Here is a 54,457-nt window from a genome sequence, read left to right as displayed (position 1 = left end):
AGGGTTCGAGAGCGCTTTGAATATTTCGATCAATTCCATGACGCCGAGGATATCGAGATTTTTAGATATGTCAATACGCAACTTCAAGCTTTTCGTCCGAGCCCATCCGACTCACACCACACTCGCCCGATGCAGGCTGCTCATATGTCCGACGCCCGCCTTCTGCAAACGGCTCACCAGATCCTCCCGCGCCGCTCGCCCACCGGAACGCACGTAATCCAACTCCGCCGCGGTGATCAACACCACCGGCACCAATCTGACCGGTGACAAGGGCATGTCCTCCACTCGAGTAGAGAAATCCGGCTCCGGGCCTCCCAGCAGGACCCCAGTGCAATCATCATCCGTTACGAAGAGCTTGGGCAATTGCTCACTCATATGGTGCGATTGACCGAACCCGGGAATCTCCAGGGACAGCGCCCCGTACTGATCAAGCTGGTGCGTGATGCCGCCAGCGTCGGCGACCGTCCTGGCAACATGCTCCACAAGTTCGAACGCCCAGCTGCGCTTGAAAGGATCGACCTCACCCACGGGGCCATAGGCGTGCTCGGGTATATCCGCAGTTTCGACGAACAGCTCCATTTCGAAACCGTTGCCCATTCCTTCCGTATCATCGAACGGATCCGACAGGCCTTCCGTGGCGAGAATGATCGTGGCCCCACGGCGAACCACGCGGTAGGCCTGGCGGGTGGAGGGCCAATAAGGGCCACCGGAAAAGGTTGGACTGATCATATAGGCAAGGACATCCCGCTCGACGGTGCCGACAGCGCGCCAATGACGATCCAGGCACGCTTCACCAGCTTCCCGGATGGCCAGATTGGCTGTTTCTGCCTCGGTCAGGTCGCCGAGCTCCTGGGTCTGCGGCGTTGGCTGCGCGTCCTGGGTTTCAGGGGCTTTGGATGAACCGAAGAGCTTCTTGAAAAAATTCATGGGTGTTCCTGTTCGAAACTTGCAGTTGCGGTAAGGTCAGGCGCCAGCCTGGGTCGATTTTCAAAAGGGATACCTGTGACGCTGACGGCCGAAAGCCTGGTCAGGATAGCAATGACCAACCCCATCAACGCGCAAATCACCGCGCGACTGCCTTCGCTCGGCCTGGATCAATCCATGCTTACCGCTGGCTGCATGTTCCAGGCCGTCTGGAATCATCAAACGCAGCAAGCGCCCGCTTGGGGTGTCAAGGATTACGATGTTTTTTACTTCGATCCGGACCCGTCCTGGGAAGCCGAGAATGAAGTGATCAACGCCGCCCGGCAACTCTTCCAGGACCTCGACGTCAGCATCGAGATCAAGAACCAGGCTCGCGTCCACCTTTGGTACGGTCAGCGGTTTGGCAAGTCGTATCCTCAGCTTCAGTCGGCCAAGGATGGTGTTGATCGTTATTTGATTGCGGGGACCTGTATCGGACTGGATGTTGAAACCGGTGAAGTCTATGCGCCTTACGGCCTGGCTGACGTAGAGCAAGGCATTCTCCGTATCAATCCAAAAAATCCCCAGCCGGATTTGTTCGTTGAGAAAGCGGGAAGCTATCAGGCTCGCTGGCCGTGGCTCAGGATCATGGAAACATGATGCAAATCTCCATGGTCCTGGTGGCGAGGGAGCTTGCTCCCGCTGGGCGGCAAAGCCGCCCCAAACGTTCTTCCAGACGAACTGCATCCACCGGTCTACGACGGCTACGCCGTCGAGCGGGAGCAAGCGCCCTCGCCACGAAGCGTGTACCTGTAAGATCATGTACGGAAGCAGCTGCCGCCTTCGCGAGCAGGCTCGCTGCCACAGAAATCGGCTCGGGGTTCAAGCACCTGCCCATTCAAGCTTGACTCATTGTCCCTGAGAAACTTGCCTCCACCGGCCCGATCAGAAAGACCGAACTCACGCCATCCCATTGCACCGTCACGTTTCCGCCATCACATTCAACTTCGACGGTACTATCCAGCAGTCCACGACGGATTCCGTTGACAACCGCGCCGCACGAGCAAGAACCTGAACCCAGCGCAATGCCCGCCCCGCGCTCCCAGATGCGCAATCGGATATGCGTGCGATCAACGACCTGGACGAAATGAACATTGGTCTTGAGTGGAAATAGCGGGTGGGTTTCGATGGCTGGTCCGATAATGGCGATATCAACGTCAGCCAGATCGTCGACAAAATATGTGCAATGCGGGTTGCCCATGCTGCACGCGGCTGGACTACCGGCGAGGGGCAAAACGGTGGAATCGAGGTCCTGCGACAGGGGAATGTCCGACCAGCCGTAAAGTGGCACGCCCATGTCGACGCAAATGTCGCCGTTTGGCGTACGCTCGCAGATCAACAGACCACGGTTGGTGCGTAGCGCTACCGAAGCAACATTGGCTTCGCGCATGAGCAGGTCCGCCACCCCGCGCGTCGCGCTGCCACAAACATCCAGCGCGGAGCCATCTGCGTTCCAGAACATCACCCGCGCATCGGCATCGTCACAATCGAGCAGCACCGCGAGTTGATTGAAGCCCACGCCGCGGTTCCGATCCCCCATCCGCCGGGCTATCGCACTGGTCACCGGACTGGGCGAGTTTCGCGAATCGACGATGACAAAATCGTCGCCATTGGCGTGCATTTTCTGAAAGTTGAGATTGAGTGTCGGTTGCATGTTTTCTTCCCTGAAATCGTTAGCGTTGCGTCTGCTCGTACGCCTTGGTCATGACCTTCCAGGTCTTGGCGTCGGCAGGAATGAGATGCTCGATACGCAACGAGCTCATCGTGATGTCGAGCGGCATGCCAAAAGTGGTGAATGTTGACATGAACGTCAGCTCGCCATGGGGCGACTCGACCTGCGTCAATAACAACGGAGGCAGATCGTCAGCCAGCGCCGAAGCGCTGTGTGGAGTCGGCAGACTCTTCAGAATCCCAGCCAGTGCGGGATTGTTCAAGGCTTCCCGAGACGCCCGTTGCCAGGCCACTAATCTTATTTCCTCGGCGTTGCTCAGATGGTCGCCCAAGCCGCCGGGTTGCAGCAGTGTCACCAAGAGATTGAGTCCATCTGCGACATCCCTGGCAAGACCCACCAGATCGAACAGGACACCCGCGCTGGCGTTGGCTGCAAGGATGTCCCATTGAGCATTGAGCACAATCGCCGGAGCGGGATTATTGGCACGGAGGATGTGATCAATGGCATCACGCACCACTTCCATTGACGACGACGTGAGCGGTGTCGTTTCGTAGCGAGGGGCGTAGCCACTGGCGAGGAAGATGCCGTTGCATTGTTCCAGAGGCACATCCAAGGCAGCCAGTAAGTTATGCAGAGTGCCAGGGCTTGGCTTGGCGCGCCCCGTCTCGATGCAGCTTAGGTGACGCTGAGATATCCCTGTTATCAGTGCGCAATCCAATTGACTCAGTCCGGCCTGTTGGCGCAAGTGACGCAGTTGCGCACCGGCTGAGGCTGGCGGCGCTGCTGGAGTAAAGGGTCGACTGTTCATGCATTGACTCTGGCATTCCGGGGGAGCGGCGTCGATGACCTCAGAGGTCATTGAGTCCATGATGGCCATTTCAATAGCCTACCTCTACTGACCATCGAACCAGTCCAGGGAGGTAAAAATGAAACGACCTTATGTTGCACTTTTCGCGCTGCTGCTTTTCTCCGTGTACACAGCGAATACTCTGTTTCTCGCCGAGCAATCACTCATGGAGTTCGGCGTCAGACTCATGTCCAGCCCAGACACCGCGCAAGTAGTTATCGACCTTTATCTGCTCGCCTGCATGGCATGCATCTGGATGTACCGGGACACATGCGCAAGAGGCAAATCGCTCGTATCGTTGCTACCTTACATCGTGATCACGGCCATCTTTGTATCAATCGGTCCATTGCTGTACATCGTCGTTAACGGATTTGGACGTCAATCGCCGGTGACGGTTACACCTGCTCATCCGCCTTCTTGAACAATGCTTCAGGCATTATTACCCAAACTTCCTTGGGTATTTCCTCCAGAACCCCGCCGCTGTCAAACATCCAGGGCCCAACGACGGTCGAGAAGAACGCGATGCCAACGCAGGATTTTATAGAAGCTACGCGGTTTCGCCGCAATGGTTGTACTGAACCAAGGCAGTTGTTGGTCAATGGGCAGTATGTCGGAGGGCACGACTGATGATGCGGGTCCGCTCGAACCTCATCGTCGGATTGGCCCTCGCGGTAGTCGCGACGCTGAGCTGGGCGCTGAACTTCATTGCGCCCTACGTCACCGGGGCCTACACAATCTATGATTTGATGATCGTAAGATTCCTGATCGCCGGAGCGCTGGGCCTGGTTGTGGTGTTGCTCTACCGGGCCCGACTTCGGCTCCTTCGCCTCGATCAGATGCTCCTGGCCGCAGGCCTGGGTGTGATCGGCTATCTCGGCTACAGCGCGTGCATCGCCGCCGGTATCATTTTTGGTGGGCCGGTGCTGACCCCGGCCTTTATTGGCATGGTGCCGGTCTTGCTGGCACTGCTGGGCAACGCCACGACCAAAACCCTTCAGTGGCGCAAACTGGCGATCCCATTGGTTTTTCTAACCGTGGGCCTGCTGCTGTCCAATCTCGGCGCTGTCCATCAACCCGTTGCAAACCAGGGATCCTGGCTGATGGGTTTGCTGTTTTCTATCGGTGCCGTGATCTTGTGGCTCGCGTTCAGTTGGTTGAATCAACGCGCCTTGCTGAAGCTATCGCCCAACGCCTCGGGCGTATGGACAGGCCTCATGATGGCGGGTGCGGGAATCGGCACCGTGTGCCTGTTACCGGCGATACAAGCGTTCGACCTGCTCGCACTGCCGCGCGTGGGTTTCAGCCTTTCCGTTGCAGGACACTTGTACCTCTGGAGTTTCGTTATTGCGTTGATGTCATCCGTCGTCGGTGCCTGGGCCTGGAACGCTGCGTCCCGGCGCCTGCCCATGGTGCTTTCCGGGCAGTTGATCGCCCTGGAGTCGCTGTTCGCGACACTGCTTGGCTTGTGGTTTCATGGTCGGCTGCCGACGCTACTGGAAATGTCGGGGCTTGCTGCGGTGCTTGTCGGGGTGATCATGGCGGTGCGTATCATCATGACTTCGCGTGGATCGACAATGGCCCGGGTCCCTTGATCAGCAGGTTATTGTTATCCCCTATCCGGCTCCTTTACTGCCTTTCTGCGCCCCTTCGAAGTCACTACTTTGTATTCAGCGGCATCGGCCTCTTCCACTGGCTGTGCAGTTGGAGAGTCGCTGTGAAAGCGGTAATACGTTGAGGGTTTCCTGACAGGAAGATCGACAGTTCCGAGATGAGCAGCCTTTGCAGGACCAGCCGACAAGAAAGCACTCGGTTCCATCGCAAACCGCTCAGCCAGCGCATATGCCATCTTGTGACTGATGGGGCGGTCTCCATTGAGCACCTTGGACACCGCGGTTTTATCACCGATTTCAGGGAGGTCTGAGCCAGTGAGCCCGAGTGTCTCCATAAGGTCCTTGATCAGTTGCACCGGGGTGCAGGTTGCCTCAAAAGCAGCGTTCGATTCGCGAAACTGGTCGGAATCACGCTGGTACGCCAGGATTTCCTCTTCAAGCTCAGCGAGAATCCTTTCCTCGGTCTTGCTCAGCCCACGCCCATCGGTGAGCTCATCGAGCAAATCGGTCGCGCGCTCGTAGTCGGCCGGGGTCTTGATGCCGTGCACAAACTCACCCCGCAGGCGATCCAGTATCGTGTAAAGCTCGCCAAGCGTTGCGATCACCGTTTGAAAATCGTTCCGGGCTGCGCTCATCGTTTTGTCCCTTTGTTTCTTGCATACCAGACGTTGGCGACGTCGTAATCGGCATGCGTGTAGACGTGTTTGACGTAGAACTTCTGCCGCGCGTAGTTAACGCCGCCTATCACCCTGAGATTATTGCCGCCTACATCAATCACAACCCAATTCATTGCGGCTCTTGGCTTGAACAAGTCGACACCGTGCGTACCGAAAAGCTTTTGCAGGTCTGCGAATTCCTTGGGGCGCGCCATTCTCAAAATGCGCAGGCAGCGCTCAAGCCCAGCCCTGTCGTTCGGGTACAGAATCGCAGCGTCGTCAAAGCGGGATGGCGTGAGTATATCCATGGGCGTCCTTGTCTTTGAGCCGATGGTACTCTGGTTGTGTTTTTTAACAACTTTTGTTTGTTGGCAAATGTGAAAGCTTAATGATGACGGAAAACGTCAGCAATCCCAGCCGTGCGCTGAACCTCGACGCAACCATCAGGCCAATGGGTCAGCGCCCCATCTTCAATCGAACCCCTTCCGACGCCATGGGTCTGTTTTTGTATCACTGTCGCGGAATAGATCCCATGTCCCCACACCAGAGCCTGGTGCTACTGGCCCGAGGCGGTTATGCCGCTCGTGGCGCTATCTATCTCATCGTCGGCATTCTTGCCTTGCTCGCGGCCCAGGACTCCACCAAACCGAAGGACAGTCACAAAAGCCTTGAAATGCTGCTGAGCCAGCCCTTCGGCCATGCCTTGGTCGGCCTGGTGGTAGCGGGCCTGCTTGCCTTCGCCGGCTGGCGCATCTTGCAAGCCACGCGCGACGTTGATCATCACGGCACGCAGTTCAAGGGCCTGGTGATTCGCGCCGGGTTGCTGGCGGGCGGCCTGGTCAATGGCGCGCTGGCGTTCTTTGCCCTGGGCCTGCTGATCAGTGGCTTGAAAAGCTCCGGGGATTCCGGCGGTGGGCAAACCCAGGACCTGCTGGCGCGCGTCCTGTCCTGGGACCATTCGAACCTGTTGGTTTACCTCGCCGCCCTGGTGCCGCTGGGCGTCGGCATTGCCCATATCATTAAAGGCTGGAAGGCCTCGTTCGAAAAATATTTCGAGGCTGACGAAGAAGTGATGCGTTATGTACGGCCGGTGTCGCGCTTCGGCCTGATCGCCCGCGGGGTGGTGTTTATCGAGATCGCCGTGCTGCTGATCATCAGCGGCTCGGCCTATAAAGCCGTGGACCCGCCCGGCATGAAAGATGCCCTTGATGCGTTGCAGAATCTGCCGGCCGGAGGCTTGGTGTTGATGGTGATGGCCCTGGGGCTGATCGCCTTTTCGGTCTACAGCTTTTCCGAGGCGGCATGGCGCAAGATCAATATGGATGTGCCAGGAGTGGCGCACACATAGGTCAACTTGCGCCGTTGTTATGTCAGCTGCCCTCTACTGCGCAGGCGTTACCCGGCGCATGAGGTCATTTAACGCGTAGGTGTCGAGGAAGGCCATTGCCTGAATGATCCGGCCATCCTTGAAGGTCAGTTGCCACAAGTAGGTATTGTTGTAGGGTTTTTGATCGAGGGCTGTCGCAGTGCCGTTCCACAGGACAACGACAATGTCGTCCTGGGCGATGATGCTCTCCAACGTGGGGGAAATTGGCGTCGCCAGTCGGGCGCTGATCGGCCGCACGGCCTGTTCGATCAGCTCGGTCTTGCCGTCATACACGCCGGAAACCGGGCTCGATCCGGCGACTGTCCAGACCGCATCGGGCGCCAGCAGGTCGAAGACCGTGCCTTTGCCCTGCTGCCAGTTCGTGAATGCCTGGCGGACCAGCTTCGTATTGGCCTCTTGAGTGTTTCCCGAAGCCCAGGAGGTGTTCGTGGAAAGCATTAGAGCCAAAACAACAACCTGGGTACGCCAGGCCAAACTTTTCCATATAGTCATGATGTTTACCTCACGGCAATGCAGTTGATAAAAGTTCTTTCTGAGAACCATAACGGCATGCGCCTTGAAGCTTTTGCTCGATACTGCTGTGGGGTTGCCTGATGCTGTTCGCAGGTCGTTTGATCTATGCGGAGGGATGAAGATAAGGCCGAGCGACATATTCATAAAATGCCTGCGCAGCCAGATTCTTGTCTTTCGCCTCCAACATGATGTCGAAACGGTCCAGAAACTTGAGCGCGTATTCGTTGGTCCAGCGATTCCACATCTGATCACTGTGACCGTACAAGTCACGTTTGGACACCACCTTCAATAACGCATCCATCTCAAGCTTTTTGCCTGCATCGAAACCCAATTCCTGCAATCGCTCCGGCGGCTGTGAATAATGCATGGTGGGCCGAACTCCACGCCAACTTTCGATGATGCGATCGACTCGCGGGGAGTCCGGTGCGATGTAATCGTTCTCGTTGATCCAACAGTGGTGGATATCCAGCACGACGGGGGCAAGGTCAGCCAGTTGCAGGCAATCATCGACGCCGTAGGTCTTCTCCTCGTTTTCGAAGGTGATGCAATTGCGCGCCACCTGCGACAACCGCGGCCAGATCGAACGGATCCCCTCGCCGCCCAGGCGCCCGGCGATGTGCACGTTGCATTTGAAGTCCTGGAAGCGCCGACCGTAACCCATCATCCGGATCATGTCGGCGTGGTACTCGAACTCTGCGATGCTGTTCTCCACCACGCCCGGTTTATCCGAGCCCAACACACAATACTGGCCAGGGTGGAAGGACAGCCGGATATCCGCCGAACGCGCGAGGTTGCCAATCACAGCGAAGCGTTCTTCCAGCTGGCTTTGAATGGCCGGGTCCTGATAGAAAGCGCTCACCTTCGGATGACTGTAGAACGGCAACAGATCGCTGCTCAATCGAAGCATGCGCAGCGTTGGCCCAAGCTCGGCAACGTAGGCGATGAGGCGCAGTTGTGCGTCGAGATTGTGCGTCACGACTTCAAGCAGCTTATCGCGGGCGACCTGGAGAGGGACGCCATCCATCCAGCGTAACGTCGTGGTGCGGGGGTTGTATGGCGCTTCGATCGTCTTTAATGCACTCGCAGCAAGACCGCGATCAGGGTGCCGGTATTGGCAGGCGAAGCCGATTCGGGGGTGAGTCATGGGAGGTCCTGGCCGTCATCCGTGTTGGCGATAGACACTCTGGAGGCTGAGTTGTCCTTTTTGATTGGCTCGATGAAAACAGTTTTCGGCGATATGTTGACCACGCTTGGCGCCGCCAAGAAAAACCGATTGCGATGCGCTCGGCATACCTTGAAACCCAGGTACATGCTGATCGGCGAACCGAGATGAATTCAAATGCCTATACTTTGGGCAGGAAAAAACTCGCAGCCGTACCTTAAAGGCACAATATGGATCTCAGGGCAGCGCACAGAGCGCGACCCGTGGTGCCCCCGAAAGGACGAACACCATGCAGGAATTCAGTATGAACGGCGCAGAATTGGAAAAGGTCCATGTCGAAATTGCCAAATTGATGGCTGAGACCAAAAAGCTCAACGCCGAAGCGGGCAAGATGACTCGCGAAACGTTCTGGTACCCAGTCGCGGTTGCCACCGGCCTGATCGGTACGGTGGCCACCGTCACCACGCTGCTAATCAAATTCGTCTAACCTGACAGGCCCTGTAAACGCGGGGCCTTCTTACCTTGAGCCCGCATGAAAACCACCATGTCGTCCTTTTTTTAAGGACCAAAAACCACAAACCCCCGACTTTCTCTAGAAAAATCAGGGGTTTGTGTTTGCAGAATATGGCGGTGAAGGAGAGATTCGAACTCTCGATACAGTTTCCTGTATACACACTTTCCAGGCGTGCTCCTTAAGCCACTCGGACACTTCACCGTGTCTCGGCAAACTGTTCAGTCTGTCGAGGCGCGCTAATGTAGTCGAAAGCCTTTCCGATGGCAAAGGTTTTTTTCAGAATTTTCATGCGGTTAAGGCCGGTCGGGCATTTCGGACGCGGCGAGGCAGGGCAAACCGGCCAAGTTCCGGCTTCGGCTATGGGTGGCCCCAAGGGGCAAGCGCTGGCTGTTGGGCGCTTTGCGAGATTTGGGGCGGAGCGGCGCTGACCGGTGAGTCAGTCACGGCGCTTTACCTGGCCTGCGGCGGTGGGTAACGTCTGCTTCACTTCTCTTACAAGGAATAGCGTCATGAGCGACCTGATTGCCTACCATCTCGAAGACGGTATCGCGACCCTGACCTTGAACAATGGCAAGGTCAATGCCATTTCGCCTGATGTGATCGTCGCATTCAACGCTGCGCTGGACCAGGCAGTGTCTGATCGCGCGGTGGTAATCATTACCGGGCAACCGGGGATTCTGTCGGGCGGTTACGATTTGAAGGTGATGACCGCCGGCCCCAAGGAGGCAGTCAGTCTGGTCGCGTCGGGTTCGACCCTGGCCCGCCGCCTGCTGTCGCACCCCTTCCCCGTCGTTGTCGCCTGCCCTGGGCATGCGGTGGCCAAGGGTGCGTTCCTGCTGCTGTCGGCGGACTACCGCATTGGTGTGGAGGGGCCGTTTACCATCGGGCTGAACGAGGTGCAGATCGGCATGACCATGCACCACGCCGGTATCGAGCTGGCCCGTGATCGCTTACGCAAGTCTGCGTTCCACCGCTCGGTGATCAATGGCGAGATGTTCAATCCGCAGAGCGCCGTGGATGCCGGTTTCCTCGACAAGGTGGTCGCGGCTGACGAGTTGCAAGCTGCGGCACTGGAGGCAGCGCGTCAGTTGAAGAAGATCAACATGACCGCCCACAAGAACACCAAGCTCAAGGTTCGCAAGGCGTTGCTGGATGCATTGGACAGCGCGATTCTGCTGGATCAGGAATACACGGGCTGAACGTTGGCTAAAGGCAATATCGCTCACCTGGAAAAACAACGTACCCGTGGCGAGGGAGCTTGCTCCCGCTTGAGTGCGAAGCACTCATGAAAATGGGCCTGCTACGCAGTCCAGCGGGAGCAAGCTCCCTCGCCACGGGAGCGGTGAAGTTTCCCGTGTAAGTTACTGGGAATCGGTAACCGCTCTATCCCGCTTCTTACGCGTCGTTTAGAAACATACGCTTAAACATCGTCTATCTCCTCCCTCTACAGGCGCAATTGCCGAAAACAGTGCACATCCGTACACTGCGCCACCTTTTGTCCCGATGGGGCCTGTTGATGTTGTTTGCACTGCGTATGTGTTTGATGGGCCTGCATTTTGTTCTGGCAGGTGTGCTGGGGGTGGTTCTGGGTGTGTGCCGGCCATTCAATCCTGACAACAGTCGTATATGCGCCAGGTTATACGCGCTGCCTGCGATGTGGTTTCTACGCCTGCGGGTCAAGGCAGAGGTCGACACGCTGGTCAACAAGACTCATGGCTGCGTGATCATCGCCAATCATCAGTCCAACTACGATCTTTTCGTGTTCGGCAACGTGGTGCCGCGTCGTACCGTGTGCATTGGCAAGAAGAGCCTGAAGTGGGTGCCGTTGTTCGGCCAACTGTTCTGGCTGGCGGGCAACGTGTTGATTGATCGCGGCAATGCAATCAAGGCGCGCAAATCGATGCTGACCACCACCCATACGTTGCAGCATGAAAACACGTCTATCTGGGTGTTCCCGGAAGGGACGCGCAACTTGGGGGAAGACCTGTTGCCCTTCAAGAAAGGCGCGTTCCAGATGGCGATTGCCGCCGGGGTGCCGATTATCCCGGTGTGCGTCAGCACTTATATCAAGCATATGCGCCTGGATCGCTGGCACGCCGGTGACATTCTCATTCGTTCGCTGCCAGCCATTCCTACCGCTGGCCTGAGCATGGATGACATGCCCCGCCTCATCGCCCAATGCCGCGAACAGATGCGTGAATGCATCGAGACGATGGACCGGCAACTGCGCGTTGCGTAAACCAAAAACCCGCCTTCACGGCGGGTTTTCTTTTGCACCGAACTCGGCGCATTTTGCTGACTCTCAAAGACCATGGCGCGCTAAGCTGCACGTTGCCTGCCACTGCCAATTTCCAAGAAGAAGCGAACCATCATCATGGGTAGAGTCGTTGCTGCTGCGGTTTACAGCGCCGGTAAAAAAGTCACCAATATCACCCTCGACGAAGGCAGCGCCTGGGCTGCAAAACCAGGACATTTTGTCTGGATCGGCCTCGAAGAGCCCAGCGCGCTGGAACTGACCAACCTGCAACGCCAGTTCAACCTGCATGAGCTGGCAATTGAAGACGCCATGGAGAAACATAGCCGTCCCAAGCTGGAAACGTTTGGCGATGCGCTGTTCATCGTCACCTATTCGCCGGTACGCGAGAACGGCAAGCTGCAATTCATCGAGACCCATATCTTCGCCGGCAAGGGCTATATCATCACCGCTCGCAACGGCCACTCGGCGTCCTACGCACATGTCCGGCAGCGCTGCGAGGCGCGTCCCATCTTGCTGGAGCATGGGGAGGATTTTGTCCTCTACGCCATCCTCGATTTCGTCATCGAGAACTACCAGCCCGTCGGCGAAGCCATCCACACCGAGATCGATGAACTGGAGCGCAACGTACTTTGCAGCGCCTTGAACGAGCGCGATATCCAGAACCTGCACAGTCTGCGCCGCGACGTGCTACGCCTGCGTCGTTATGCGGCACCGATGGTGGAAATCAGCGAAGAGCTGCAGCGCCTGGACTTTCCGTTCATTGACAAGAACATGACTCCGTATTTCCGCGATGTGCAGATTCATGTGACCCGGCAGATGGAAGACCTGGCGACACTGGCGGACATTGCCAGCCAGACCATCGAAATCGGCGTATTGCTGGAGGCCTCGCGCCAGAGTGTGGTGCAACGCAAGTTCGCAGCGTGGGCGGCGATCCTGGCGTTTCCGACCGCGGTGGCCGGGATCTATGGGATGAACTTCGAAAACATGCCGGAGTTGACCTGGCACTACGGGTATTTCCTGGTGCTCGGGTTTATCGGGGTGGGGTGTACGTCGTTGTGGGCGAGTTTCAAGCGATCGGGATGGTTGTAGGATTTGCCGGTGGGATTTGCGTGGCCGTCTTCGCGAGCAGGCTCGCTCCCACATTTGATCTGCTGATCAAATGTGGGATGCCCGGACAATCAGCCTTGGGCGGCTTCAGCTTGGGGTTTGTGGGCGACGAAACGCATCATCCACTCCGCTACCGTCGTGCCGTGATGCTCCTGTTCAAGGCTCGCCACGCCCTGGCTGTAGATCTGCTCGCCGAGGTGTTGCTGGCGAATTTCCAGCAGGGCCCGGGAATAATCATGGATGAATTCCGGGTGGCCCTGGAAGCACAGGACCTGATCATTGATGTGATAGGCCGCGAATGGGCAGAAATCGCTTGAGGCGATGACCGTGGCATTTTCCGGCAGCTCGGTAACCTGGTCCTGATGACTGATCAACAAAGTCAGTTCCTCCATCACCGGGCTCATCCAGGGCGCCTTTGCCGCGAGTTTGTAACGATGGGTGCCAACCCCCCATCCCTGGCTGGCGCGCTCGGTCTTGCCGCCCAGCAACAAGGCCAGCAACTGATGACCAAAGCAGACGCCCAGCAGTTTGTCGCCACGCTGGTAGCGGTCCATCAGATAGGTCTTGAGGGTCTGGATCCAGGGGTCGCTGCCAAAGGAGTCGGCCTTGCTGCCGGTCACCAGGTAGGCGTCGAATTGCTCGCCATCGCTGGGGTATTGCCCCTCCACCACGTTGTATACGACAAACTCGGCCGCAATGGGCTGTTGCGAAAACAGGCGCTGGAACATCTGCCCGTAACCCTGATATTGCTCGACCAGTTCCGGACGCAGGATATCGGTTTCCAGAATGCAGATGCGTAACGACATAAAAAATACCTGACACGATGATGGGAATATTGCACACCCCAGAGCCTGCCTTGAAACACCGCTCCAAGGCAAGCCCCCTCCCCGTCAGAACGTCGCCCGGCTGGCGGCTTTTTCCAGCAACAGGGCCGGTGGTGAGAAACGTTCGCCATATTGCTCGGCCAGGTACTGGGCACGAGCGATAAATGCCGGCAAACCGTACTGGTTGATGAACTGCAACGTCCCACCTGTCCAGGCGGCGAAACCGATGCCGAACACCGAGCCGACATTGGCATCCGGCGTCGAAGTGACGACGCCTTCTTCTACGCAGCGAACAGTTTCCAAGGCCTGGATGAACAGCAGGCGATCGCGGATATCCTGCGCGGGGATTTGCCCATCGGCTTTCTCGAAACGGCTCTTGAGCTCCGGCCAGAGATGCTTCTGCCCTTGGGCTGGATAGTCATAAAAACCGGCTCCGGCCGCTTTGCCTGGTCGTTTGTACTCATCAAGGAGCAGGTCGACCACGGCGAATGCAGGATGCTCTGTCGGCGCTTTCCCTTCTGCGTGCAGGTCTTTGGCGGTTTGAGCGCGGATATGGCTCATCAAACCGAGGGAAACCTCGTCAGAAACAGCCAGGGGCCCGACCGGCATCCCGGCTTTGCGCGCTTCGGTTTCGATCATCGGCGCACTCACGCCCTCGCCGAGCATCGCAATGCCTTCGTTGATGAAGGTGCCAAACACCCGCGAAGTGAAAAAACCACGGCTGTCTTTGACCACGATGGGCGTCTTGTCGATCTGCCGGGCAAAATCGAAAGCCCGGGCCAGGGTTTCATCACTGGTCCCGGCCCCCTTGATGATTTCCACCAGCGGCATTTTTTCCACCGGACTGAAGAAGTGCAGTCCGATGAATCTGCTCGCGTCCGGCACCGCCTCGGCCAGGCCGGTGATGGGCAGGGTCGAGGTGTTGGAAGCGATCACCGCCTCAGGCCCCGCTGCCGCCTGGGCTGCTGACGACACTTGGGCTTTCAGGGAACGGTCTTCGAAGACGGCCTCGATGATCAGGTCGCAACCGGCCAGCTCGGCATCGTTGTCGGTAGGGTGAATCCGCGCCAGCGTGGCGTCGCGTTGTTCCTCGGTGAGTTGGCCGCGCGCGACTTTTTTGTCCAGCAACGCCGCCGAGCGTGCCTTGCCCTTCTGTGCGGCGGCCAAGTCGATGTCCTTGAGCACCACGTCGATGCCGGCCACGGCGCTGACGCAGGCGATACCGGCGCCCATCATGCCCGCACCGAGCACGCCGACTTTTTTTGTCAGATAAGGCGCAACACCCTGTGGGCGGGATTTGCCGGCCTTGATTTCGTTGAGTTGAAACCAGAAGGTGCCGATCAGGTTCTTCGCCACTTGTCCCGTGGCGAGCTCGGTGAAATAGCGCGTCTCGATCAGATGCGCCGCGTCAAACCCCACCTGCGCGCCCTCTACTGCAGCGCAGAGAATCTTTTCCGGTGCCGGCAGGCAGCCCTGGGTCTTGTTGCGCAGGATCGAAGGCGCGATCGCCAGCATCTGGGCGACCTTCGGGTCGGACGGGGTCCCGCCTGGAAGCCGATACCCCTTCACATCCCAAGGTTGGATCGCATCCGGATGGGCGAGAATCCAGGCTCGGGACTTGGCCAGCAGCTCGTCGCGATCCGCCGCCAGCTCGTCGATCAAGCCGGCCTGCAACGCCTGTTGCGGGCCAAGTCGCTTGCCCTCGAGCAGATACGGCAAAGCCTTTTCCAAACCCAGCACCCGCACCATCCGCACCACACCGCCACCGCCCGGCAGCAAGCCGAGGGTGACCTCCGGCAAGCCGATCTGCACCGATGGATGGTCCAGCGCTACGCGATGATGACACGCCAGGCAGATTTCCCAGCCGCCGCCCAAGGCCGCACCATTGATCGCCGCGACGACGGGTACACCGAGGGTTTCGAGGGCGCGCAGTTGCGCTTTCAGCCCCAGGACCATCTGATAGAACGCCTGGGCCTCGGATGGGTCTATCCTGAACAGCTCGTTCAAGTCGCCACCGGCAAAAAAGGTTTTCTTGGCCGAGGTGATGATCACCCCGGCGATTGAATCTTTTTCGGCCAACAGACGCGCCACGCAGGCGGCCATCGCCTCGCGATAGATCGCGTTCATGGTATTGCTGCTCTGGCCCGGCATGTCCAGGGTCAGGAGAACGATCCGGTCCTGGCCGGTTTCGTAACGAATGGCTTCGGTCATGAAAAGTGTTCCTTGGTGTCGAGGGCTCAGAGGCGTTCGATGATAGTGGCGATGCCCATTCCGCCGCCGACACACAGCGTCGCCAAGCCGTAACGCAGGCGACGCGCCTCCAGCTCATCGAGCAAAGTGCCAAGAATTGCGCACCCGGTGGCACCGAGTGGGTGCCCCATGGCGATAGAACCGCCGTTGACATTCACCTTTGCGGGATCGATGGCCATGTCCTTGATGAATTTGAGCACCACCGAGGCGAAGGCTTCGTTGACCTCGAACAGATCGATGTCTTCCACCCGCAACCCGGCTTTCGCCAAGGCCTTGCGGGTGGCCGGGGCCGGGCCAGTGAGCATGATGGTCGGCTCGGTGCTGGTGACCGCAGTGGCGACGATTCGCGCCCGGGGCTCCAGGCCCAACTCGCGGCCCTTTGCCTCGGTGCCGACAAGCATCAGCGCCGCGCCGTCGACGATGCCCGAGCTGTTGCCCGGGGTGTGCACATGGTTGATTCGTTCGACATGGCTGTAGACACGCAACGCCGTCGCGTCGAAGCCCATCTGGCCCATCGCCTCGAAACTCGGCCGAAGCTTGCCCAGCCCTTCAAGGGTCGAGTCGCCACGGATGAATTCGTCGTGGTCCAGCAGCACGATGCCATTCTGGTCCCGCACCGCCACCAGTGATTTCGCGAACGATCCGTCGTCCCGAGCCCGAGCGGCCTTGCGCTGGGATTGCAGCGCGAAGGTATCGACATCTTCGCGATTGAAACCTTCCAGGGTAGCGATCAGGTCCGCGCCAATGCCCTGGGGGACAAAATGCCCCTGCAGGTTCGATTGTGGGTCCAGCGCCCACGCGCCTCCATCGCTGCCCATCGGTACCCGTGACATCGACTCCACGCCGCCGGCCACCACCAGGTCCTCGAAGCCGGAGCGCACTTTCATCGCCGCCAGGTTCACCGCCTCAAGGCCCGAGGCGCAGAAACGGTTGAGTTGCACGCCCGCCACGCTGACGTCCCAGCCTGCCACCAGGGCCGCCGTCTTGGCAATGTCGGCGCCTTGGTCGCCTACCGGAGTCACGCAGCCGAGCACGATGTCATCGACGTGACGGGTGTCCAGGTCCATGCGCTGGCGCAACGCGTCGAGCAGGCCGGCGACCAGGTTCACCGGCTTGACGGTGTACAGGGCGCCATCGGCCTTGCCCTTGCCGCGGGGCGTGCGTAATGCATCGAAAATCAAAGCTTGGGTCATGACATCCTCGAACCATCATCGACGTAATGCGAACACCTCCAACCTTAAGCCCAGCGGCGCCGGATTCAATGACCCCAGCGCTCAACGGCATTGACAGCCACGCTCAGACGAACGGTAGCGTGCTATCGGGTTAACCGTTTCAGGTGAGCAAGCTGTCTAGCAAGAGGGCCGGCAAGTAGCTGGCAATAGGCCTCATGCCTGTTTAATAGCTATCAGCTTAAAACTCATACGAATTGGATCTAAGCCAACGCGGCTGCGGCCCCTAATGTAAACCCTGTACAAGAGAGTCGTCGGGTTTTGCCGAGGCGCTTGTCAGCTAGTTTCAAACAGGAAGTGCAACGCCAGCCGCCATGGAGCTACGCAGGCTGGCCTCAGGAAATAACAAAAAAGGCGGGTCAGCCATGTTCAAACATTCGAAAGTTCGTCAAGCCGGACTCATTCTCTTTGCCACTACGCTGCTGTTGATTTTGCCGAACATTACCAAGGTCATCGGCTGAATCCGGCGCGTGGTGCCATCGCCAGCAAATGCACGAGAGTCGTTGTTCAAGCGACGGTGGCTGTGCCACCCTTTGCGCTTCCCTCTCGACATGGAAGGCGATTCATTGAAAGCTCTCATTGCGATCGGGGCGCTGCTGCTCAGCACGCCTCTATTTGCCGCGCAACTCGTGCTTGAACTGGGCACGCAGGCACGCACCTGGCAAACCGAGGAACTGCTCAAGCATCCTGAAGCTCGAACGGTCCGGATCAATGAAGATGTTTCCTACAAGAAACCCATGAGCTATCGCGCCGTCCCCCTCACGGCGTTGTTGACCGGCGTCCAGCCGGATGACCACTTGCAGGCCGTGGCGCTGGATGGCTTTGCCGCGGAAATGCCCGCTGCACCGTTGCTCAACCAGAGTGGCGCCCGTGCGTGGCTGGCGATCGAAGACCCCGCAGCCCCCTGGCCGTCGCTGGGCGAGGGCAAGCGCAGTGCCGGGCCCTTTTACTTGGTCTGGACCGATCCCCAGGCGGGACATATCAGCCCCGAACAGTGGCCCTACGCGCTGGCGAGCATCAAGCGCCTGTCCGCGGTGGCCGAGCGCTTCCCTGCCCTGCTGCCCGCCCCAGGCCTGGCCAAGGACGATCCGATCAATCAGGGTTTTGCGCTGTTCCAGAAAAACTGCCTGGCCTGCCACCGCCTCAACGGTGCAGGCGATGCCCAGTTCGGCCCGGACCTGAACATTCCCTTCAATCCAACCGAGTACTTCTCGGGGGATTTTCTCAAGCGTTACATACGGGATCCGCAGAGCCTGCGGCGCTGGCCTCAAGGGAAGATGCCGGGGTTCTCGGCGGCGGTGCTGCCGGATGCGGAGCTTGATCTGCTGGTGGGATATTTGAAGCATATGGCGGGACGCAAGCAGCCGTAGATGCTTGATTGCCACAAGAGCGCTACATGAAAACGGCCGACACAAAGGTCAGCCGTTGCTGTGCTGCAAAGAGTAAGTATCAGGCCTGCAGGCGACGGATCTCCTGCTTGACGCCCCACCCTTCAATGATGCCACCCAGTGGCTCCACCACCGCCTCGAAATTCAGTTCGAAGTCGCCGATATCGTCATAAGTGGCGTACATCACCCGGCTCAGTTCCAGTGACCAGGCTCCATCTTCCCGAGCGCTGATCTGCGCATTCAACGATTCTCCTCGAAAATGACCTGCCGCCCTGCGCGCCCGTTCCTCGTCGGGAAAAATGGCGTAGAACTCGATGGGATGGAATTGGGAGAAATCGAAACCGCCTTCTTTCATGCGGCGCAACACGCTGGTGCTGACATCTTCTTGATAGGCTGTGCTCATGAAACGTCCTCCTCAGAACCGATGGATAGACTTTCCGTCTTCCCGTGCATGCAACCAGCGGTTACAAGCGATACGGCATCAAATGACCGTCGGGACACAAGCATGTAGCTGACAAGACCGGACCTTCGCGATCCTTTCGCTGATCTCGATTGCAGAGTAGCGTCAAGTCAGTGCGACTGCCAAGCGGGACCAGACAATGAATTTCATGGAACCGGTTTGATGCTGATGATTTCAATGCTGTTCTGGGTTTTCAGGCTCTTGACCGTGGGGTCGTCGGTGCGGCCCTCCAGGTCGTTGAGGTCCAGCTCTTTCGAGAGAGGTACCAGCTTTTCCCGAATCAGTTGTGCCGCTTGTTCCATCGTGGGCTCCTGGGCGTAATCAAACTGCTCGGCGATCGTTTCGCCGTGATCGTCAACGAAGGTGATTTCCCACTTTTGCATCAATGTCTCCTTGATCGATGGAATGGCCGGGCTTACCTCTATCTCGACATTGGCGGCGAAACAATCGTTCCGCTGAGTTCGTTGACGGCACATACGAAAAAACCGCCTCAAGGGCGGTTTTTCTCGGAGTGACCAGGACTATTTTTCGGCGCGTTCTTTCAACGCTTTCAGGGTATTGAACGGCGCATCCACCACGAACTTGTTAGCCAGCCAGGACGGAACATCGCCCCCCGGCTCGGTATGGACCTGGTAAATCACTTCGACCTGATCCGCGCCCTTGGGCGTGAATTTCCAGAAACCGTCGACTTGTGCCACTCGCACGAAACCTTTTTCTTCAGGAGCGTAAGCGGGCACGCCCTTGAGGTTGCGGGTCAGGCTGCCATCCGCACCTTCGACGGTAGTGACTTCCAGCACTGAGTCACGGGGCGTGACCGGCCATGGTGTGTTGAATTGAGTGTAGGTCCAGCTCTTGCCGCCCTCGTGCTTGAGCAGCTTCTGGCTCTTGCATTCATGAATCCAGGCACAGGCACCCGATACGTCTTCCTGCAAGGCTCGCAACTTCGCCATGGTGGTCTTCATGACGGTCACGCCTTGGTAGGCCTTGTACTTGGAACCGCTGACTTCACTGAGTGAAACCTTGATGCCTTCCTTTTCCTTGGCAACCTGCCAATCCTCAGCCTGGGCGGTAGCCGTCGCCAGCAACACGGTCAAACCACACAACACAGCCATACGATGCAGCGAACCCATAATTGTTTTCCTTGTTTTCGAAGTTCCGATCTTGACGCATTACGCTGCCGTGACTTGCTCCCACCAACCGATCAAGCGAATGGCTTCTTCGCTGCTGTCGCCACAGACCTCGATGTCAGCCTCAAACGCCGAGCACACCGCAGGGCGATCGGCCCGGCCGAATATCTGGCACAGATTGTCGACCGACAACTGCACGCAACGCTCGCCCGCCGGCTTGCCTTGAGGCATCCCTGGGATGGGTGAGCTGATGGAGGGGGCGATGCAGCAGGCGCCACAGCCCTCGCGGCATTTCATGACGAAAACGTCCTCGCGGCAGGTAATGGTTGATAACAGGACAGAGAGTAACGGCTAAAACGAACGTTTCAAATTACTGGATGGGTGTTTTTTCGTTCATGACGCGATGACCGAGCAGTCAGCGACGAGTTGCAGGCGCAACGAATGCCTACTGCTTGAATTCGAACTCCAGCGCTGCGCCTTCAACTTCGTTGCGCTCCTGGTTGCGCAACGGCAGCTGCATTTCGTTGCTCAGCAAACGTCCGTTGAGTTGGAACGGCCCAGGCTTATCGCCGAACATGGGCGGCAACAACGGCTCACGCTTGGGCAGCGGCACAGTCCCCGGGGGCTTCAGCTCCTCGACCATTTCATTGGGCAAGCTCAAGTCGAGCTTCGCCGGTGGCAGTCGGGTCTTGGCAATTTCGCGGGCGGATTTGCTTTTAGAGGCGACAGGCGCACGTTTTTTTCTGGTATTCGCTGCTTTCTTCGCGGGGGCTTTTTTCACCGCTGCGGGTGCCTTGCCAGAATTCTTCGTGGCGCTGGCCGCGGGTTTTTCCTGTGCCGCAGCCGCCACGACGCCTCCTGAATGGAAGGCAGTCAACAGGCCAAGCAAAACCCAGACGGCAGGGACAATGGCTTTCATTGGACTCGATGGCAGTTACGACACAAGCCCCATGCTCGCCTGTTAATCGAGCGCTGACAAGCATGTCCATCCAAGCGCTTGAATTTAAAGGAGCCCGCTCGCGGTCTCCTGGCACAGCTGGGTGGCCAACAGCCCCAGCGTCATCAGGGCCCGCTCTGCCTCGCGGTTCCAGGGCGTGCCGCAGTTCAGGCGAATGCAGTGGTTGAACTGCTCGGTGTTACTGAAGATCAGCCCGGGGGCGATGCTGATGCCCTGTTGCAGCGCCCGCACGTGCAACTCCTGGGTATTGACCCGTCCCGGCAGGCTGACCCAAAGGATGAAGCCCCCGGTAGGACGGCTCATTTGCGTGCCTTCGGGAAAATACTGCTGCACAGCCAGTTGAAAGGCGCTGAGGTTCTTGCGGTACTCCTGGCGAATGTAGCGCAGGTGCCGGTCGTAGCCGCCGTTTTCCAGGTACGCCGCGATGCCCATCTGCGTGACGCTGCACGCCGAATGAGTACTGAACGTTTGCAGGCGCTGGATCTCTTGCTGGAACTTGCCGGCGATCATCCAGCCGATGCGCACACCCGGCGACAAGGTCTTGGAAAAACTCGAGCAGTAGATCACCCGATCCAGGCGGTCGTACGCCTTGAGTGCCTTGGTACGCCCCTGCTCGAACATCAGTTCGCCGTAAATGTCGTCCTCGACAATCTGAATGTCGAAATCCGACGCCAGGCGCAGCAGCTGCTTTTGCCGCTCCTCAGGCATCGTGCCGCCGAGGGGATTGCTCAGGCGCGTGGTCAGGACCAACGCCTTGATCGACCACTGGTTGGCCGCCAGCTGCAAGGCTTCAAGGCTCATGCCGGTGACAGGATCGCTGGGGATCTCGATCACCTTGAGCCCCAACAGGTCCGCCAGCTGCAGCAAACCGTAATAGGTCGGCGACTCGGCGGCGATCAGATCCCCCGGCCGGGTCAGCACGCGCAGCGACATTTGCAACGCATCGACGCAGCCATGGGTGATCACTACTTCGGAGGGGTCGACCACGACTCCGGCATCACGCATGCGAATCGCCACCTGGCGTCGCAACGGCTCGAAGCCGGGGCTGAACATGTAGCTGAAGGCCCGCGGACTGTGAAACCGTGTGACCTTGGCCAACTGCTGGTGCAACGCCCGCACTGGCAGATAATCGACGCTCGGTACCGCCGCGCCCAGCGGGAAGACCCCTTCACGGCGCGACTCGACTAACACCTGCTGGATAATGCTGCTGCGCGTCACCAGGCCGGGGCGCTCGACCCGGGCGATGTCCGGCGTCGGCGCGGTCAGGGCCGGCGTCTGGTGCACGTAGTAACCCGACTGCGGCCGCGCCCGGATCAACCCCTGGTCTTCCAGGTTGGCATAGGCCTGCAACACAGTGGCATGGCTGACGTTGAGCTGCGAACTCATCTTGCGCACCGATGGCACGCGTTCGCCGGGCTGATATACACCGCGCCGGATATCTTCAGCCAGTTGTTGAGCAATACGTTGGTAGAGCAGGAGGTTGGTCATGACGCAGCACTCGATTTCACGGGCATTTTATTCTTGTGGGAAATATTACCGGAACAGTTTAGAAGTGTACTGGGACAGTTGCCAGATTACTTGACAGCACAGTGCAGTGACACCCCAAACTGTACCCATTCTTCGCAATCTCAGGCCCAAAAAAACCCGGCGCCTTGGCAGGGGCCGGGTTTTCCAGTGACGCAACCCTCAGCGGGCGGCGCCTAGCTGGCCTTTCTCGTCGGAAAAGACGATTTCCACACGACGGTTCTGGGCCCGGCCACGCTCGGAAGCGTTGACGTCCACCGGGTATTGATCGCCGTAGCCTTCGACCTGAATGCGTTTTTCATCGATTCCCAGGTCCACCAGCACGTCCGCAACCGCCTGCGCGCGATCACGGGACAGCTTGAGGTTCTCCTGCTTGCCGCCGGTGCTGTCGGTATAGCCCTCGATACGCACCACGCGCTTGGGATTGAGCTGCAGGAACTGCACGATCTTGAGTACCACGCGGTTGGCCGAGTTCTTCAGTTCCGCTTCGCCGGTGTCGAACAGCACGTCACCCAGGGTCATCACCAAGCCGCGATCAGTCTGGGTGGTGGCCATCGCCATGATCTGTTCTTCCAGCCACTTGCCTTGCTGCTGGACGCTCAGCAACTTGGATTCGCGCAAGGCCAATTGCAGGCGCTGGCGTTCCAGCTCAAGCTTCGCCGCGCGCTCTTCGTTGAGCAACTGATTGCTGTGTTCCCGCGCGATCTCGCTGTAGCGCTGGCTCAGGTAAGCGTAATGCTGGACATCCTCGCCGCTGCCCCAATAGCTGGACAGGCGATCGGCCCGGGCCAGGGATTCGCCGGCGCGGATGACATCCTTGGGCGCGGCGCGCAGGACATTGGCGTCTTCCTTGACCTTCTGGAAGCTGGCACTGGCCTGTTCCAGCGCCGCTTCGCTACGCTGCCCGGCGCAGCCATACAAACTGGCGAGACCCGCGAGGACCAGGCTGCCACATACATGGGACGGCTTCATTGGGCATCATCCCTCAACTGTTTGCGCAAGCGCTTGATTCGAGTATCGAGCACGTTCAACTGCTCCTGGCGCTTGAGACTGAGCACCTTCGCTTCGGCCAGGCGCGCGTCCAGCTCGGCCTGCTCGGCGCGCATGCGTGCCTTCTTGTAGGATTCGTCGGCCATGTTGCTCTTGGCGCGGGCGAATTTTTCTTCGGCGAGTTTAAGTTCAGGCACGTCATCGGCGGTGGCGCCCACCGCATGGGCTTGCTCGATGGCCTGTTCAGTCAGGCGCAGCTGTTCATTCGGCGCCGGATCGGCTGCACAACCCGCCAGAGCCAGAACGGCCAGGGCAGCGAAAAGAGGTCGAATAGTCACTAATGTTCCCTACTGTTTTGGGGCGCTGACAGGTGGCTGCAACTGTGTTCTCCAACGCTCCAGATTGCGCTGCAACACAGCCTCCGTCAGGCCGGACGCGGCCAATTCTGTCATCTTTTGCGCCAGCTGTCCGCGCAACCATGGGTCGTTGCAGGCGGAGTTATGGGAAATCGCGAGGAACAATCCCGGTTTATCCACCGGTTGCGGTGCCGCCTGCAGATCATTGGCCATCCCCAATGTCTGCGCCATCGCCATGCCCGAGTAGCGTCCTGCCAAGACATATTCCACTTCACCCAGCAGCAATTTCTGAAAGGCCTGGGTCAGGTTGGGCGTCCGGGTCAGGGTTAGGTTCCGCTCGGCAAAGACGCTGAATCCCTGGGTCATTCGGGCCTTCTCCGACAAGGCTCCGGGATGTCCGTGAAGGTCCTCGGGCCGGGTGATGAGCAACGTCGAATCCTTGCGGGTCCAGACCAGGTAATCATTTTCCAGCAAGGCCGGATGCACGTAATCGAGGCTTTCCAGCCCGTTCGTGGTCAGCGGAGCATCGGTGAGCAGGTCCATGCGCCCGCTGCGCACCTCGTCCAATGCCTGGGCACGCTTGCCGGCGTAGAGCAGCTCGATCTTGATCCCCAGCGCCTTAGCCACCTGCTCCAGCAGTTCGGCGCCAGCGCCGATCAGGTGCTTGGGGTCCTGGGGGTCTTGCCAAAGATAAGGCGGCGCATCGGGGCTGCCAGTGGCGACCAGACGCTCACATTTGCCAGCGGCGACAGACAGGCCTGGCATGCAAGCCAATGTCCACAACAACGACCAACCGGCCAAACGGCGAAGATCCATGGCGCTACGCTCCCCGGAAGCAGAAATAAAAAAACCCGGCCAAAGGCCGGGCTCTTTATAAGTGAAGACGCCGGATTAGACCAGCTTCTCCAGCTCGGGGATGGCTTCGAACAGGTCAGCCACCAGGCCATAATCGGCCACCTGGAAGATCGGCGCTTCTTCGTCCTTGTTGATCGCAACGATCACCTTGGAGTCTTTCATGCCGGCCAGGTGCTGGATCGCGCCGGAGATACCGACGGCGATGTACAGCTGTGGCGCAACGATCTTGCCGGTCTGGCCGACCTGCATGTCGTTGGGCACAAAACCTGCGTCGACCGCGGCGCGGGAAGCGCCGACGGCAGCGCCCAGCTTGTCGGCCAGGGCGTACAGGTGCTTGAAGTTGTCACCGTTCTGCATGCCGCGACCGCCGGAAACGACGATCTTGGCAGCGGTCAGCTCAGGGCGATCGGATTTCGCCAGTTCTTCGTTGACGAAGCTGGAGATGCCGGCGTCATGAGCAGCGCCTACCGCTTCAACGGCAGCCGAGCCACCTTCGGCGGCAACCGGGTCGAAACCGGTGGCGCGCACGGTGATGACCTTGATCGCAGCGGTCGATTGTACGGTGGCGATGGCGTTGCCAGCGTAGATCGGGCGCTTGAAAGTATCGGCGCTCTCCACCGAGATGATTTCGGAGATCTGGTCGACGTCCAGTGCGGCAGCCACGCGCGGCAGGATGTTCTTGCCGTTGGAGGTAGCGGCAGCCAGGATGTGGCTGTAGCCCTTGCCCAGCTCGGCCACCAGCGGAGCAACGTTTTCCGGCAGCTGATGTGCGTAGGCGGCGTTGTCGGCCGACAGTACTTTTGCCACGCCGGCAATTTTAGCAGCAGCTTCGGCAACGGCACTTGCGCCCTGCCCGGCCACCAGCACGTGCACATCGCCACCGATTTTGGCCGCGGCAGCAACGGTGTTCAGCGTGGCCGGAGCCAGCGCCTTGTTATCGTGTTCGGCGATTACCAAGATAGTCATAGTCAGATTACCTTCGCTTCGTTTTTCAGTTTCTCGACCAGTTCAGCCACCGACTTGACCTTGATGCCCGCGCTGCGTGCAGCCGGCGCTTCGACCTTCAGGGTCTTGTTGGTGGAGGCGGTGGAAACGCCCAAAGCATCCGGAGTCAGCACTTCAAGCGGCTTCTTCTTGGCTTTCATGATGTTTGGCAGGGACGCATAACGCGGCTCGTTCAAACGCAGGTCGGTGGTGACAATGGCCGGCAGTTTCAGGGAAACCGTCTGCGCGCCGCCGTCGATCTCGCGGGTCACGGCAACGCTGTCGCCGGACACTTCGACTTTCGAAGCGAAGGTGCCCTGGCCGTAGCCGCTCAACGCAGCAAGCATCTGGCCAGTCTGGTTGTTGTCGCTGTCGATGGCCTGTTTGCCGAGGATCACCAGCTGTGGCTGTTCCTTGTCGACAACGGCTTTCAACAGTTTGGCAACGGCCAGGGAAGTCAGCTCTTCGGCGGATTCGACGAGGATGGCGCGATCGGCACCCAGCGCCAGCGCAGTACGCAGTTGCTCCTGGGCGGTGGTCGGGCCGATGGAGACGACAACGATCTCGGTCGCCACGCCTTTTTCTTTCAGGCGTACGGCTTCTTCCACGGCGATTTCGCAGAAGGGGTTCATCGACATCTTGACGTTGGCGAGGTCGACGCCGGAGTTGTCCGCCTTGACGCGAACCTTGACGTTATAGTCGACCACTCGTTTGACAGCTACAAGAACCTTCATGGATTCCTCGTTACTCTCCGGTGAAAAGAAAGTCGCCTGGGCGAACCTGGCGGTTGATGATCATGGGCGCAAGGGCACCTCTAAAAACGCCGGCATGAACCACACATGACCTTGCTCACGGGAGTGAAGACCATTCGTCAGTGATGACCGATGAGTCATTCATTATCGCGGCGTGTAAACTGCGCGTCCGAACCGCGCACCTCGTCACTTTGTGCTGCCTTCGCCCTGTCTTTAGAGGTGCTCTTGAAACCAACAGTCAGCCTACGGCGAGCGCAAAACCGCCCGTATCTTGACCGGAACGCCTATTCCGGTCAATACGGCAAAATGGTCGGTCATAAGCCGTACGTCAGTGATTTATCTGGGCTGCGGCAATTTCAAACGAACGTTTGTATTGGACCCCAAGAGTGGTGTAGATATAATGCGCCGCTCAGAGAGAGAAGCGCGGGTCATCCATTGCCGCTTTCGTCGCGCGGCGAAGGAAATAACGGATGCAACGCCAAACCTCCAATTAGAAAAAACTGTTGAGCCTTGAGTAGGAGATAGCCTGTGGAACGCGAATACATGGAATTCGACGTGGTCATCGTCGGCGCCGGCCCCGCTGGCCTGTCTGCCGCTTGCCGACTGAAACAGAAGGCCGCCGAAGCCGGTAAGGAAATCAGCGTCTGCGTGGTCGAAAAAGGCTCCGAGGTCGGTGCGCACATTCTCTCCGGCGCGGTGTTCGAACCGCGTGCCCTGAACGAACTGTTCCCGGACTGGAAAGAACTCGGCGCGCCGTTGAACACGCCGGTCGTGCGCGATGACATTTATGTCCTGCGAAACGCCGAGGCGGCGAGCAAAATCCCCGACTTCTTTGTGCCCAAGACCATGCACAACGAAGGCAACTATATTATTTCCCTGGGCAACCTGTGCCGCTGGCTGGCCCAGCAGGCCGAGAACCTGGGCGTGGAAATCTACCCTGGCTTCGCCGCCCAGGAAGCGCTGTTCGATGAAAACGGCGTGGTTCGCGGCATCATCACCGGCGACCTGGGTGTCGACCGTGAAGGCAACCCGAAGGAAGGCCTCTACACCCCAGGCATGGAACTGCGTGGCAAGTACACGCTGTTCGCCGAAGGCTGCCGTGGTCACATCGGCAAGCAACTGATCAAGCGCTTCAACCTGGACAGCGAGGCCGACACCCAGCACTACGGCATCGGTCTGAAAGAGATCTGGGAAATCGACCCGGCCAAGCATCAGCCTGGCCTGGTGGTGCACACCGCCGGTTGGCCGCTAGACATCATGGGCACCGAAAACACCGGCGGCTCGTTCCTTTATCACCTGGAAAACAATCAGGTGGTGGTCGGTCTGATCGTCGATCTTTCCTACAGCAACACCTTTCTGTCGCCGTTCGACGAGTTCCAGCGCCTCAAGCATCACCCGGTGCTCAAGCAGTATCTGGAAGGTGGCAAGCGCGTCAGTTACGGTGCTCGCGCCATCGCCAAGGGCGGCCTGAATTCGTTGCCGAAAATGATCTTCAAGGGCGGCGCGCTGATCGGTTGCGACCTCGGTACGTTGAACTTCGCCAAGATCAAGGGCAGCCACACCGCAATGAAGTCGGGCATGCTCGCCGCCGAAGCAGTGGCTGATCGCCTGTTCGCCGAGTCCGAAGGCGGTGACGAACTGACCGCCTATGTTGATGGCTTCAAGAGCAGCTGGCTGTACGAAGAACTGTTCGCCAGTCGCAACTTCGGCGCAGCGATCCACAAGTACGGCGCGATCGTCGGCGGCGGCTTCAACTGGCTCGACCAGAACATCTTCGGCGGCAAGATTCCGTTCACCCTGCGCGATACCAAGCCGGACTATGCGTGCCTGAAACTGGCGGCCGATTGCAAGAAGATCGACTACCCGAAACCGGACGGCAAGATCAGCTTCGACAAGCTCAGTTCGGTGTTCATCTCCGGTACCAACCATGAAGAAGAACAGCCTTGCCACCTGAAGCTGACCGACCCGAGCATCCCGATCGGCAAGAACCTGCCACTGTATGACGAACCGGCCCAGCGCTACTGCCCGGCCGGCGTATACGAAGTGATCACCAAGGAAGACGGTGAGAAGCGCTTCCAGATCAACGCCCAGAACTGCGTTCACTGCAAGACCTGCGACATCAAGGACCCTGCACAGAACATCACCTGGGTCACGCCGGAAGGCGCCGGCGGACCGACCTACCCGAACATGTAAGCCGATCCGCTGAACATCAAGGCTCCCGAATGGGGGCCTTTTTGTTGCCTGCCATCAAAAAACACCCCAACACCATGCGTGACGGCCGTCAGACCTTGGCGCCCAGCTCCGCCGACAGCCGCGCGGTGACGCCTTTGACCAGGGGAATCAGCTCGGCCATCTTTTCCAGCGGCATGTACGGCACGGTGCTGGCGATGCTGATACCGGCGACGATACGCTTGCCGGCGTCGCGGATCGGTGCCGCCACGCAACGAATCGACGGTTCGTTGTCTTCGAGGTCGAAGGCATAGCCGCCTGCTACGTATTCCACCATTCGTTGCTGGAACTGCTCCCAGGATTGCTCCTGATGCTGGGGCCAGAACTGATTCTTCCCACCCGCTGGAAGGCTGATCTCGTACAGCCTTTTCCATTGCTCCTGGGAGTCATCGAGCATCAGTGCCTTGCCGATCCCGGTGCGCGCGAGCGGCATGCGGTGGCCCACCCGTGAGCGCATTTCCGGTCCGTTGCGGCCCGGATTTTTCAACAGGTACAGGACCTCGTCGCCCTCGCGAATCGCCAGGTGGACGGTGTCTCCGGTGAGCGCCGACAGCTCGTCCAGGTACGGCCCCGCCAGGCTCACCAACGGCAGTTCTTCCCGCGCCTGGAAACCCAGCTCGATCAGCTTCGGCCCCAGCAGATAGCCCACTTGCGGCACCACACGCAGATAACGCTCGTCCACCAGGCAACTGGCGAGGCGATGGGTGGTGCTGCGGGTGGTGCCGATCAGCCGGGCGATTTCCTTCAAGTCACGGGCGCCGCTGGCGACCGCCTGGACCACGCCCAGGCCACGCAGCAATGTCTGGGTGCCTGTAGGCGCGGCGTCCTTGATGATTTTTGGATCGTCTTGCTGCATATCCGGCCTTTCACAATGAGCGGGGGAACGGGCGGCATTATGGTCGCCCGCCCCTCGGGACTACAACTCGATGCGCTCCACTTTCCCGACCAGCAGGATGTAGGACAGCGCGCCAATCAACGCCAGAACGGCGATGTAGGTGATGGCCGGGGCAAACGAATCGCCGCTGGCGAGAAAACCAATGACGATCGGCGTGGCGATGGCCGCCAGGTTGCCGATGAAATTGAACACCCCACCGGTCAATCCCAACAGCCGTGCCGGCGCCAGAGTCGATACCAGCGACCAGGTGATCGACGCCAGGCCGTTGCCGAAAAAGGCCAGGGCCAGGAATGCAATCACCAGCGGCGTCGACTCGACGAAATTGGCGCCGATGATTGCCGTGGAAATCAACAGACCACCGATAATCGGCAGCTTGCGCGCGAACCCCACTGTGGCGCCGCGACGGATCAGCCAGTCGGAGAAGAACCCGGAACACAACACGCCGACAAACGCCGCGAGAAACGGCAGCGACGCCAGCAAGCCGGACTTGATGAAGTCCATGCCGCGATATTTCACCAGGTAGGTCGGAAACCACGTCAGGAAGAACCACAGCGTGGAGTTGAGGCAGAACTGGCCCAGGTAAATCCCCCAGAGCTTGCGCTGGGTCAGGACGATGCCGAGATCGGTCCAGCTGAATTTCGCCTTGGCCTTGGCCGTCTCGGCCTGGATATCCACCAGCCCGCCGCCTTCGCGGATCAGTTCGATTTCAGCGGCGTTGGCGCCTTTGAAATCCCGCGGCTCGCGATACACCGCGTACCAGATCACCGCCCAGAGAATGCCGACGGCACCGGTCACGACGAACACCATGTGCCAGCCGAAGGCATGCTGCAGCCAGGCCAGGACCGGCGTCAGGAATGCCAGGCCGACAAATTGCCCGGACGTATAAAAACCGATTGCCGTGGCCCGTTCACGCTCGGGAAACCAAGTGGTGACCACGCGGCTGTTGATCGGATAAGCCGGCGCTTCCAGGGCGCCGACGGCCATGCGCAGGACAAACAGCGCGATGAAGCTGGCAGCGAAACCGAGCATCACCGTGGCCACCGACCAGAGCAGCAGCGCCACGCTGTAGAGAATGCGTGGCGGCACGCGGTCCACCAGCCAGCCACCGGGAATCTGCATGGCGGCGTAGGTCCAGCCGAACGCCGAGAAAATCAGCCCGACATGGATCGGATCGATCCCCAGTTCGCTGGTCAGTGCGGGGGCGGCAATCGAGAGGTTGCTGCGGTCCAGGTAATTGATCACCACGGTGATGAACAGCAGGACCATGATGAAAAAACGCTTGCGGCTGGGCGTCACCAACGACGCCTGCGCGCTAAGGGTGTGCGCTTGCATGTGAGGTGCCTCTTTTTATGTTTATTGAGGGTGAAACTCTTGAGCGGTCACATCACTACCGTGGCGAGGGAGCTTGCTCCCGCTGGGCTGCGTAGCAGCCCCTGGGTTTATGCGTTGATGCTTGTGCGACTGCTGCGCAGCCGAGCGGGAGCAAGCTCCCTCGCCACGGGGAAAGTGGACGGCCAGGCATTCACCACTCGGCAAAACTGCCATCGGCATGGCGCCAGATCGGGTTGCGCCAGCGGTGGCCGATGGCCGCGCGCTCGATGACGTATTCCTCGTTGATCTCGATGCCCAGGCCCGGGCCGTTGGGGATCTTCACGAAGCCTTTGTCATAGTCGAACACCTGCGGATCCTTGATGTAATCCAGCAAGTCGTTGCTCTCGTTGTAATGGATACCCAGGCTCTGCTCCTGGATGAACGCGTTGTAGCAAACCGCGTCCAGCTGCAGGCACGCCGCCAGCGCGATCGGGCCCAGCGGGCAGTGCAACGCCAGCGCCACGTCATAGGCCTCGGCCATGTTGGCGATCTTGCGGGTTTCGGTGATGCCGCCGGCGTGGGAGGCATCCGGCTGGATGATGTCCACGTAGCCTTCGCTGAGCACCCGCTTGAAGTCCCAGCGCGAGAACAACCGTTCGCCCAAGGCGATCGGCGTGCTGGTCAGTGGTGCCAGTTCCTTGAGCGCTTCGTAGTTTTCGCTGAGCACCGGCTCCTCGATGAACATCAGCTTGTAAGGGTCGAGCTCCTTCATCAGCACCTTGGCCATCGGCTTGTGCACGCGGCCATGGAAGTCCACGCCAATGCCGACGTTCGGCCCGACCGCATCGCGCACCGCCGCCACGTTGGCCAGGGCCAGGTCGACTTTTTCAAACGTGTCGAGAAATTGCAGCTCCTCGGTGCCGTTCATCTTCACCGCAGTGAAGCCCCGTGCAACGGCTTCTTTCGCCGCTCGGGCGGTGTCCGCCGGGCGGTCGCCGCCGATCCACGAATAGACGCGGATCTTGTCGCGCACCTGGCCGCCCAGCAGATCGCTGACCGACACGCCCAAGGCCTTGCCCTTGATGTCCCATAACGCCTGATCGATACCGGCCAGCGCGCTCATGTGAATGGCACCACCGCGGTAGAAACCGCCGCGATAGAGCACGGTCCAGATGTCCTCGATGTTGCGTGGGTCTTTGCCGATCAGGTAGTCGGACAATTCCTCGACGGCGGCCGCCACCGTGTGGGCACGGCCTTCGACCACCGGCTCGCCCCAACCCGTCACGCCCTCGTCGGTCTCGACCTTGAGGAAGCACCAGCGCGGCGGAACGATAAAGGTGGTCAACTTGGTGATTTTCATCTTCTTGTCTCTCTTGTCGGATGCAGCGCGCGGGGCGCTGGGAAAGTCTTCAGCTCAAAGCGTTCCATGCGGCCACGTAGGCCTTGGCGCGCACCGCCACTTCGTCCACTGTCAGGCCCGGCTTGAACAGCCCGGAACCGAGGCCGAAACCCTTGACGCCAGCCTCGATGAACACCGCCATGTTGTCCGGCGTGATCCCGCCCACCGGCACCAGCACGGTCCCGGCCGGCAACACCGCAAGCCAGGCCTTCACCACTGCCGGGCCCATCTGCTCGGCCGGAAACATCTTCAACACATGAGCACCCTCGGCCAGCGCAGCGAAGGCTTCGGTGGGCGTGGCGACGCCGGGCGACAGGTACAGGCCCGCCGCTTTCGCCGCGCGCAGCACCTTCGGATCGCTGTGGGGCATGACGATCACCTGGCCGCCAGCCGCTTTCACCTGCTCGACCTGCTCCGGTGTGAGCACGGTGCCGGCACCGATCAGGCAATCGGCGGGCAACGTGCTGCGCAGGATGCGGATACTTTCGTACGGCTCAGGAGAATTGAGCGGTACTTCGATGACGCGAAATCCGGCGTCATAAAGGACTTCGCCGATAGCGGCCGCCTCTTCGGGACGTAGGCCGCGCAAGATCGCGATCAGCCCGTTTTGCGCCAGTGCTTGGGTGAGCATTTCAAGTCTCCAGTGAGGTTTAGCGCGATGCGGTGGAATCGAGCAGCCCGGCCGCCACGGCCAGTTGCCACAGCCCGCGTTCGGTGGCCTGTTCGGCCAGGGTCACGCGGGCGAACCCGCAGGCGTCGAGAGCCCGTTGATAGCGGGCACATAGTTGAGAGTTGCCGATCAGCACCACCGTTGGCAGATGCACGCTGTTGCGTCGCTGCCGCTGCACGGCGGCCAGGGCGGTCAGTTCATGGCCGATGAGCAGGCCGGAAAGATAGTCGGCCTGGGCGCTGGCACCGAGTTCGCCGGTCAAGCCCAGACTGCGGGCGCTGAATACCGTGGACAGCGGGCCGATCTGGCCGTCTACCGACAGCGCTACCTGCACGCCACGATCAAACGCCGCGCCGTCGAACGCCACACCGCGTTGCTGGGTGCGGCCGAGAATGCTGTGGTCGCTGAGCACGGCGAAGATCTCGCCGGTCATGAAGGTGTCGAAATGCACGATGCAGCCATCGGCCACTTCCACCCATTTCGAATGGCTGCCCGGCAGGCCGATCAGCACCGCTTCGTTCGGCAGGCTGGCCAACGCACCGAGCACCTGGGTTTCTTCGCCGCGCATGACATTGGGCAGCCGGGAACGTTGGATCACTCCCGGCACAATGTGCACATCGACTCCGCGAAGACTGCGGATGACCTGTAGGGAATGTCCGAGGTTGGCGACGTTTGCCGGCGTGTCGCAGTAAGGCGCTTCACGCCAGCCCTGGGCGCTGCCGACCATGCCACAAGCGATGACGGGCAAACCTGGCTGCGCATCGAGCCAGTCGCCGCAGGCTTCATCGAAGGCCAGTTCGAAACCGTTGTTGCACTCCTGGCCGGCGACCGTGCGCGGCCCGGACGGCAACTGCATGATCCCCGACGACAGCGAACGCTGTTCGAGCACCTCGCCTCCAGCGGCAAGTTTGTAAGCTCGTAATGAGGTGGTACCCCAATCGAGCGCTATCAATTGCGCCTGCATCCGCTTCACCTGTTTTGTTTATTGGCAGTGAGTGAAGCGGACTATAAACCCGAGCGCTGGAAAATCTCAATATATAAATATCACTCCCATATATTGGGATATAGAAGCGTCCCGCAAAACCATCGCTATCTGCATGAGACCCTGCTACGTTTTTTGACCGGACGCCAAACATCAGGGACAAAAAATGGAACACTCACTGAAGATCCTCGGCCGTACCTCTTCGATCAACGTCAGAAAGGTACTCTGGACCTGTCAGGAACTGGACATCCCTTACGAACGCGAAGATTGGGGTATCGGCTTTGCGTCGACCCATGATCCGGCATTCCTGGCCCTCAACCCCAACGCCCAGGTGCCGGTGATCATTGATGAGAACGGCGTGCTCTGGGAGTCGAACACTATTTGCCGCTACCTGGTGGGCAAGCATGGGCGCGCCGATTTGTTGCCCATCGAACCTGCCGCCCGCGCGCGCGTCGAGCAGTGGATGGACTGGCAAGCCACGGAGCTCAATCCGTCGTGGGGGGATGCGTTTTATGGGTTGGTGCGCAAACATCCGGATTTCCAGGACCCACAGCTCATCGCTGCCGGGGTTAAAGGCTGGAACGAGAAGATGGGGTTGCTCGAGCAGCAGTTGAATCACACCGGCGCCTATGTGGCCGGCGCGAAATTTTCCCTGGCGGACGTGCTTATCGGCCTGTCCGCGCACCGCTGGCGCCAGACGCCCATGGAGCGTCCGGACTATCCAGCCGTGGCCGCCTATTGCAAGCGGCTCGAACAGCGTCCGGGATTTGCCGAATACGCGTCCAGCGCCTACTCGTAAGCCTTAATTGCCGTTAGCGAAATCCCGCAGCACCTTGCCATCCATGCGGTAGCGCACCCACTCTTCCTGGGGTTGCGCGCCGAGGGATTTGTAGAATTCGATGGCCGGGGTGTTCCAATCCAGGACGCTCCACTCGAAGCGACCGCAGTCGTTGTCGCAGGCGATCTTCGCCAGATGCCGCAACAACGTCTTGCCCGCCCCGCCGCCGCGTTGTTCGGGAGTGATATAGAGGTCTTCGAGGTACAGGCAATTGCTGCCCAGCCAGGTGGAGTAACTGAAGAAAAACACCGCGAAACCGATCGGCACGCCATCACGCAGGCACATCAACCCATGGGCGGTTGCGCCTTCGCTGAACAGGCTGCGCTCGATATCGGTAACGCTGGCGATGACTTCGTGGCGGGCTTTTTCGTAATCGGCAAGCTCAGTGATGAAGGCAAGGATTTGCGGCGCATCGCTGGGTTGCGCAGGACGGATCTCGATCGACATGAACGGGCCTTGTAGCCAATTGAAAGCACCATACTAAGCCGCTGCGCGGCGCTCGTCACATCTTCTGAAGACAACTTTCACAGTACCGTTCGTCGCCCTCAAGGCACCATCCCCGCTCCCGCGCGGCCAAAAATCAGGCAAGCATTCCTAAAACGGAGGCTACACAATGATCAGTTCCAGGCTGACTGCGTTCACATTTGCCGCTTTGTTGTCCTCGGCGGCTTTCGCGGCCACGACTTCAGGGACCGGCCCGACCGATCCGGTACAGGCACCGAACTCGCCCGCCACCCAAGGCTTGCCCAAGCTGAATACCGATGGCACCGGCGGCACCTTGAACAATGGCCAGCCGCCCGCCACGGGCACCGATCCACGGGTCCAGGGTAATGACACCGGTCGCCAGGGTGGCATGAACACCCCGGACTCCACCGCTCCAGATAACGCCGACACCGGCGTAGGTTCGAAAACCACGACCGGCGGCTCCGGTTCGGAAGGTGGTGCCAACCAATAGCCTGGCTCGCAGGTGACTCTGCTCACACACCGGAGGAGGAACAGTTCATGCCTCGTGGAAGCAAAGACAAATACACCGACAAGCAAAAGCGCAAGGCCGAGCACATCGAAGAGAGTTATGAGCAAAAAGGCGTGCCGGAGGGCAAGGCCGAAGCTCGGGCCTGGGCGACGGTCAACAAGCAGTCCGGGGGTGGCGAACGCTCCGGTGGGTCCGGCAAGAAAAAACCCGCCGAGGCCAAGCAATCCGACCGCAAGGAATCGGCCCGGCGCGCCGTCAAGTCGCGTGAAGGCCATCCGCGCACCAGCAACGCCTCCCATGAGGCTCAGACGGTGGACAGCCTGATGAAGGAAGCCCGGGCAAAAAACATCCCAGGACGTTCGAAGATGCGCAAGCAGGAGTTGGTCGAGGCGTTGCGCAAGGCTGGGTAATTTTTGGCGTCAGCAAGAACGCCTTCGCGAGCAGGCTCGCTCCCACACTGATTCTGCGGCATCCGAGATTTCTGTGCCGAACACGAGAACCTGTGGGAGCGAGCCTGCTCGCGAAAGCGGTGGGTCCGCCAAGGAAGTGTTGGATGTGCTGACGCCTTCGCGGGCAAGCCCGCTCCCACAGGGATCTGCGGCGTGCCGTTGTTTATATGCCGGGCACAAAAACCAGTGGGAGCGAGCCTGCTCGCGAAAGCGGTGGGTCAGCTAAGGAAGTGTTGGATGTGCTGATGGCTTCGCGAGCAGGCTCGCTCCCACATAGGATCTGCGTTGCGCTGTGTTTCTGCGCCGGGCACAAACCCTGTGGGAGCGAGCTTGCTCGCGATAGCGGAAGATCAGTCGCCAGTGACCTTCAGCGCTGCTTCAACCGGTCGATCACCACCGCCAGCAACAGGATCGAACCACGGATGACGTACTGGTAGAAGGTGTCGATATTCTTCAGGTTCATCGCGTTCTCGATGATCGCGAGGATCAGTACACCGGCAATGACATGGCGAATCATGCCGATCCCGCCACTCAGCGAAACCCCGCCCAATACACAGGCCGAGATCACCGTCAGCTCGAAGCCCTGGCCGATCATCGGTTGGCCCGAGGTCATGCGCGACGCCAGGATCACACCCGCCAGCGCGCCAATCACGCCATGCACGGCGAAGATGATGATCTTCGTGCGGTCAACGTTCACCCCCGCCAGCAACGCCGCTTCCTGGTTGCCGCCGATGGCCATGGTGTTGCGCCCGTAGGTGGTGTAGTTCAACAACCAGCCGAAGAACAGGAAGCAGACAATCGTGATCAGGATCGGCACCGGCACGCCAAACAGCTGGCCGTTGCCGAACACGAAGAACGATTCCTGGGACACGCCGACCGCTTTACCGTTGGCGAAGATATACGCCAGGCCGCGAACGATCTGCATCGTCGCCAGCGTCGTGATCAACGCGTTGACCCGTAGTTTTGCAATGACGATGCCGTTGATAAGACCGACGATCAGGCCCATCACCAGCGCCGCGCTGACACCGAGGAACACGCTGTTGGTGTCGCGCATTACCACGGCAGCGACCACGCCGGCACAGGCAATCACCGAGCCCACCGACAGGTCGAAGTGCCCGGAAGCCAGGCAATAAAGCATGGTGCAGGCGGCAATGCCGGTGGTGGAAATCGCCAGGCCCAGGCCCCGCATGTTCAGCGGCGACAGGAAGTTGTCGATCATCAGGGTGCAGAGCACAAAGATGCCGATAGCCGCTAGCAGCATGACCCAGTCGTCGAGGAAGCGGCGCAGGTCGAGGGGCTTGCGTGCCGTTGGCAGTGCATTGTTTTGAATGGTCATGATTACCTCTCAGTTCGCCGCGTCGGCAACGCGTTGGCGCGGCAGCGCCAGTTGCAGCAGGTTGGATTCGTTGGCCTGGTCACGCGGCAGCTCGCCGCGCATGGCCCCTTCGCACAGCACCAGGATCCGGTCAGAAATACCCATCACTTCCATCAGGTCGCTGGACACCACGATCACGGCGATGCCATTGGCCGCCAGGTTGTGGATGATCTGGTAGATCTCGGCCTTGGCACCGATGTCGATGCCCCGTGTCGGCTCGTCCAGCAGCAGGACCTTCATCGGCATCGACAGCCAACGCCCGAGGATCGCCTTCTGCTGGTTGCCACCGGACAGGTACATGATTTTCTGGCTCGCCGCCGGGGTCTTCACTTTCAGCGACTTGATCTGCTTGTCGGCATTGCCCCGCTCCCATTCGCCGCGCAGCAGGCAGCCGAGGGTCGAATGGGACGGACGCGCGCTGATATTGATATTCTCGCCGACACTGCCCAACGGAATGATGCCTTCCTTCTTGCGGTCCTCCGGGCAGAGCAGCACGCCAGCGCCGATGGCATCCCGTGGCGAACGCAGTTTCAGTTCCTTGCCGTGCAGCACGAGACTGCCCTCGCTCTGGCGCTCCAGGCCACTGAGCAAACGAAACAGCTCGGTACGACCGGCGCCGACCAGCCCGAAGAGGCCAAGAATTTCACCCTTGTGCACCTCGAAACTCACCGGCTCGCGCAGGCCCGGCCCCAGCAGCCCCTTCACCTGCAGCGCCACATCGCCACGCTCACGCGGACGGTAGTCATAGATGTCCTGGATATCACGACCGACCATGCAGGTGACGAGTTGATCATGGGTCAACTCGCTCATGTTTTCGAAGGTCCGGACATAACGACCGTCCTTGAACACCGTCACCGCGTTACAGATTCGAAAGACTTCTTCCATCCGGTGGCTGACGTACAACACCACTTTGCCCTCGTCCCGCAGGCGGGCGATGATCGCCATCAAACGGTCGATTTCCCGCGCCGAGAGGCTGCTGGTCGGTTCGTCGAAAGCAATGACGTGGGCGCCACGGGACAAGGCCTTGGCGATTTCCACCAACTGGCGCTGGCCGAGGGACAGGCGACCGACTTTTTCCTGCGGGTCGATTTCGTCCGCCAGGCCTTTGAGCAGCGCCAACGCCTGCTGGCGCAGCACACCGCGATTGACCAGGCCGAAACGCGCCGGCAAATGGCCAAGGAACAGGTTTTCGGCGACGGTCATTTCCGGCACCAGGTGCAGCTCCTGGTGAATCACCGCCACACCGCTGCCGATGCTGTCGGCGGTGCCTTTGAACGCCATCGTCTGCTCACCGATCTGCAAGTCGCCGCTGCTCGGGATATAGGCGCCGCCAAGGATCTTGAGCAACGTGGACTTGCCCGCGCCGTTTTCACCCATCAAGGCATGAACCTGTCCTGGATGGGCGACGAAACTGATATTGGCCAGGGCCTGCACGCCGGGAAAGGTCTTGCCGATCCCGTTGAATCGCAAGCTGCCGCCAGTGTTGTGTTGCCGTGTCGCTGTTTGCGCTTGCATAACCACCTCGAACTCACAGAGATCAAGCGGCCCGGTCACGCCTGTGACCAGGGCCGCTTTTGAATCAACCAGCCGTCAATTCCACAGGCCGATCTTTTCCAGTTCCTGCTTGAAGTTCTCCCGGGTGATCAGCGTCACCTCGTCCATGGCGGTGTACTTCGGCGGCTCCTTGCCGGTGGTGATCCACTCGTACATCATTTCCGCGGTCTTGTAGCCTTCGATGTGCGGGCTTGGCAGCATCGAACCGAAGAAGCCACTATTTGGTTTCTTCAGCTCGCCGATGGCGTCGGTGCCGTTGATGCCGATACCGATCACGTTCTTGGCATTGAACCCGGCGGCTTCGGTAGCGCGCACGCCGCCCAGCACAGTATTGTCGTTCATGCCGCCGATGATCAGGGTTTTTGCGGCGCTTGGCAGCTTGACCAACGCCGAGTTGGTGGAGTCCATGCTGCCCGGCACGTCGAGGGTTTTCAGCGCCGAGAAGAGGATATGGTCTTCCGGCATACCTGCCTTCTTCAGGGCATCGACCGAACCGTCGGTGCGTTTCTTACCGGTGTCCAGCTCGTTGAAGGTGTTGATCACCGCGTAGGTTTCTTTCCAGTCCCAATTGCGTTTTTTCGCTTCGGCAGCCATCGCGGCGCCTTGTTTCTGGCCAACCTCGAACGCGGCCATGCCCAGGTACGGCACGTCTTCCATGAATTTTCCGTTGGCGTCGACGAAACGGTCGTCCACGGCGATCACCTTGAGGTCGTTGAGCTTGGCCTTGGCCATGATGGCCGGGCCCAGGGACACGTCCGGCGGGCAGATCACAAAGCCCTTGGCACCGTTGGCGGCCAGGCTGTCGATAGCGGAGAGGGTTTTCTCGCCGTCAGGCACGGCGATCTTGATCAACTGGAAGCCTTTGTCCTTGGCCGCCTTCTCGGCGAATGCCCATTCGGTCTGGAACCAGGGCTCCTCGGCCTGCTTGACCAGGAAACCGATTTTCACCGCATCGGCCGCCAGCAGGTGGCTGCTGAGACTGAACGCGGTAACCGCCAGGGCGGCGCGACACAGGGAACGGATCCCACGACGATGTTTCATAGCTGACTCCTTGTTTTTTTTATTGAAAGCCAAACGTCCAGGGATCTGCTCCACGTTGGTGGAAATGCGCAGGCTGGCCGGTCAAATCGTGTTACTGCACAGCATAGGTCTAAATAGTCATATCGTATGATGATTGGATTACAGGCGAAGTTTCCCACTGCAATCCAGAAATATTCAGTCGTGGTACATGACCGAACGTCCACCATCAATGGTGATGCATGAAGCGTTGATGAAAGGTGCTTCGTCACTGGCCAGGAACACCGCCGTCATTGCCACTTCGATCGGCTGGCCGATACGCCGTGGCGGGTGCAGATCCAGCGCACGCTGGCGTTCGGCCCGGGGATCGGTGAAGCCATTCCAGTAATCGATATTCAGCTGGGTCTCGATGTAGCCCGGCGCAATGGCATTCACCCGCACGCCTTTGGGGGCGTATTCGATGCCCAGGGCACGGGTCAGCCCGAGCAGGCCATGCTTGGCCACCGGGTAAGGGAAACAGCCGGGAATGATGTGGGACGAATGGGTCGACGCGATATTGATGATGCTGCCCACGCCCTGCTCGATCATCTGCGGCAATACGGCCTTGCAGCCATACCAGGCACCGTCCAGGTCGATGGCGAAGCAACGGCGCCAGTCTTCCTCGGTCATTTCCAGCGGATCGCGGAACACATTGACGCCAGCGCAGTTCACCAATACGTCGATGCGACCATGCAATTCAACCGCTCGCCGGGCCATGGCGTGCAGGTCCTGCTGGCTTGAAACATCGACCCTGAGTGCATGTACATCCCCACCGCGCCCACGCCAATGGGCGGCGACGGCCTCGACTTTTTCAGCCTGGATGTCGCTGATGACCAGCCGCGCCTGTTGGGAAGCAAACGCAGCAACGATTGCCTCGCCAATGCCCTGGGCAGCACCCGTCAGCAGCACGACCTTGCCTTTCAACCGATCGCCCTGCGGCGGCTCCGGCACCGGTGGCAAGCAAAGCGCTTCAGCCATGAACCTGGGCTCCCGCGGCAAGACACGAGAAAAACCGGGCACCCACGGGGGACCGGTCTAGAGACTGCATAACCGACAGTAGCTGGCGAACGCCGCTGGGGCGTTCGGGGGAAATTCGATGCATCGCTTCACCTGTTTTGTTTTTTTAAGTGTGAGTGCGTATTGCTGATGCAGCCGACTATAAACCCGACCGCCAAATAATCTCAATATATATATTTACATCCCATATTTTGGGATCTAGCCAGCAAACCTCGTACAAGCCACACCCGGCACGTCCACTCGCATCGACAGCACCGCACCGTCCAGTGGATGCCCAAGCGGACTTTGCGCACTGGTGATGTACAGCGTTCGCAGATCGTCCCCACCGAATACACAACTGGTGGGACGGCTGACCGGTAACTCGATCACCCGATCGACATGGCCGTCCGGATGCAGCCGCAGCAGGCAACTGCCATCCCAGCGGGCGTTCCAGATGTAACCTTGCGCATCCATCGCCGAGCCGTCCGGCCCGCCACGGGAATGGGGGCCGAACCAGACCTCCGCGGGCGCGAGTTTGCCGTCGGGGTAGATGAAGTGCCGATACAGCGTGTCATCGAGGCTCTCACCGAAATACACCGTCGTGCCATCGGGGCTCCATAGCAGCGTATTTGGAATGCCCAACCCGCGCAGCAGGGGCATCACTCGACCATCGCCGCCGACACGAAACAGGCCGCCGGAACGTCGCTCGATCGGCAGGTCCTCGCCCTCTTCTCCGATGTTGTTTTGCATGGTGCCCAGCCAAAGCTGGCCCAGCGCATCACAGCGCGCTTCATTGGCACGATTGCCAGGCTGGGGATCGGCCATGCACAGCAGCTTCAGGCGCGGCTCCAGCCCAGGCGAATCCAGGTCCAGTCGATAGACGCCACTGCTCAATGTCACCAACGCATCGCCGCTCTGGGTCGGGATGAAGGCGGAAACGTGTTCGGGCATCTGCCAGATCTGTACATTGGCGCCGATCAGCCGCAGCGCCTGCTTGCCGGCGATATCTACCCAATACAGCGCCTGGGTCGGCTCGTCCCAGAACGGTCCCTCGCCCAGTTTCGCCCGATGTTCCGTCACAGCCGTCCAGTTCATTGCAACCTCCCGTTCCCGGCTCGCCCGGTATTGTCTGTTCGACCGGCCATGACGTCGGGGTAGAAACGCTTGATGGCCAGGTCAGCGTTGTCGATCAGGGTCATGCAGGCCCAGACGCCGCGCGCCGCGTCGCGCTCGGCGATGGCTTCGGCGATATCCTTGTGGATCGGCAAGGTGCGCCGCAATTCGTCCGGATCGGCCGCCGACACCTCGAACGAGACCGCCAGCAACGCGCCCAGGGCCGGGACCATCTGCTCGATGAATTGATTGTGGCTGGCGGCGAGAATGCATTCATGGAAAAACTGGTCGGCAAGGTTGTAATCGGCGCCGCTGTCCACCGCCCGCTCCAGCGCATGATAAGCCAGGCGGATCGCCTGCACCTGATCAGCCGTCGCCCGTTCGCAGGCCCAGCGCACCGCCATCGGTTCGATGGTGCGCCGCAGGTCCAGCAGGTCGTCGACGAAGTTTTCCGGCAGGCCGCTGCGTGACAGCCAGCCAACCACCTGCGGGTCGAACAGGTTCCAGCGGCGCACCGGCAGTACTCGCGTGCCGACTTTCGGGCCGACTTCCAACATGCCTTTGGCCACCAGCGTCTTGATTGCCTCACGGATCACCGTGCGGCTGACGCCCAGTTGCTCGCCCAGATCTGCCTCGACCTTGATGGTTTGCCCAGGCTTGACCTGGCCGGCGGCAATCCAGCCACCCAGCCAATCGACGGTCGACGCGTGAAAACTGCTGGACATGACTACCCCGTGGGCTTTTCTTATCAGGCGCCCACGCTAATCATCATATGATTGGGTGTCAATTTGAATTTTGCATAACCACTGTGGCAGCGGGCTTGCTCGCGAAAGCGGTGGGTCTGCATAAAAAGGTGTCGACTATGCTGCCGCTTTCGCGAGCAGGCTCGCTCCCACCCAGGATTCAGGGCTCAAGACCGATGGGGAAAAACACGCCGCCGCTCCACACGCCCAGCCAGCGCTGACCATCGATCTCGCGACTCACTGCCAACTCCACCAGTTGATAGAACACGTTGCGATGAATCAGCGCTTCGAGGTTGCTGCGCACGTGCACGTACGGCGCAGGCTCCTGGGTCTGGGGGTCGATGACCACCCGCATCGGATGATCGGGGCCGGCTTCGGTGGTTTCCTCAACGTTGGTAGTAAAGCGCAGCAACTGCCCTTCCCCCTCCCCCTCGACCTCAAGGGTCACGGCCACGAACGGGGCGTCGTCGACTTTGATGCCGACTTTTTCCACAGGGGTGATCAGGAAATAATCATCGCCGTCGCGGCGAATGATGGTGGAGAACAGCTTGACCATCGGCTTGCGCCCGATCGGCGTGCCCAGGTAATACCAGGTGCCATCACGGGCGATGCGCATGTCGATGTCGCCGCAGAAGTCGGGGTTCCACAAGTGGACCGGCGGCAGGCCTTTGGTCTTCGGGATCTGTCCCAGCAGGTCATTGGCTTTTTGCGGTCCGCTCATGGTGACTCCTTGAATGTTACTGGTCGCTTATCCCCAGCAAGGTGCGGGCATATTCACGCAGTGGGGCGGCGATCAGGTCTTCTGGCTGTTTGTCGTGCAACGTCAGTAAACCGCCACGACTTTTGATACGCGCAGTATCAATCAAATACTGGGTGCTGGTCTCGATCAACATGATCTGAATGACACCGGTATCGACACCCAGTCGATCCACGGCTTCTTCGTCCAGCCATTCGTCGGTGTTGCCGATGCGGTTGTCCGCCTTGGCGAACCGGGTATAAAGCAAGTAATGAGCACCGGCGGCACGCGCTTCGCCCATCGCCTGGTCGAGGCCTTCCGGGACCCGGGCGCGACGAACCATGGGGAAATACTCGATGAAACCGTTGAACGCTTCTTCAGCCACGACATTGGGCCGCGGATAAGCGCTGCCTGGCGGAGCAAAAGCACCCTGGGCAATGTAGATGAAGGAATCCGGCTGAATGCGCAGGTTGTTCACCCGACGGCTGTCGCTATGGTCCAGCAGGCCGGCGTCGCTCATGTGATAACGAACGCCCTCCCCCATGTCGCTGACATTCATGCAGCCACCCAGCGTCAAAACGGCCAGCAGCAAAAACAGGCTACGCATCCTATCCTCCAAAAACCGGTGACGGAAAACCGGCGAATGGCCATGGGATGCAGCTTTTGCGCCAGCTCGACAATTATCCGGTTTGGAATGTCTATGGTGGGTGGAGCTTGCTCCATCACCACAAAAAGCCGCTGTTCAGCCGCCGATGATCTTCATGATGGTCGCACCACCCGAGAACGCCACTTCCTGCTTGTCCCCCAAGGCCTTGACCAACAGCCGCTGGAGCGCCGGCAATGCCTGGTGACGCGGTTTATCCAACAGATCGCCAACGTAGTGACGGTTACTCGACGACAGGCAGCCATGCAACCAGCCCGTGGAAGACAGCCGCAGCCGCGAACAGGTGCGGCAGAACGGCACGCTTTCGTTGGCGATCACACCGAAGTGCCCCAACCCCGGAATTTCGTAACGCACGGCCGTGGCATCGATCGGCGCATCGGCCTGCAGATATTCGTACTGGTCGCCAATCAGCCCCAGCAACTGCTGGAGGCTGACGAACTGTTGAAGGAACGCATTGGAATCCTTGGCCAGGTGGCCCATGCGCATCAACTCGATGAAACGCAACTCATAACCACGCTCCAGGCAGTACTGGAGCAACGGCATCACCTGGTCCAGGTTCTGCCCGCGCAACGGCACCATGTTGACCTTGATCTTCATTCCCGACGCCCGGGCCTGCTCCATGCCGTCCAGCACGGTCGCCAGGTCGCCACCACGGGCAATGCTGCGAAACGCCACGGGGTCCAGGGTGTCGAGGGAGACGTTGATACGGCGGATACCAGCGTTGACCAGTAGAGGCAGCTTCTTTGCCAGCAGTTGACCATTGGTGGTCAAGCTGATGTCCTGCAGCCCCATCTGCCCCACCGCCGTCATGAAGCTTTCCAGCTTGGGGCTGACCAGTGGCTCTCCACCGGTGATGCGCAACCGCTCGATGCCGGCGGCTTCGATCAGATAGGCCACGCCCCGCGCCATGGCCTCGGCCGACAGTTCATCCTGCGCAGCCACCAGCCGCTTGCCGTCTGGCACGCAGTAGGTACAGGCATAGTTGCAGGCTGAAGTCAGGCTGATCCGCAAATTGCGAAAACGCCTGCCTTGACGGTCAACGATCATGATCACTCCGGCGAAAGAAGAATCGGGCCCGCAAAACCTGACCTAAAAATCAGATTTCTGCAAGGCCCAAGCCTGAGTATATTCCTCGGGCAATGCGCCATGTAAGCAGACATGGCGCAATCAGACAGCTGAATGCCTCAACTGCTCGGGACGTCGGTGTCGCGCTTGCGCTTGTTGCCCATGCGCACGCCAATGTCCATCAGGAACTGGAAGAAGCCTTCCTGATCTTCAAGCACATTGCTCCAGAACGGCGAGTGATACAGCGCCACGGCGCCATGCACCAGCGCCCAGGCTGCGCAGTAATGGAAATACGGCGGCACATCTTCGAGCTTGCCTTCGCTGATCCGGCCCTTGATCAGCAGGGTCAGGCGTTCGAAGTTGGAAGCGCGGATCTTGTGCAGCTCCTCGACCATTTCCGGCACCTGGTTGCCCTTGACCACCTTCTCTTCCAGGCGATCGAACAAGCGGTAACGCTGCGGGTCGCGCATGCGGAACTCGAAATAGGCCCGGGATAGCGCTTCCTTGTCCTTGTCCACATCGGCCGAATGCAACAACTCGTTCAAATCGCGCTCGTAATCGAGCATCAGCCGCAGGTAGATCTCGGCCTTGGATTTGAAATGTTTATAGATCGTGCCTTTGCCGATACCCACGGCATCCGCAATCATCTCGACGGTGACACTGTCTTCACCCTGGTCGAGGAACAACTTGAGCGCGGTGTCGAGAATTTCCTGCTCGCGGCGACGAAACTCACGGACCTTACGGGGTTCTTTGTGCATAAGAAAAAGGTCTGAAGGGTCAAAATTCGAAGCCGGGTATTATGCCTAAATTACGCAAAAATGCACGGATCATCCATTTTCGATCAGCGTTCTGCGGAAAATCGTGCAGTCCCGACTCCTCCGTTTACCTGGCACCCTACCGTACTGGCAGGTTAACAGGACAGTGAGAACCTATCCGAAGCGAGCGTATTCCAAATTTGTTTAAAAACCGCCGCAACCACACTGGACGCATCGCCACAGTGATCAATACTTGAACTGTCGGCGTGACATCTCCCCCAAGTGACGCGCCGATAAAGGTACCAACGGACCGAGTGCCTTTGTTTACTCCTAATGGTCTTAACCCGGATTCACCCCCCAGAACCCGGGTTTTTTTTGTCCGTGATTCAGGCCCTCGGCGAACCGACATGGGCCAGGGGGAACAGGCGTTTGAAGTTTTCCGTGGTCTGCTGCGCGAACCGCTCATAGGATTCACCGCGCAACATGGCCAGGAACTCGGCCACCTCGCGCACATACTGGGGAAGGTTCGGCTTGCCGCGATAGGGTATTGGCGCCAGGTAGGGCGAATCGGTCTCCACCAGCAATCGATCGGCCGGTACTTTGCTGGCGACGTCGCGCAGGGCATCGGCATTGCGAAACGTGACAATACCGGACAGGGAGATGTAGTAACCCATGTCCAGCGCAGCCTTGGCCATGTCCCAGTCCTCGGTGAAGCAATGCAGCACGCCCGCCTGGGGCAACGCCGCGTCGCGCAGCAGACCCAGGGTGTCGGCGCGGGCACCGCGGGTGTGGATGATTACCGGCTTGCCAGTCTGACGAGCCGCTTCCAGGTGCAAGCGGAACGAAGCCTGCTGCACCTCGGCGGCCTCCGGCTCGTAGTGATAGTCGAGGCCAGTCTCGCCAATGGCCACCACCCGAGGATGGTCGAGCTCGTGCAGCAGCCAGTCCAGGGCCGGCGCGGCATCGGGCTGTACGTCCAGCGGGTGGATACCCACCGAACAATCGACATCCGCATAACGGTCGGCCAGGACCTTGACGTCGGCGGCGTTATCGGCGCTGACACCGATGCACAGGAAATGCCCGACGCCCCGTTGGCGCGCGGCATCCAGCGCGGCGTCCAGCGAACCACCATGGGCGGCAAGGTCGAGGCGATCAAGGTGACAATGGGAATCTACAAGCATATGGGCCAGCTACATCGTATGGGTAGGACGGTCGGACTTGAGGGTTCCGGCCAGGTGGGTTTCGATCTGATTGCGAGCCGAGTTATCGCCTTCGTTGAACTGCACGCCAACCCCGGCCGCCCGGTTGCCTTGGGCGCCTTTGGGGGTGAGCCAGATCACCTTGCCGGCGACCGGGATTTTCTCCGGCTCGTCCATCAGGCTCAACAGCATGAACACCTCATCGCCCAGGCGATAATTCTTGTTGGTGGGAATGAACAACCCACCGTTTCTGATGAAGGGCATGTAGGCGGCGTAGAGCACCGACTTGTCCTTGATGGTCAGGGACAGGATGCCATTGCGTGGCCCGGGGCTGACAGGTTCGTTCATGCTGATCTCCGCTGCAATTGAGCTGAGTTTAGTGTGCCTGTCAGTTACGACCAGGCAAACTTGCCCATTGCACCAACAGCGCCTCCAGCAACAGGACGCGATTGAGGTTGGCCTTGCTCAGCACCTTCTGGCGTTGGGCAAGGATCCAGTCCTGAATGTTCAGGATTTTGTCCTGGCTGCTTTTTTGCGCCAGGTACTGGACCACCTTGCGCATGTCCGCCAGTCCCAGCCCTGCCTCGTCCTCGGTGAGCTGATAACGCAGGATCAGGCTCGACCAGTCGCAGAACCAGTCGAACAGCAGCAGCAACGGAATGGCGTTCCAGCCCTCGGCCAGTTGCGTCGGCGACTGCTGTTGCTTGAGCAGCTTCTTGACGCCGTCCACGACCAGTGCCCGCTGCTCACGCACGCCCTGGGCCTGGAGGCTGACGGCCGCCAGTGGCGAACCGGCGGCCAGGGTCAGCAGCTCGACACGCTCCTCATCGCTGCTGTCAGGCAAGGCCTGGCCCAGCCACTGCAGGCTCATGGCCTCGCTGGGCAGCGGACAAGCCTGCTGCACGCAACGGCTCTTGATGGTCGGCAACAACCGACTCGGCTGGTGGCTGACCAACAGCAGGACGGTATCTCCGGAAGGCTCTTCGAGACTCTTGAGCAAGGCATTGGCAGCGTTGATGTTCATCGACTCCACCGGTTCGATCAACACGACCTTGCGCCCGCCCATCTGCGCGGTCTGGACAACGAAACTCACCAGGTCCCGGACCTGGTCGACCTTGATCGCCTTGTCCGCCTCTTCAGGCTCCAGCACGTAGTTGTCTGGATGGCTACCGGCCTTGAGCAGCAGGCAGGACTTGCATTCGCCGCAGCCGCCCGCGGCCACCGGGGCTTGGCACAACAGGCTCGCCATCAGGCGTTCGGCCAGGGCCCGCTTGCCGATCCCGGCCGGACCGTGGAGCAGGTAGGCATGGGCATGCTGGGCACGACCGGCCAATTGCTGCCAGAGGCTGTCCTGCCACGGATAGGCTTCAGCCACGGGCACGCTCCAGTAGACGCGGCAGCAGACCATCCAGCGATTGCTGGACCTGTGCCAGCGGTTGGGCGGCGTCGATCAGCAGGTAACGCGCCGGATCAGCCTGGGCACGTTCCAGGAAGGCGTTGCGCACTGCGTTGAAGAAAGCCTGCCCTTCCAGCTCGAAGCGATCGAGCCGACCCCGGGCGCTGGCGCGGGCCAGACCGATGTCCACCGGCAAGTCGAACACCAGGGTCAGGTCTGGCCGCAGGTCCGCCTGGACAAAGGTTTCCAGCGCGGCGATGCGTTCAAGGGACAAGCCCCGGCCGCCCCCCTGGTAGGCATAGGTCGAATCGGTGAAGCGATCACACAGCACCACCGCACCACGGGCCAGCGCCGGGCGGATCACCTCGGCCAGATGTTGCGCCCGGGCGGCGAAAACCAGCAATAGCTCGGTGTCGGGGTTCATGACCTCGTCAAGGGGTGCCAGCAGCACCTCGCGAATCCTCTCGGCCAATGGCGTGCCGCCCGGCTCACGGGTCAGCACCACCTCGATGCCTTCAGCCCGCAAACGTTCGGCGAGGTATTCGCGGTTGGTGCTCTTGCCGGCGCCTTCGGGGCCTTCCAGGGTTATAAACAAGCCAGTCACGGGCGATCCTTAATCAGAGTCATTGCGGGCTCGGCGGCTCGCTGGCATTCGCTTCGGGGGCGGGTTGCGGCGCGGGTTCCTGGGGCGGCACCTGGGGCACGGCTTCAGGCGCCGTATCAGGTGAAGCGGCGGGAATTGGCGCCACATCGTCCGGCGCAACCGGGGCCGGGCTGGAGCGATAATCGGCGCGGCGCTTGAGCTGGTATTCGCGCACCGCGTTGTTGTGCGTTTCCAGGTCATCGGAAAACACATGGCTGCCATCGCCCCGGGCCACGAAATAAAGGCTGTTGCCGTCCGCCGGGTTCAACGCCGCATGAATCGCCTCGCGCCCGACCATCGCGATCGGCGTCGGCGGCAGCCCTGGAACCAGATAGGTGTTGTAGGGATTCGGTTCTTTCAGATGGGCGCGGGTGAGCTTGCCGGCGTAGCGCTCCCCCAGGCCATAGATTACGGTGGGATCGGTCTGCAACAACATGCCCAGGCGCAAGCGGCGCACGAACACCCCGGCGATCTGGCCACGCTCCTGGGGCACGCCAGTCTCCTTCTCGATCAGGGAAGCCATGATCAATGCCTGGTAGGGCTGGGTGTAAGGCACGTCGGCGGCTCGTTGCGCCCACTCCTTGGCGAGCACCTCTTCCAGCCGATCGTAGGCCTTCTTCAGCAGATCGGCATCCGACGTACCGCGCACGAACCGATAGGTATCCGGGAAGAACCGGCCTTCGGGAAATATCCCGGAATGACCAAGACGGTCCATCACCTGACTGTCGCTCAGGCCGGCGAGGGTCTGCTGGAGCTTCTCATCTTTGGCCAGCGCTGCGCGAACCTGACGGAAATTCCAGCCCTCCACCAGCGTGACGCTGTACTGCACCACGTCACCACGCTTCCAGACACCGATCAGGCCGTCCATCGTCATCCCCGGCACCATCCGGTATTCGCCGGAGTGCAGGGGTTGGCCGGCGAGGTTGAAGCGCCAGTACACCCGCAGCCAGAATGCATCCTTGATCAGGCCATCGGCTTCCAGGCGATTGAGCGTCCCGGTCGGCGTGGTGCCGCTGGGTACGTCAAGCAGCTCTTCCTGGGTGATGTTCAACGGCTGCTGCAGCGCCGAATGAATTTTCCACGCCGAAGCGCCCAGCAACAGCCCTGCCAGAACCAGTCCGACTTCCAGCAGCAGCAAGAATTTACGTCTCACGAATCAAGCATCCAATAGCGCACGGGCAAGGGTCTGCAGTTTACGGGTGAGCGGGCCAACCGACCAGCGCGCCGAACCGCATCCGCGTACCGGCCACACGCCATAAACGCTGTTGCAGACAAAGACCTCGTCGGCCTGGTGCAGCTGTTGGAGGCTGATATCGGTGACCTGAGTAGCGATGCCATCAGACTCGGCTTGAAACAATAATTGCCCGCGCATCACCCCGGCGACACCACAACGGCTCAGATCCGCCGTGATCAGCGCTCCGTCGTGCACCATGAACAGATTGCTGAACACGCCTTCGATCACCCGCCCGGACATATCCAGCATCAAGCCTTCGGCATGCTCGGTGTCGCTCCATTCGGCGCGGGCCAGCACTTGTTCTAGGCGATTGAGGTGTTTGAGGCCAGCGAGCAACGGTTGCTCGGACAGGCGTGTAGTGCAAGGAAACAGCTGAACGCCTTGCTCGGCATGGGCCAGCGGATAGGCCGCCGGCGGGCTGCCCTGCAAGATGCGGCGGGCCTGGGCTGAAGGATTGGCGGCATAGCCCCGCAGACTGTCGCCACGGGTCACGATCAGTTTCAGAACGCCATCGCCAAGCTGCTGCGCATAGGCTTGCAGTTCAGCGTTCAATACCGCCCAATCGACACTGACTGCCAACCGTCGGCATCCCAACGCGAGGCGTTGCAGATGCCCCTCAAGCAGAACGAGCTTACCGTCCCGCACGGCGATGGTTTCGAACAACCCATCACCGTAGGCCAGGCCGCGATCTTTCAGCGACAGAGCGTCAGCCGGCTGACCGTCGACCCAGCTTTCCATCAACCGGCGAACCGGCGAAACACCAGCGAGCCATTGGTCCCGCCGAAGCCGAAGGAATTGGACAACACGACGTCGATGTCCATGTTCCGGGCGGTATGCGGCACGAAGTCGAGGTCGCAGCCCTCGTCCGGCTCATCAAGGTTGATGGTCGGCGGCGCCACCTGGCTGTTGATCGCCAGTACGCTGAAGATCGCTTCCACCGCACCTGCCGCGCCCAACAGGTGGCCGGTCATCGATTTGGTCGAGCTGACAGCCAGTTTGTAGGCGTGGTCGCCGAACACGGTCTTGATGGCCTGGGCTTCGGCCAGATCGCCAGCCGGGGTCGACGTGCCATGGGCGTTGATGTACTGGACCTGCCCTGGATTGAGCTTGGCGTCGCGCAAGGCATTGGTGATGCAACGGGCCGCACCGGCGCCATCGGCCGGTGGCGAGGTCATGTGGAACGCATCGCCGCTGGTACCGAAGCCGATCAGTTCGGCATAGATGGTCGCGCCACGAGCCTTGGCGTGTTCAAGCTCTTCGAGCACCAGCGCACCGGCACCGTCCGACAGTACGAAACCGTCGCGGCCCTTGTCCCACGGGCGGCTGGCCCGGTCCGGCTCATCGTTGCGGGTCGACAGCGCACGGGACGCGCCGAAACCGCCCATGCCGAGGCCGCAGGCGGCCATTTCGGCACCACCGGCAATCATCACGTCAGCTTCGTCGTACATGATGTTGCGCGCGGCCATGCCGATGCAGTGGGTGCCCGTAGTGCAGGCAGTAGCGATGGCGTAGTTGGGTCCCTGTGCACCGAGGTGGATGGACAGGAAACCGGAAATCATATTGATGATCGAGCCCGGCACGAAAAACGGCGAAATACGCCGCGGCCCGGAATCATGCAGCGTACGGCTGGTTTCTTCGATATTGGTCAAGCCGCCAATACCCGAACCCATGGCCACGCCGATGCGCTCACGGTTGGCGTCGGTGACTTCCAGCCCGGCATTGCGCACCGCCTGGAAACCGGCTGCCAGGCCGTATTGAATGAACAGGTCAAGCTTGCGGGCTTCCTTGACCGACAGGTATTCCTCGACATTGAAACCCTTTACCGAGCCGCCAAAACGGGTGGAATAGGCAGAAAGGTCGGTGTGTTCGATCAGACCAATGCCACTACGGCCAGCCAGAATGCCCTGCCAGCTGCTCGGCACATCCGTGCCCAGTGGCGACAACATACCCATACCGGTGACTACGACGCGTCTACGCGACACAGCACTCTCCTTTTTCAAATGACGACTTTGCATCAGGCCTAAAGAAAAAACCGCACGCCGAAATGGCAGTGCGGTTTTTCCATGACAGCTAGCGACGACTGAATACGATTACGCCTGGTGGCTGGTAACGTAGTCGATAGCAGCTTGTACAGTAGTGATCTTTTCAGCTTCTTCGTCAGGAATCTCGGTCTCGAATTCCTCTTCCAGAGCCATCACCAGCTCAACGGTGTCAAGGGAGTCGGCACCCAGGTCTTCGACGAAGGAAGCGGTGTTCACAACTTCTTCTTCTTTAACGCCCAGTTGCTCGGCAACGATTTTCTTGACGCGCTCTTCGATGGTGCTCATACCTTGTTTTCACTCCTAATGGACAAATTCAGGCAGCTGGCCGGTGGGTAAGTGTATAGAAAGACTTTTCGGTTTTTCAACCGAAAGCTTCACTCCTCGAACCCTGGGGCCCGCCGCCTATAAATAGATTGCAGCTTTATAACGGATTTTAGACAGCTCGTATGACATTTTTTTGAAGCAATCCGTCACATTTAACTCATGTACATCCCGCCGTTTACCGGGATTGTAGCCCCAGTCACGTATGCCGCACCGTCCGAAGCAAGAAAAGCGACCACGGACGCGATTTCTTGAGCTTGCCCCAGACGACCCAGCGGAATCTGTGTCAACAAAGCTTCACGCTGTGCTTCCGGCAGTTCGCGGGTCATGTCGGTGTCGATGAAACCCGGTGCAACCGAGTTTACCGTAATCGAGCGCGAACCGACTTCCCGTGCCAGCGCACGACTGAAACCTTCCAGGCCGGCTTTAGCCGCAGCATAGTTTACTTGGCCAGCGTTGCCCATGGCACCCACAACCGAGCCGATACTGATAATTCGGCCCCAACGGGCCTTGGTCATGCCACGCAGAACGCCCTTGGACAGCCGATACAGGCTGTTCAAGTTGGTATCGACCACATCGAACCATTCGTCATCTTTCATGCGCATCATCAGGTTATCGCGAGTGATGCCGGCATTATTGATCAGGATCGCCGGAGCGCCGAACTGCTCCTGGATGCTTGCCAGAACCGCCGCAACAGATTCGTCGCTGGTGACATTCAGCTCAAGGCCGGTGCCTTGGATGCCGTTTTCCTTCAAGGTCGCGGCGATACGCTCGGCGCCTGAAGCGGAAGTCGCGGTGCCGATGACAATGGCGCCTTGGCGACCCAATTCCAGTGCGATAGCCTGGCCGATGCCGCGGCTTGCACCGGTCACCAGTGCAACTTTACCTTGCAAACTCATGCAAGCTTCTCCTGTTCAGGCTTGCGCTGCACGAGCGGCAGCGAAAGCGTCTGGGGTGTTGAGATTGGAAGTCGACACGCCTTCGGCGCAGCGTTTGTTCAGACCTGCCAGCACCTTGCCAGGGCCGCACTCGACCAGTTCGGTCGCGCCCTTGGCTGCCAGGGTCTGTACCGATTCGACCCAGCGAACCGGCTTGTAGAGTTGTTCCAGCAGATCGCGCTTGAGGGTCTCGAGATCCGACGCCACGTTGGCGCTGACATTCTGAACCACGGGAATCTGCGGCGCCTGCCAGTCGATGGCGGCGATGGATTCGGCAAACCGCTCGGCGGCCGGGCGCATCAGCTCGCAGTGCGACGGAACGCTGACCGGCAATGGCATCGCGCGCTTGGCGCCACGGGCCTTGCAACCTTCGATCGCGCGCTCGACAGCCGCCTTGGCGCCGGCAATGACCACCTGGCCCGGCGAATTGAAATTCACCGCGCTGACCACATCGCCTTGCGCCGCTTCGGCACAGGCTGCCAACACATCGGCGTCT

The 54,457-nt window shown here is 59.8% G+C and carries 61 protein-coding genes and 1 tRNA gene (2 of these 62 cut by a window edge); 13 read left to right on the top strand and 49 right to left on the bottom strand.

The annotated features are described in order from the left end of the window. Positions 1-39, bottom strand: partial view of an ArsR/SmtB family transcription factor gene (locus tag J3P97_RS08265; RefSeq protein WP_305501316.1) — the 5' end (the start) only. Its footprint begins 264 nt before the window's first position; the window shows 39 of its 303 coding nt (coding positions 1-39); the start codon lies at positions 37-39; its stop codon lies off the left edge, out of view. 72 nt (positions 40-111) lie between these two features. Further along, entirely contained in the window at positions 112-927 is an 816-nt protein-coding gene (locus J3P97_RS08260) for a suppressor of fused domain protein (protein WP_434673882.1), read from the bottom strand. A gap of 111 nt (positions 928-1,038) precedes the next feature. On the opposite strand from J3P97_RS08260, the gene J3P97_RS08255 reads away from it, so the two are divergent. Further along, complete coding sequence (locus J3P97_RS08255; RefSeq protein WP_434673881.1) at positions 1,039-1,563, top strand: nucleotidyltransferase family protein; 525 nt, start codon at positions 1,039-1,041, stop codon at positions 1,561-1,563. Between the two features lie 238 nt (positions 1,564-1,801). Here the strand turns inward: J3P97_RS08255 and dapF are convergent, their stop codons facing one another. Further along, positions 1,802-2,617, bottom strand: coding sequence for a diaminopimelate epimerase (gene dapF / locus J3P97_RS08250; protein WP_434673880.1), 816 nt, complete (start codon positions 2,615-2,617; stop codon positions 1,802-1,804). 19 nt (positions 2,618-2,636) lie between these two features. After that, positions 2,637-3,443: a helix-turn-helix domain-containing protein gene (locus tag J3P97_RS08245; protein ID WP_434674521.1), complete on the bottom strand. Its 807-nt coding sequence runs from the start codon at positions 3,441-3,443 to the stop codon at positions 2,637-2,639. 118 nt (positions 3,444-3,561) lie between these two features. Between J3P97_RS08245 and J3P97_RS08240 the strand changes: the two genes are divergently transcribed. Then, positions 3,562-3,903 (top strand): DUF2834 domain-containing protein, encoded by a 342-nt coding sequence (locus tag J3P97_RS08240; RefSeq protein ID WP_434673879.1) that lies wholly within the window; start codon positions 3,562-3,564, stop codon positions 3,901-3,903. Between the two features lie 205 nt (positions 3,904-4,108). Then, the gene (locus J3P97_RS08235) at positions 4,109-5,074 is read left to right on the top strand and encodes a DMT family transporter (RefSeq protein ID WP_434673878.1); all 966 of its coding nucleotides are present in this window, start codon (positions 4,109-4,111) and stop codon (positions 5,072-5,074) included. Between the two features lie 14 nt (positions 5,075-5,088). On the opposite strand, the gene J3P97_RS08230 is transcribed toward J3P97_RS08235, so the two are convergent. Further along, positions 5,089-5,727: a helix-turn-helix domain-containing protein gene (locus tag J3P97_RS08230; protein ID WP_434673877.1), complete on the bottom strand. Its 639-nt coding sequence runs from the start codon at positions 5,725-5,727 to the stop codon at positions 5,089-5,091. Then, a complete protein-coding gene (locus J3P97_RS08225) occupies positions 5,724-6,056 on the bottom strand; it encodes a type II toxin-antitoxin system HigB family toxin (protein WP_434653158.1) in 333 nt (110 codons plus the stop codon). The genes J3P97_RS08230 and J3P97_RS08225 overlap by 4 nt, the downstream gene beginning before the upstream one ends. A gap of 224 nt (positions 6,057-6,280) precedes the next feature. On the opposite strand from J3P97_RS08225, the gene J3P97_RS08220 reads away from it, so the two are divergent. Further along, positions 6,281-7,096 carry a DUF1206 domain-containing protein gene (locus J3P97_RS08220; protein ID WP_434673876.1) on the top strand — a complete coding sequence of 272 codons (816 nt, stop codon included), beginning with the start codon at positions 6,281-6,283 and terminating at the stop codon, positions 7,094-7,096. 33 nt (positions 7,097-7,129) lie between these two features. On the opposite strand, the gene J3P97_RS08215 is transcribed toward J3P97_RS08220, so the two are convergent. Both J3P97_RS08215 and uvsE read right to left on the bottom strand, forming a co-directional pair. Then, a complete protein-coding gene (locus J3P97_RS08215) occupies positions 7,130-7,792 on the bottom strand; it encodes a nuclear transport factor 2 family protein (RefSeq protein ID WP_434673875.1) in 663 nt (220 codons plus the stop codon). Continuing rightward, positions 7,752-8,792 (bottom strand): UV DNA damage repair endonuclease UvsE, encoded by a 1,041-nt coding sequence (gene uvsE / locus J3P97_RS08210; RefSeq protein ID WP_434673874.1) that lies wholly within the window; start codon positions 8,790-8,792, stop codon positions 7,752-7,754. Before uvsE ends, J3P97_RS08215 begins: the two co-directional genes overlap by 41 nt. Positions 8,793-9,114: 322 nt before the next feature. Here uvsE and J3P97_RS08205 point away from each other — a divergent pair, with 322 nt between their 5' ends. After that, positions 9,115-9,297 (top strand): hypothetical protein, encoded by a 183-nt coding sequence (locus J3P97_RS08205; protein ID WP_434674520.1) that lies wholly within the window; start codon positions 9,115-9,117, stop codon positions 9,295-9,297. A gap of 138 nt (positions 9,298-9,435) precedes the next feature. Here the strand turns inward: J3P97_RS08205 and J3P97_RS08200 are convergent. Next, positions 9,436-9,525, bottom strand: a tRNA-Ser gene (locus J3P97_RS08200). A gap of 308 nt (positions 9,526-9,833) precedes the next feature. Here J3P97_RS08200 and J3P97_RS08195 point away from each other — a divergent pair. From J3P97_RS08195 to J3P97_RS08185, 3 genes are all read left to right on the top strand, one after another. Beyond that, positions 9,834-10,523, top strand: a complete 690-nt coding sequence (locus tag J3P97_RS08195; RefSeq protein WP_434603302.1) for a crotonase/enoyl-CoA hydratase family protein — start codon at positions 9,834-9,836, stop codon at positions 10,521-10,523. A gap of 317 nt (positions 10,524-10,840) precedes the next feature. Beyond that, positions 10,841-11,563, top strand: a complete 723-nt coding sequence (locus J3P97_RS08190) for a lysophospholipid acyltransferase family protein (RefSeq protein WP_434625114.1) — start codon at positions 10,841-10,843, stop codon at positions 11,561-11,563. Between the two features lie 135 nt (positions 11,564-11,698). Then, entirely contained in the window at positions 11,699-12,670 is a 972-nt protein-coding gene (locus tag J3P97_RS08185; RefSeq protein ID WP_434603299.1) for a magnesium and cobalt transport protein CorA, read from the top strand. Between the two features lie 89 nt (positions 12,671-12,759). Here J3P97_RS08185 and J3P97_RS08180 read toward each other — a convergent pair whose 3' ends face one another. The 3 genes from J3P97_RS08180 to J3P97_RS08170 form a co-directional block, all read right to left on the bottom strand. Next, positions 12,760-13,494 (bottom strand): amidotransferase, encoded by a 735-nt coding sequence (locus J3P97_RS08180; RefSeq protein ID WP_434569324.1) that lies wholly within the window; start codon positions 13,492-13,494, stop codon positions 12,760-12,762. An 84-nt stretch (positions 13,495-13,578) separates the two neighbouring features. Then, on the bottom strand, positions 13,579-15,723 hold the full coding sequence (locus tag J3P97_RS08175) for a 3-hydroxyacyl-CoA dehydrogenase NAD-binding domain-containing protein (RefSeq protein WP_434673873.1): 2,145 nt from the start codon (positions 15,721-15,723) through the stop codon (positions 13,579-13,581). Between the two features lie 26 nt (positions 15,724-15,749). Next, on the bottom strand, positions 15,750-16,955 hold the full coding sequence (locus tag J3P97_RS08170) for an acetyl-CoA C-acetyltransferase (protein ID WP_434603293.1): 1,206 nt from the start codon (positions 16,953-16,955) through the stop codon (positions 15,750-15,752). A gap of 587 nt (positions 16,956-17,542) precedes the next feature. Between J3P97_RS08170 and J3P97_RS08165 the strand changes: the two genes are divergently transcribed. After that, positions 17,543-18,361, top strand: a complete 819-nt coding sequence (locus J3P97_RS08165; RefSeq protein WP_434674519.1) for a c-type cytochrome — start codon at positions 17,543-17,545, stop codon at positions 18,359-18,361. 79 nt (positions 18,362-18,440) lie between these two features. On the opposite strand, the gene J3P97_RS08160 is transcribed toward J3P97_RS08165, so the two are convergent. The 11 genes from J3P97_RS08160 to J3P97_RS08110 all read right to left on the bottom strand — a co-directional run bounded on the left by J3P97_RS08160 (position 18,441) and on the right by J3P97_RS08110 (position 26,367). Continuing rightward, positions 18,441-18,782, bottom strand: a complete 342-nt coding sequence (locus J3P97_RS08160) for a ribonuclease E inhibitor RraB (protein WP_434569327.1) — start codon at positions 18,780-18,782, stop codon at positions 18,441-18,443. Positions 18,783-18,985: 203 nt separating this feature from the next. Next, a complete protein-coding gene (locus J3P97_RS08155; protein WP_434603291.1) occupies positions 18,986-19,222 on the bottom strand; it encodes a hypothetical protein in 237 nt (78 codons plus the stop codon). A 138-nt stretch (positions 19,223-19,360) separates the two neighbouring features. Next, the gene (locus J3P97_RS08150; protein WP_434653175.1) at positions 19,361-19,969 is read right to left on the bottom strand and encodes an START domain-containing protein; all 609 of its coding nucleotides are present in this window, start codon (positions 19,967-19,969) and stop codon (positions 19,361-19,363) included. Positions 19,970-20,008: 39 nt separating this feature from the next. Then, positions 20,009-20,263 carry a YkgJ family cysteine cluster protein gene (locus J3P97_RS08145; RefSeq protein ID WP_434603288.1) on the bottom strand — a complete coding sequence of 85 codons (255 nt, stop codon included), beginning with the start codon at positions 20,261-20,263 and terminating at the stop codon, positions 20,009-20,011. A gap of 148 nt (positions 20,264-20,411) precedes the next feature. Continuing rightward, positions 20,412-20,885, bottom strand: coding sequence for a translation initiation factor 2 (locus J3P97_RS08140; RefSeq protein WP_434673872.1), 474 nt, complete (start codon positions 20,883-20,885; stop codon positions 20,412-20,414). 84 nt (positions 20,886-20,969) lie between these two features. Then, positions 20,970-22,412, bottom strand: a complete 1,443-nt coding sequence (locus J3P97_RS08135) for a PLP-dependent aminotransferase family protein (RefSeq protein WP_305496026.1) — start codon at positions 22,410-22,412, stop codon at positions 20,970-20,972. A gap of 198 nt (positions 22,413-22,610) precedes the next feature. Then, positions 22,611-23,420, bottom strand: a complete 810-nt coding sequence (locus J3P97_RS08130; RefSeq protein ID WP_434569332.1) for an OmpA family protein — start codon at positions 23,418-23,420, stop codon at positions 22,611-22,613. Further along, entirely contained in the window at positions 23,417-23,776 is a 360-nt protein-coding gene (locus tag J3P97_RS08125) for a DUF4398 domain-containing protein (RefSeq protein ID WP_434603286.1), read from the bottom strand. Before J3P97_RS08125 ends, J3P97_RS08130 begins: the two co-directional genes overlap by 4 nt. A gap of 9 nt (positions 23,777-23,785) precedes the next feature. Beyond that, a complete protein-coding gene (locus J3P97_RS08120) occupies positions 23,786-24,610 on the bottom strand; it encodes a substrate-binding periplasmic protein (RefSeq protein WP_434673871.1) in 825 nt (274 codons plus the stop codon). Positions 24,611-24,685: 75 nt separating this feature from the next. Continuing rightward, positions 24,686-25,615, bottom strand: coding sequence for an electron transfer flavoprotein subunit alpha/FixB family protein (locus J3P97_RS08115; RefSeq protein WP_053123770.1), 930 nt, complete (start codon positions 25,613-25,615; stop codon positions 24,686-24,688). A 2-nt stretch (positions 25,616-25,617) separates the two neighbouring features. Continuing rightward, positions 25,618-26,367, bottom strand: coding sequence for an electron transfer flavoprotein subunit beta/FixA family protein (locus tag J3P97_RS08110; RefSeq protein WP_024776877.1), 750 nt, complete (start codon positions 26,365-26,367; stop codon positions 25,618-25,620). A gap of 546 nt (positions 26,368-26,913) precedes the next feature. Between J3P97_RS08110 and J3P97_RS08105 the strand changes: the two genes are divergently transcribed. Continuing rightward, the gene (locus tag J3P97_RS08105) at positions 26,914-28,578 is read left to right on the top strand and encodes an electron transfer flavoprotein-ubiquinone oxidoreductase (RefSeq protein WP_434569336.1); all 1,665 of its coding nucleotides are present in this window, start codon (positions 26,914-26,916) and stop codon (positions 28,576-28,578) included. Positions 28,579-28,666: 88 nt separating this feature from the next. Here J3P97_RS08105 and J3P97_RS08100 read toward each other — a convergent pair whose 3' ends face one another. From J3P97_RS08100 to J3P97_RS08080, 5 genes are all read right to left on the bottom strand, one after another. After that, a complete protein-coding gene (locus J3P97_RS08100; protein WP_198797949.1) occupies positions 28,667-29,470 on the bottom strand; it encodes an IclR family transcriptional regulator in 804 nt (267 codons plus the stop codon). Positions 29,471-29,530: 60 nt separating this feature from the next. Beyond that, a complete protein-coding gene (locus tag J3P97_RS08095; RefSeq protein ID WP_305496032.1) occupies positions 29,531-30,841 on the bottom strand; it encodes an MFS transporter in 1,311 nt (436 codons plus the stop codon). Positions 30,842-31,031: 190 nt separating this feature from the next. Beyond that, positions 31,032-32,180, bottom strand: a complete 1,149-nt coding sequence (dgoD, locus tag J3P97_RS08090; RefSeq protein ID WP_003179439.1) for a galactonate dehydratase — start codon at positions 32,178-32,180, stop codon at positions 31,032-31,034. Between the two features lie 49 nt (positions 32,181-32,229). Next, positions 32,230-32,850, bottom strand: coding sequence for a 2-dehydro-3-deoxy-6-phosphogalactonate aldolase (locus J3P97_RS08085; RefSeq protein ID WP_434653189.1), 621 nt, complete (start codon positions 32,848-32,850; stop codon positions 32,230-32,232). A gap of 19 nt (positions 32,851-32,869) precedes the next feature. Further along, positions 32,870-33,853, bottom strand: a complete 984-nt coding sequence (locus J3P97_RS08080) for a 2-dehydro-3-deoxygalactonokinase (protein ID WP_434603280.1) — start codon at positions 33,851-33,853, stop codon at positions 32,870-32,872. 184 nt (positions 33,854-34,037) lie between these two features. Here J3P97_RS08080 and J3P97_RS08075 point away from each other — a divergent pair, with 184 nt between their 5' ends. After that, a complete protein-coding gene (locus tag J3P97_RS08075; protein WP_434569339.1) occupies positions 34,038-34,670 on the top strand; it encodes a glutathione S-transferase family protein in 633 nt (210 codons plus the stop codon). A 3-nt stretch (positions 34,671-34,673) separates the two neighbouring features. Here the strand turns inward: J3P97_RS08075 and J3P97_RS08070 are convergent, their stop codons facing one another. Then, the gene (locus tag J3P97_RS08070; protein ID WP_434569340.1) at positions 34,674-35,156 is read right to left on the bottom strand and encodes a GNAT family N-acetyltransferase; all 483 of its coding nucleotides are present in this window, start codon (positions 35,154-35,156) and stop codon (positions 34,674-34,676) included. A gap of 166 nt (positions 35,157-35,322) precedes the next feature. Here J3P97_RS08070 and J3P97_RS08065 point away from each other — a divergent pair, with 166 nt between their 5' ends. Both J3P97_RS08065 and J3P97_RS08060 read left to right on the top strand, forming a co-directional pair. Then, entirely contained in the window at positions 35,323-35,664 is a 342-nt protein-coding gene (locus tag J3P97_RS08065; RefSeq protein WP_305496037.1) for a hypothetical protein, read from the top strand. A gap of 47 nt (positions 35,665-35,711) precedes the next feature. Continuing rightward, positions 35,712-36,092 carry a Rho termination factor N-terminal domain-containing protein gene (locus tag J3P97_RS08060; protein WP_434625143.1) on the top strand — a complete coding sequence of 127 codons (381 nt, stop codon included), beginning with the start codon at positions 35,712-35,714 and terminating at the stop codon, positions 36,090-36,092. A 406-nt stretch (positions 36,093-36,498) separates the two neighbouring features. Here the strand turns inward: J3P97_RS08060 and araH are convergent, their stop codons facing one another. The 20 genes from araH to fabD all read right to left on the bottom strand — a co-directional run. Beyond that, positions 36,499-37,467, bottom strand: coding sequence for an L-arabinose ABC transporter permease AraH (araH, locus tag J3P97_RS08055; protein ID WP_305496039.1), 969 nt, complete (start codon positions 37,465-37,467; stop codon positions 36,499-36,501). Positions 37,468-37,476: 9 nt separating this feature from the next. After that, positions 37,477-39,021 carry an L-arabinose ABC transporter ATP-binding protein AraG gene (gene araG / locus J3P97_RS08050; RefSeq protein WP_434673870.1) on the bottom strand — a complete coding sequence of 515 codons (1,545 nt, stop codon included), beginning with the start codon at positions 39,019-39,021 and terminating at the stop codon, positions 37,477-37,479. 75 nt (positions 39,022-39,096) lie between these two features. Beyond that, entirely contained in the window at positions 39,097-40,101 is a 1,005-nt protein-coding gene (locus J3P97_RS08045) for a substrate-binding domain-containing protein (RefSeq protein ID WP_434673869.1), read from the bottom strand. Positions 40,102-40,275: 174 nt separating this feature from the next. After that, positions 40,276-41,094, bottom strand: coding sequence for an SDR family oxidoreductase (locus J3P97_RS08040; RefSeq protein ID WP_434673868.1), 819 nt, complete (start codon positions 41,092-41,094; stop codon positions 40,276-40,278). Between the two features lie 237 nt (positions 41,095-41,331). Next, entirely contained in the window at positions 41,332-42,207 is an 876-nt protein-coding gene (locus tag J3P97_RS08035) for an SMP-30/gluconolactonase/LRE family protein (protein WP_434673867.1), read from the bottom strand. Continuing rightward, positions 42,204-42,950, bottom strand: a complete 747-nt coding sequence (locus J3P97_RS08030) for a FadR/GntR family transcriptional regulator (protein WP_305496044.1) — start codon at positions 42,948-42,950, stop codon at positions 42,204-42,206. The genes J3P97_RS08035 and J3P97_RS08030 overlap by 4 nt, the downstream gene beginning before the upstream one ends. A gap of 178 nt (positions 42,951-43,128) precedes the next feature. Continuing rightward, positions 43,129-43,689 (bottom strand): DUF1285 domain-containing protein, encoded by a 561-nt coding sequence (locus J3P97_RS08025; RefSeq protein WP_305496045.1) that lies wholly within the window; start codon positions 43,687-43,689, stop codon positions 43,129-43,131. A gap of 16 nt (positions 43,690-43,705) precedes the next feature. Next, positions 43,706-44,311 (bottom strand): DUF4823 domain-containing protein, encoded by a 606-nt coding sequence (locus J3P97_RS08020; RefSeq protein ID WP_434569347.1) that lies wholly within the window; start codon positions 44,309-44,311, stop codon positions 43,706-43,708. Between the two features lie 135 nt (positions 44,312-44,446). After that, positions 44,447-45,415 carry a GTP 3',8-cyclase MoaA gene (locus J3P97_RS08015; RefSeq protein WP_434673866.1) on the bottom strand — a complete coding sequence of 323 codons (969 nt, stop codon included), beginning with the start codon at positions 45,413-45,415 and terminating at the stop codon, positions 44,447-44,449. 137 nt (positions 45,416-45,552) lie between these two features. Next, positions 45,553-46,191 carry a TetR/AcrR family transcriptional regulator gene (locus tag J3P97_RS08010; protein ID WP_003204240.1) on the bottom strand — a complete coding sequence of 213 codons (639 nt, stop codon included), beginning with the start codon at positions 46,189-46,191 and terminating at the stop codon, positions 45,553-45,555. Between the two features lie 383 nt (positions 46,192-46,574). Continuing rightward, positions 46,575-47,369 (bottom strand): TatD family hydrolase, encoded by a 795-nt coding sequence (locus J3P97_RS08005; RefSeq protein WP_434673865.1) that lies wholly within the window; start codon positions 47,367-47,369, stop codon positions 46,575-46,577. Between the two features lie 9 nt (positions 47,370-47,378). After that, positions 47,379-47,735 carry a PilZ domain-containing protein gene (locus tag J3P97_RS08000; RefSeq protein WP_305496049.1) on the bottom strand — a complete coding sequence of 119 codons (357 nt, stop codon included), beginning with the start codon at positions 47,733-47,735 and terminating at the stop codon, positions 47,379-47,381. Between the two features lie 40 nt (positions 47,736-47,775). Further along, positions 47,776-48,762, bottom strand: coding sequence for a DNA polymerase III subunit delta' (locus J3P97_RS07995; RefSeq protein WP_434673864.1), 987 nt, complete (start codon positions 48,760-48,762; stop codon positions 47,776-47,778). After that, positions 48,755-49,387, bottom strand: a complete 633-nt coding sequence (gene tmk, locus J3P97_RS07990; protein ID WP_434625158.1) for a dTMP kinase — start codon at positions 49,385-49,387, stop codon at positions 48,755-48,757. Before tmk ends, J3P97_RS07995 begins: the two co-directional genes overlap by 8 nt. A gap of 19 nt (positions 49,388-49,406) precedes the next feature. Next, a complete protein-coding gene (mltG, locus tag J3P97_RS07985) occupies positions 49,407-50,579 on the bottom strand; it encodes an endolytic transglycosylase MltG (protein WP_434569351.1) in 1,173 nt (390 codons plus the stop codon). Positions 50,580-50,582: 3 nt separating this feature from the next. Then, positions 50,583-51,398: an aminodeoxychorismate lyase gene (pabC, locus tag J3P97_RS07980; RefSeq protein ID WP_434673863.1), complete on the bottom strand. Its 816-nt coding sequence runs from the start codon at positions 51,396-51,398 to the stop codon at positions 50,583-50,585. After that, positions 51,398-52,642 (bottom strand): beta-ketoacyl-ACP synthase II, encoded by a 1,245-nt coding sequence (fabF, locus tag J3P97_RS07975; protein WP_434673862.1) that lies wholly within the window; start codon positions 52,640-52,642, stop codon positions 51,398-51,400. The genes pabC and fabF overlap by 1 nt, the downstream gene beginning before the upstream one ends. A 108-nt stretch (positions 52,643-52,750) precedes the next feature. Continuing rightward, complete coding sequence (gene acpP / locus J3P97_RS07970) at positions 52,751-52,987, bottom strand: acyl carrier protein (RefSeq protein ID WP_003175607.1); 237 nt, start codon at positions 52,985-52,987, stop codon at positions 52,751-52,753. Positions 52,988-53,178: 191 nt separating this feature from the next. Then, entirely contained in the window at positions 53,179-53,922 is a 744-nt protein-coding gene (fabG, locus tag J3P97_RS07965; RefSeq protein WP_434673861.1) for a 3-oxoacyl-ACP reductase FabG, read from the bottom strand. Positions 53,923-53,937: 15 nt separating this feature from the next. Continuing rightward, positions 53,938-54,457: the 3' portion of an ACP S-malonyltransferase gene (gene fabD / locus J3P97_RS07960; protein WP_434569354.1), read on the bottom strand. It continues 419 nt past the right edge of the window; 520 of the gene's 939 nt are visible here — the last part of the coding sequence; the start codon falls outside the window, past its right edge; its stop codon occupies positions 53,938-53,940.

Source organism: Pseudomonas sp. R1-15 (assembly GCF_051132085.1).
In the GTDB taxonomy this organism is placed as follows: Bacteria; Pseudomonadota; Gammaproteobacteria; order Pseudomonadales; family Pseudomonadaceae; genus Aquipseudomonas.
The sequence above is the reverse complement of the archived record's forward strand: the minus strand, read 5'-3'. Positions and strand labels throughout refer to the sequence as shown.

Excerpts from the sequence above, each read along its gene's own strand:
- J3P97_RS08150 (WP_434653175.1), bottom strand. The coding sequence starts at position 19,969 with ATGGGTTCGCTGCATCGTATGGCTGTGTTGTGTGGTTTGACCGTGTTG.
- J3P97_RS08215 (WP_434673875.1), bottom strand. The coding sequence starts at position 7,792 with ATGAATATGTCGCTCGGCCTTATCTTCATCCCTCCGCATAGATCAAAC.
- J3P97_RS08085 (WP_434653189.1), bottom strand. The coding sequence starts at position 32,850 with ATGCTCACCCAAGCACTGGCGCAAAACGGGCTGATCGCGATCTTGCGC.
- J3P97_RS08100 (WP_198797949.1), bottom strand. The coding sequence starts at position 29,470 with ATGCAGCAAGACGATCCAAAAATCATCAAGGACGCCGCGCCTACAGGC.
- acpP (WP_003175607.1), bottom strand. The coding sequence starts at position 52,987 with ATGAGCACCATCGAAGAGCGCGTCAAGAAAATCGTTGCCGAGCAACTG.
- J3P97_RS08260 (WP_434673882.1), bottom strand. The coding sequence starts at position 927 with ATGAATTTTTTCAAGAAGCTCTTCGGTTCATCCAAAGCCCCTGAAACC.
- J3P97_RS08245 (WP_434674521.1), bottom strand. The coding sequence starts at position 3,443 with ATGAACAGTCGACCCTTTACTCCAGCAGCGCCGCCAGCCTCAGCCGGT.
- J3P97_RS08075 (WP_434569339.1), top strand. The coding sequence starts at position 34,038 with ATGGAACACTCACTGAAGATCCTCGGCCGTACCTCTTCGATCAACGTC.
- J3P97_RS08115 (WP_053123770.1), bottom strand. The coding sequence starts at position 25,615 with ATGACTATCTTGGTAATCGCCGAACACGATAACAAGGCGCTGGCTCCG.
- J3P97_RS08155 (WP_434603291.1), bottom strand. The coding sequence starts at position 19,222 with ATGCAAAAGTGGGAAATCACCTTCGTTGACGATCACGGCGAAACGATC.
- J3P97_RS08035 (WP_434673867.1), bottom strand. The coding sequence starts at position 42,207 with ATGAACTGGACGGCTGTGACGGAACATCGGGCGAAACTGGGCGAGGGA.
- J3P97_RS08230 (WP_434673877.1), bottom strand. The coding sequence starts at position 5,727 with ATGAGCGCAGCCCGGAACGATTTTCAAACGGTGATCGCAACGCTTGGC.
- J3P97_RS08225 (WP_434653158.1), bottom strand. The coding sequence starts at position 6,056 with ATGGATATACTCACGCCATCCCGCTTTGACGACGCTGCGATTCTGTAC.
- J3P97_RS08070 (WP_434569340.1), bottom strand. The coding sequence starts at position 35,156 with ATGTCGATCGAGATCCGTCCTGCGCAACCCAGCGATGCGCCGCAAATC.
- J3P97_RS08205 (WP_434674520.1), top strand. The coding sequence starts at position 9,115 with ATGAACGGCGCAGAATTGGAAAAGGTCCATGTCGAAATTGCCAAATTG.
- J3P97_RS08015 (WP_434673866.1), bottom strand. The coding sequence starts at position 45,415 with ATGATCGTTGACCGTCAAGGCAGGCGTTTTCGCAATTTGCGGATCAGC.
- J3P97_RS08030 (WP_305496044.1), bottom strand. The coding sequence starts at position 42,950 with ATGTCCAGCAGTTTTCACGCGTCGACCGTCGATTGGCTGGGTGGCTGG.
- pabC (WP_434673863.1), bottom strand. The coding sequence starts at position 51,398 with ATGGAAAGCTGGGTCGACGGTCAGCCGGCTGACGCTCTGTCGCTGAAA.
- dapF (WP_434673880.1), bottom strand. The coding sequence starts at position 2,617 with ATGCAACCGACACTCAATCTCAACTTTCAGAAAATGCACGCCAATGGC.
- J3P97_RS08065 (WP_305496037.1), top strand. The coding sequence starts at position 35,323 with ATGATCAGTTCCAGGCTGACTGCGTTCACATTTGCCGCTTTGTTGTCC.
- fabG (WP_434673861.1), bottom strand. The coding sequence starts at position 53,922 with ATGAGTTTGCAAGGTAAAGTTGCACTGGTGACCGGTGCAAGCCGCGGC.
- uvsE (WP_434673874.1), bottom strand. The coding sequence starts at position 8,792 with ATGACTCACCCCCGAATCGGCTTCGCCTGCCAATACCGGCACCCTGAT.
- J3P97_RS08195 (WP_434603302.1), top strand. The coding sequence starts at position 9,834 with ATGAGCGACCTGATTGCCTACCATCTCGAAGACGGTATCGCGACCCTG.
- J3P97_RS08160 (WP_434569327.1), bottom strand. The coding sequence starts at position 18,782 with ATGAGCACAGCCTATCAAGAAGATGTCAGCACCAGCGTGTTGCGCCGC.
- J3P97_RS08095 (WP_305496032.1), bottom strand. The coding sequence starts at position 30,841 with ATGCAAGCGCACACCCTTAGCGCGCAGGCGTCGTTGGTGACGCCCAGC.
- J3P97_RS08235 (WP_434673878.1), top strand. The coding sequence starts at position 4,109 with ATGATGCGGGTCCGCTCGAACCTCATCGTCGGATTGGCCCTCGCGGTA.
- J3P97_RS08045 (WP_434673869.1), bottom strand. The coding sequence starts at position 40,101 with ATGAAACATCGTCGTGGGATCCGTTCCCTGTGTCGCGCCGCCCTGGCG.
- dgoD (WP_003179439.1), bottom strand. The coding sequence starts at position 32,180 with ATGAAAATCACCAAGTTGACCACCTTTATCGTTCCGCCGCGCTGGTGC.
- J3P97_RS08175 (WP_434673873.1), bottom strand. The coding sequence starts at position 15,723 with ATGACCGAAGCCATTCGTTACGAAACCGGCCAGGACCGGATCGTTCTC.
- J3P97_RS08120 (WP_434673871.1), bottom strand. The coding sequence starts at position 24,610 with ATGGATCTTCGCCGTTTGGCCGGTTGGTCGTTGTTGTGGACATTGGCT.
- J3P97_RS08190 (WP_434625114.1), top strand. The coding sequence starts at position 10,841 with ATGTTGTTTGCACTGCGTATGTGTTTGATGGGCCTGCATTTTGTTCTG.
- J3P97_RS08005 (WP_434673865.1), bottom strand. The coding sequence starts at position 47,369 with ATGCTTGTAGATTCCCATTGTCACCTTGATCGCCTCGACCTTGCCGCC.
- J3P97_RS08255 (WP_434673881.1), top strand. The coding sequence starts at position 1,039 with ATGACCAACCCCATCAACGCGCAAATCACCGCGCGACTGCCTTCGCTC.
- J3P97_RS08020 (WP_434569347.1), bottom strand. The coding sequence starts at position 44,311 with ATGCGTAGCCTGTTTTTGCTGCTGGCCGTTTTGACGCTGGGTGGCTGC.
- J3P97_RS08220 (WP_434673876.1), top strand. The coding sequence starts at position 6,281 with ATGTCCCCACACCAGAGCCTGGTGCTACTGGCCCGAGGCGGTTATGCC.
- araH (WP_305496039.1), bottom strand. The coding sequence starts at position 37,467 with ATGACCATTCAAAACAATGCACTGCCAACGGCACGCAAGCCCCTCGAC.
- araG (WP_434673870.1), bottom strand. The coding sequence starts at position 39,021 with ATGCAAGCGCAAACAGCGACACGGCAACACAACACTGGCGGCAGCTTG.
- J3P97_RS08170 (WP_434603293.1), bottom strand. The coding sequence starts at position 16,955 with ATGACCCAAGCTTTGATTTTCGATGCATTACGCACGCCCCGCGGCAAG.
- J3P97_RS08060 (WP_434625143.1), top strand. The coding sequence starts at position 35,712 with ATGCCTCGTGGAAGCAAAGACAAATACACCGACAAGCAAAAGCGCAAG.
- J3P97_RS08110 (WP_024776877.1), bottom strand. The coding sequence starts at position 26,367 with ATGAAGGTTCTTGTAGCTGTCAAACGAGTGGTCGACTATAACGTCAAG.
- J3P97_RS08040 (WP_434673868.1), bottom strand. The coding sequence starts at position 41,094 with ATGGCTGAAGCGCTTTGCTTGCCACCGGTGCCGGAGCCGCCGCAGGGC.
- J3P97_RS08140 (WP_434673872.1), bottom strand. The coding sequence starts at position 20,885 with ATGAAAGCCATTGTCCCTGCCGTCTGGGTTTTGCTTGGCCTGTTGACT.
- J3P97_RS08010 (WP_003204240.1), bottom strand. The coding sequence starts at position 46,191 with ATGCACAAAGAACCCCGTAAGGTCCGTGAGTTTCGTCGCCGCGAGCAG.
- J3P97_RS08130 (WP_434569332.1), bottom strand. The coding sequence starts at position 23,420 with ATGAAGCCGTCCCATGTATGTGGCAGCCTGGTCCTCGCGGGTCTCGCC.
- J3P97_RS08135 (WP_305496026.1), bottom strand. The coding sequence starts at position 22,412 with ATGACCAACCTCCTGCTCTACCAACGTATTGCTCAACAACTGGCTGAA.
- J3P97_RS08185 (WP_434603299.1), top strand. The coding sequence starts at position 11,699 with ATGGGTAGAGTCGTTGCTGCTGCGGTTTACAGCGCCGGTAAAAAAGTC.
- J3P97_RS08145 (WP_434603288.1), bottom strand. The coding sequence starts at position 20,263 with ATGAAATGCCGCGAGGGCTGTGGCGCCTGCTGCATCGCCCCCTCCATC.
- J3P97_RS08000 (WP_305496049.1), bottom strand. The coding sequence starts at position 47,735 with ATGAACGAACCTGTCAGCCCCGGGCCACGCAATGGCATCCTGTCCCTG.
- J3P97_RS08165 (WP_434674519.1), top strand. The coding sequence starts at position 17,543 with ATGGAAGGCGATTCATTGAAAGCTCTCATTGCGATCGGGGCGCTGCTG.
- J3P97_RS08240 (WP_434673879.1), top strand. The coding sequence starts at position 3,562 with ATGAAACGACCTTATGTTGCACTTTTCGCGCTGCTGCTTTTCTCCGTG.
- J3P97_RS08080 (WP_434603280.1), bottom strand. The coding sequence starts at position 33,853 with ATGCAGGCGCAATTGATAGCGCTCGATTGGGGTACCACCTCATTACGA.
- J3P97_RS08025 (WP_305496045.1), bottom strand. The coding sequence starts at position 43,689 with ATGAGCGGACCGCAAAAAGCCAATGACCTGCTGGGACAGATCCCGAAG.
- J3P97_RS08180 (WP_434569324.1), bottom strand. The coding sequence starts at position 13,494 with ATGTCGTTACGCATCTGCATTCTGGAAACCGATATCCTGCGTCCGGAA.